The sequence below is a fragment of the Cytobacillus spartinae genome (assembly GCF_042865285.1).
GTDB classification, from domain to species: domain Bacteria; phylum Bacillota; class Bacilli; order Bacillales; family Cytobacillaceae; genus Robertmurraya_A; species Robertmurraya_A spartinae.
Window position 1 is genome coordinate 1 of record NZ_JBIACK010000002.1, and the last position, 56,305, is coordinate 56,305.

Below are 56,305 nucleotides of genomic sequence, written 5' to 3' on the forward strand. Positions count from 1 at the left end.
TGAATTAAATAGTCTGGTGATGATGGCGAGAAGGTCACACCCGTTCCCATACCGAACACGGAAGTTAAGCTTCTCAGCGCCAATGGTAGTTAGGGGCTGTCCCCTTGTGAGAGTAGGACGTCGCCAGGCGGAAGAGATAAGCTTTTATTCTCTTGGATATAAATATTACCATTTAAGTATTATTGACGAAAAACAAAAACGTTGTTAATATTTAATTCTTGCTTAAGAAAATTAAGTAGGTAATAAAAAAACACACAAAAAAGCGTTGACGATTCATAGAAAAAATGTTATATTAATATAGTTGTCACTTTTAAAGAAAAGATAATGGCCCCTTGGTCAAGCGGTTAAGACACCGCCCTTTCACGGCGGTAACACGGGTTCGAATCCCGTAGGGGTCACCAAGTTTTTTACGGAACGTAGTGAAGTAAATAAACATCCTATATGGAGGATTAGCTCAGCTGGGAGAGCACCTGCCTTACAAGCAGGGGGTCGGCGGTTCGATCCCGTCATCCTCCACCATTTTTGTGAAATGTACAACCTTTCAAAAAATGCCGGTGTAGCTCAGTTGGTAGAGCAACTGACTTGTAATCAGTAGGTCGTGGGTTCGACTCCTATCGCCGGCACCATTTTTGAGCCATTAGCTCAGTCGGTAGAGCATCTGACTTTTAATCAGAGGGTCGAAGGTTCGAATCCTTCATGGCTCACCATTTATATTATTATATGCGGGTGTGGCGGAATTGGCAGACGCACTAGACTTAGGATCTAGCGCCGCAAGGCGTGGGGGTTCGACTCCCTTCACCCGCACCATATATGCGGAAGTAGTTCAGTGGTAGAATACAACCTTGCCAAGGTTGGGGTCGCGGGTTCGAATCCCGTCTTCCGCTCCAAGTTTTAATAGATGTGCCGGGGTGGCGGAACTGGCAGACGCACAGGACTTAAAATCCTGCGGTAGGTGACTACCGTACCGGTTCGATTCCGGTCCTCGGCACCACTTTTAAACTAATAATATGCGCCCGTAGCTCAATTGGATAGAGCGTCTGACTACGGATCAGAAGGTTATGGGTTCGACTCCTTTCGGGCGCGCCATATATTTTGCGGGGAGTAGCTCAGCTTGGTAGAGCACTTGGTTTGGGACCAAGGGGTCGCAGGTTCGAATCCTGTCTTCCCGACCATTCTTATAACATTGGGGCCTTAGCTCAGCTGGGAGAGCGCCTGCCTTGCACGCAGGAGGTCAGCGGTTCGATCCCGCTAGGCTCCACCATTTTTATTCCATAAGATAGAAATACTACTAATATTTTGGCGGTGTAGCTCAGCTGGCTAGAGCGTACGGTTCATACCCGTGAGGTCGTGGGTTCGACTCCCTCCGCCGCTACTTAATAATTAAACATCCTTTGGAGGTATACCCAAGTCTGGCTGAAGGGATCGGTCTTGAAAACCGACAGGCGGGTCAAACCGCGCGGGGGTTCGAATCCCTCTACCTCCTCCATTTTTATCTATTCCTTACTATTATCGCGGGGTGGAGCACGATCGATATTACTTCTTCGATTAAACTTCAGCGCACCGATTGAGTTAATTCTTGAATGTACTTACTGAAATCGGGGCGGTCATTCCGTAGAAACTTATGCTTACAAAAAGCATGTTGGATAACTATATATATTCTATTATCGCGGGGTGGAGCAGTCTGGTAGCTCGTCGGGCTCATAACCCGAAGGTCGCAGGTTCAAATCCTGTCCCCGCAACCAATTTATTAAAAATGTTGGTCCCGTGGTGTAGCGGTTAACATGCCTGCCTGTCACGCAGGAGATCGCGGGTTCGATTCCCGTCGGGACCGCCATTAATTATAATATACGGCTCAGTAGCTCAGTTGGTAGAGCACGATGAGTATGCTACTCTGGTTTCACATCCAGCGTACCGATTGTTAAATCGGGACGAAGGACGACGTTAGATTTAAATATGAAAGAATTATAATATATGGCTCAGTAGCTCAGTTGGTAGAGCAAAGGACTGAAAATCCTTGTGTCGGCGGTTCGATTCCGTCCTGAGCCACCTTTTTATTTGGAGGGGTAGCGAAGTGGCTAAACGCGGCGGACTGTAAATCCGCTCCTTAGGGTTCGGCGGTTCGAATCCGTCCCCCTCCACCATTTAGTATTATTGGGTAAATAGCTTTTTAATTGTATATAAGTTAATGTAGGGGTATAGTTTAAAGGTAGAACGAAGGTCTCCAAAACCTTTGGTGTGGGTTCGATTCCTACTACCCCTGCCAAGTGACTGTTATGGCGATTGTGGCGAAGTGGTTAACGCATCGGATTGTGGTTCCGACATTCGTGGGTTCGATTCCCATCAGTCGCCCCATAAATGGGCTATAGCCAAGCGGTAAGGCATCGCACTTTGACTGCGACATGCGTTGGTTCGAATCCAGCTAGCCCAGCCAATAAAGGCGGCATAGCCAAGTGGTAAGGCACAGGTCTGCAACACCTTTATCCCCGGTTCAAATCCGGGTGCCGCCTCCAATAAAGTTTTATACCTGCGGGTGTAGTTTAATGGTAAAACCTCAGCCTTCCAAGCTGATGTCGTGGGTTCGATTCCCATCACCCGCTCCATTTTATTATATATGGGCCTATAGCTCAGCTGGTTAGAGCGCACGCCTGATAAGCGTGAGGTCGATGGTTCGAGTCCATTTAGGCCCACCATATAAAAATAATTAAATGATATTCATTAAATTGTATATAATATTATTATATTATTCCGCAGTAGCTCAGTGGTAGAGCACTCGGCTGTTAACCGAGCGGTCGTAGGTTCGAATCCTACCTGCGGAGCCAAAACATACATATATCCGGCCAACCGGCTTTTTTTTATGCCAAAAAAGGCTATGTCTCAAACTTGACATGGCCTTTTATAATCCCTTATATTCTTGTAAAGAACGTGCGAATTTTCCTGAACCGGAACAAACTGGGCATTCTTTTTTAAAGAAGATATTTTTTCTTACAAAGCCGTCTCCATTACATTTTCTACATATTCCTATTATCCTCAATTTAGCGGTCTCCTTATATTCATACTCTTATCATTTTTCCATCTCTTAATTAATCTTATACAAATATAACAAATCATTTTCTGTACATATTAAAAGCATAAAGGTTTGGTACATTCGTATAAGTAAGGTGGGCTTTAATTGCAACAAAGAACTTCTTCAATCCCAAAACCGCTAGTGACTACAAATCAATGGTTTATTGTTATAAGTGTATTATCAACATGGATAGTAGAAAATCATTATATCTTGCTACTACCTTTAGTTACGGGATTATCCAGTTTAATTTTTAATAAAAATCCGCTAATGAATATAGCTAAACGTTTTTTTAAGAAGCCTGCATCATCTTATCCTCAAGAAGATTTCGCACAACAAAGATTTAATCAATACATCTCCGTAATGTTGTTATCTTTAGGTTTCATTAGTTATCTATCCGGTTTTCAGGTTGTAGGATTTATTTTTACAGCGATGGTTGCATTAGCAGCATTGATCGCAATCCTTGGTTTTTGCGTTGGCTGCTTTGTTAGGTACAAATGGATCCAATACAATTACCGTAAGAAGTTAAGAAATGAATCCTAAACTCCTACGTCAGTCTATCAAATTAGACTGACGTTTTTTGTTATAGTTCTAGGATGAATTACCTCCTGATTGTTCAAAAAATAGTCAAAAAGTATTATCTTTTCAATGAGAGGTAAAGGATTCTTTAATATTCATGTAGAAATTACTAAGTAGCTTTGACTAAGGAGATGACAGATGTGGAAAACAATTTAAAAGTGTTAATTTGTGATGACTCAGTCTTAATACGCAAAAAATTTAGAAGCATACTGGAAAAGTGTAAATGTAACGATATTTTAGAAGCTGAGAATGGTGTAGTTGCTGTCGAGATGGCAAAGACACATAATCCTGATCTGGTATTTATGGATATAGTTATGCCGGATAAGGATGGGATTGAAGCTTTAGGCGAGATTAAAGAATTCAATCGTGACATAAAAGTGGTAATGGCTTCTTCTGCTGGTACAAAGGATCATTTAAAAAAAGCATTAGAAAAGGGTGCTTATGACTTTATCCAAAAACCTATTTCTCTTGAGGCCATTACATACTTAATTGAGAAGGTTCTAGTGGAGGATAAGGAGGGAAGGATCAATGTTTAGTCAATACTTCGGTCACTATCTTTTAAACCGTGGGCTAATTACGAAGGAGCAGTTAACGGATGCATTAGAGTTTCAACAATCGGTACACGTTAAATTTGGAGTAATAGCAGTCGATGAAGGATATATGACAGCAGTTCAAGTAGACGAAGTACATGAAAAACAAAAACAGGTGGATAAGCGATTTGGAGAGATTGCAGTTGAACTAGGCTATCTAACAAATGATCAAGTAGACGACATGTTATCTTCTCAAAAACAGAATCACTTGCTGTTGGCTCAAGCCTTGGTAGATCGTGAATATATGACCATTGATGCTTTTTCAAAAGCTTTAAATGATTATAAAAAGGATTACAGTCTTACGGATGATAAGTTTGAGGCTATTAAGAGTGGAGATATTGATGCACTGGTTGAAACGCTGCTTGATGGAAAAGCTTCGACTAGTAAAGACTTCTATAAAGAATACTTATCACTTTTCGCTAAGAATCTAATAAGATTTGTTGATGATCAAGTCTATTTGGAATTTTCAGGAATGAATGATGGTCACCTATCAGATTGGTATGTGTATCAAGAAATTACTGGAGACTCGCCGCTTTATACAGGAGTAGCGGCAAATGAGGACGTGTTCCTTTATATCGCTTCAAAATATGCAGAAGAAGATCTTGCAGTTGTAGATGAGCTTGCACAGGCTTCCGTAAGTGAATTTTTAAATTTGCATAATGGGATATTCTTAGTGAATATGTCTAATAAAGGCATTGAACTAAATATGAAGCCACAGTCAGTTGTGAATGAAGTTAGCACCAAAGGAGTTAACGCTGATTTCCTAGTAACAGTTAGTATTTCTAAAGGAACTTTCCATTTACTATTATCTGAGGAGCCAGAAAACGTACAAATTCAATTAAAAGAAAGCAATCAACAATTAGTATAAATAGTTAAAAGGTTACTCATAATGTTTGGGTAGCCTTTTTTATTTACCAATCTTGAGTCATTTCTAATAAATGATCAATCTCGATTGTAGACATCTTAAAATCCTCTTCCACCAGTTCATTTGTCGCTTCTAATAATTCATCTATGTCCGTTCTTATTAATCTCATAAGTTTTCCTCCTATTCGTCCTATTATATTCCCTTTTCTAAGAAAAGCGAAACTTTAAACCTTAGTTTTTCAGTTGTTAATACATTATTCGTTTCTCATTTTTTGGTTATGGGGGTCCTTTAATAAATAAATTCTAATTCTAAGATCTACTGAGGGTGAATTTATAGTACAAAAAAGTTGCACCCATGGAACGCTATAATGAAGGCAATTATGAACAAACTATTTCAAATTTATTAATAAATAAGGAAATCTTTAGATTACAAATGATATTAGTTTGCATTTTAATTATTTTTTGATAAAAAGAAAGTATGTATACCCTAGAACTGTGTTGGTTGATAGGTGAATTTATATAATAGATTGGATATTTAAATGGAGGAAATTATGAAAATTTTAGTAATAGAGGATAATGAAAGTGTTTGTTCCATGATTGAAATGTTTTTCTCAAAAGAAGGTATCCATGGTGAATTTGTGCATAATGGACTTGAAGGTTATGAACGATATAGAAAAGATACTTGGGACTTGTTGATTGTAGATTGGATGCTTCCAGGTATGGACGGGGTAACCTTATGTCGAAAAATTAGAGAGGAAGGAAGTGCTGTACCTATTATTATGCTAACTGCTAAGGACAGTGAATCTGACCAGGTTCTCGGACTTGAAATGGGTGCGGATGATTATGTAACAAAACCATTTAGTCCGCTAGCTCTGATGGCAAGAATTAAGGCCGTAACACGTCGGGCAAATAGTGGTATGAGTGATAATCGGGGAGAAAGAGGACAATTACACACAAAGCATTTGGCAATTAATAAGGATACGAGGGAAGTATTATTAAATGGACAGTTAGTCGATAATCTAACCCCTAAAGAATTCGAATTGCTTTATTTTTTTGTACAGCATCCAAAGCAGGTGTTTACAAGAGAGCAATTATTAGAACGAGTTTGGGGCTATCAATTTTATGGAGATGAACGGACGGTAGATGTTCATATTAAAAGGCTCCGAAAAAAGATTGGAACAGAGACTCAACCTTTTTTCCATACTATATGGGGGATTGGTTATAAGTTTGATGAAACGGTAGAATGAAATGAAGATTAAATATTTGTATCAGCAATTGATCAGTCATTTTAGTGTCATCCTGGTTGCTTTCTTGGTACTTAGTTTGTTGTTTGCTCACTATGTTGAGAGACTAGTGTATCAAAATAAAGTGGACGAGTTAGTAGTCTATGGAGAGCATATATTAGATGATCTAGTTCGAAACCAAGGTCAGCAAGAAAGAGTCATCAATCAATATAGCACTGTACTTAAAGGAAGAAAGATAAACTTCAGTATATTTGATCGCTCAGGTAATATTCTCTATCCTGTTGATCGGTTGGGACCCGATATTAAACTGGCTGATGAAGTCTTAAATCAGATTTCTAACGGTGAGGCTGTTGTTGTACGGAACAAAATTAAACGATTAAATCAAGAAGTGACGTTGGTAGCATTACCTTACTTAGTTAACAATAGGTTATCAGGAGGGATATTGCTTACTTCTCCGATTAGTGGTTCTAGAGAAATGATTGGCCAGATCAATCAATACTTGTTTTATACGGTTTTAATCTCTTTAACGATATCCTTACTTCTTAGTTGGCTATTCTCACGAATTCATGTAAATCGAATTAAACGAATTCAAGAAGCAACGTCAAATATCTCTGCAGGTAACTATAATGTGAATATTTCTGACTCAAATTTTGATGAAATAGGCGAATTAGCTCAGGATTTTAACAAGATGGTAAATAAACTGAGGGTTTCTATGGAAGAGATTGAAAGCCTTGAAAATCGTAGAAGGAACTTTATGTCGGATGTCTCCCATGAGCTAAGAACGCCTCTGACAACGATTAGTGGTGTGATTGAAGGAATCAAAAATGACATGATTGCTGAAGAGGAAAAAGAAAAAGGGATTAACTTAGTCAGTCAGGAAACAAAACGTTTAATTAGGCTAGTAAATGAAAATCTTGATTACGATAAAATCAGATCAAATCAAATTAAGCTTTTTCCCTATGATATAGAACTAATTGAAGTATTTGAAGTGATTAAAGATCAATTGACCTTACAAGCGAAGGAAAAGCAAAATGAAATTCATGTCCTAGTTGAAGAAGACGTAATCGTACATGCTGATTATGATAGACTCATTCAAATATTGATTAATATTACAAAGAACAGTATCCAATTTACAAGTAACGGAGATATTTGGTTAAGAGGTCTAGCTTCGAATGGTGAAACTGTGATAGAAATTGAGGACAATGGAATTGGGATTGATCAAGCTGAAATAGAAAAGATTTGGCATCGGTTTTATAAAGCTGATTTATCCAGAACTAGCAATCCGTTTGGTGAGTTCGGCTTAGGACTTTCTATTGTAAAACAATTGGTTCAGCTTCATAAAGGTTCAATTGAGGTCAGTAGTGAAAAGAATAAAGGAACAAAATTTACGATTCGACTTCCTTTCAAAAATAAATAATTCCTAAAAAGCTACAAGATTATTAAAGTCTTGTAGCTTTATTTTTTTTAGAAAATTACAGGTCTTTTAAAAAATTGTTAAAGGTTTGTTCATATTTACTCGGTATGCTTAGAACAAGTAAGAAAGCGATCCCAATAGGAGGAAATAAGATGAATGAGGAACATTCGTACAAACCAGAACAAAAAACAATTAGAAAAAATAGATCTTTAAAGGGTTTTATTTCAACATTAGCAGCAGGTGTTGTTGGATCCGCGCTAACTTTAGCAGTTATCCCTCATACAGATTACTTAAATCAATTTGGACAAACTGACGCTGTTTTACAGGAACAATCCATTCAATCACCTATTGTACCGACTAAAACTTCAACTACACAAACTGGAGAAACCTCAATTGCAGATATGGTTGAGAATGCTTCAAAAGCGATTGTAGGCGTTGTAAACCTACAAGAACAGCCTAATCGTTTTTCAGGTACGACAACGAGTGTGGAAAGTGGTTCAGGATCTGGGGTTATTTTTAAAAAGACAGAAAATAGTGCTTATATCATCACAAATAACCATGTCATAGAAGGCGCTGGACAAATAGAAGTATCACTGGCTAATGGAGAAAGAGTGTCAGCCACACTTGTAGGTGCGGATGCTTTAACGGATTTAGCTGTTCTAAAAATAAATCCGAAATACGTTACAACGGTTATTGAATTTGGTGATTCCGCAACTTTAAGAGCTGGTGATGAAGTATTAGCCATTGGGAATCCGTTAGGCCTTGAATTTTCAAGAACGGTGACACAAGGAATTGTAAGTGCCGTTGATCGGACTATTTCAGTATCAACCTCGGCAGGCGAATGGGATTTGAACGTAATTCAGACGGATGCTGCAATTAACCCAGGTAACAGTGGAGGCGCTTTAATTAATACAAATGGTCAAGTAATAGGAATTAATAGTTTAAAAATAGCAGAAAGTGGTGTTGAGGGACTAGGTTTCGCCATCCCAAGCAATGATTTATTACCGATTGTGAATGAAATGATTGAAACTGGACAAGTAGAAAGACCTTATATGGGTGTTAGTTTAGGAAATCTAGAGGAGATCTCGCCTGTTTATCTTCAGGAACTTCCTGAAAACGTGACAAATGGAGTTATGGTTACCTATATAGATCCTTACTCATCTGCAGCTAAAGCAGGATTGACTGTTCAAGATGTGATTGTCGGGATTAATGATACAGAAATTAATGACGCAAATGAATTAAGAAAGTATCTGTATTCAGAGGTTAAGGTGGGAGACAAAGTAACCGTAAAGGTGTATAGAGACGGAGAACTCAAAGAGGTTGAGTTAACTCTTACTAGTAAAAATGAGCAGAGTGAATAATTTTTGAATATAGAAAAGGGGAGAGTTATGAACGTAAATAAAGCTAAGGGAAAATTGATTTTAACGATAGTAGGAGTTGCTATTATTGGTATCGGCCTAATCATTAGCCTAGGTTTTTCAAAAAAGGATGTAGTCGCTAAAGTTAGTGGACAATCAATTAGTCAATCAGAACTGTACGAGGTTATGGTCAGTCAATATGGGGCCGATGCTTTAGAATCACTTATTACGAATAAGGTAATAGCCTTGGAAGCGGAGAAACAAAAGATTACTGCTACAGAAGAGGAAATCAATAACGAAATGTCAGAATTAATGGAGTCATACGGTGGAGAGGATTCTTTTAATGAAGCTATTGCTGCAAGTGGAGTTACAAAAGAAGATGTTAGAAATGACCTTGATGAGTATATTGTTACGAAAAAGCTGCTTACTCCTAGAATATCCATCTCTGAGGAAGAATTAGAACAGTATTTTGAAGAGAACAAAGAATCCTTTACACAAGAGGAGCAAATTAAAGCAAGTCATATTTTAGTGGAGGATGAAGCAACAGCTAGTGAGGTATTAGATAAGTTATCAAATGGTGAGGAGTTTGCTGATTTAGCTGCAGAGTACTCTACAGATTCGGAAAATGCTGAACAGGGCGGAGACTTAGGTTATTTTTCCAAAGGGACAATGGTAGAGGCATTCGAAGAGGTTGCCTTCACACTTAAAAAGGAACAAACAAGTGAACCTGTAAAAACCGAGTATGGTTATCACATTATTAAAGTAGTAGATAAGAAAGAAGCGAAGGAAGCTAACTTTGACGATAATAAAGACGAAATTGAAAAATTATTATTTAATGAAAAAATGCAGACAGAATATTCAATTTGGGTAGATGAGTTAAAAGAGAAATACGCAATTGAACGGTATCTATAGGAAAAATTTAATGATATAGAAACAGTTTGCTCTTAGTTTTTTCATACTTGTTGGAAAAAATTATAGGGTGATACAAATTAAACGATAATAAAGGAGATTTTAAAATGAAAAAATCACTAGCAATTGTTATGACTGGAGTAATTTCAATCGGAGCTTTAACTTCAATCCCTGTTTTTGCTGCAAATGTAGAAGAAAAAAGTATTGTTTCAGAGGATGCAATAACAGAATCTCACAAAGCATTAAATAGGGGTTTCCATAATAGTGAGTTGATTCAGGAAAAAGCTCTGGAGCTTGGAATAGAAGTAGAGGGGAAAGATACCCGTACTTTAGTAAAAGAAATAAAAGAAGTTGAGTTGAAGAAGACAGCAGAAGAGTTAGGGATTGAAACAGATGAAAAAGATTTTAAGGCGATAGCTAAAGAAGTTCGTGAAAGGTTAGTTTTAGAAAAGGCTCAGGAATTAAAGATCTTAACGGAAGGTAAAGACACTGAAACACTTATCAAGGAGATAAGGGAAACAGTACTTCAAAATAAAGCAAACGAATTAGGAGTTGAAACAGAGGGAAAAAGTCTCCGAGAATTAGCTAAAGAGGTACAGGAAACAGAAATTAAAAAACAGGCAGAAGAGCTAGGCATTAAAGCAGAAGGAAAAGAGATAAGAGAATTAGCCGAAGAAGTTCGAAATCAAAAGATTCTTAATGCCGCAAAAGAGTTAGGAATTGAAGCTAGCGATAAGACTACAAAAGAACTATTACAAGAAATATTAACTGATCATAAGGATAAAGCTGAAGAATTGGGAATTCTTCCTTTAAAAGAACTGTTTGACAAAGGGTTTAAAGGAGGTAAACGAGGTGGTGGTCACAAGGGATTCGGTTGGCATGAACATCAATCGGAATTAGACCAAAGCACTTCGGAAAGCACAAAACAGACTTCCGAATCATTATAGTTAATATGAAAAACCTCAGGTAGCTCTTCCTGAGGTCTTCTCATTTTAATCCTGTTTATTTTCAACTTCCTTCTTAACGTCATTTTGGAATTTTTCAATTTCGTCCCGTAACGCCATATGGTCTATATTTAATTCTTTTATTATATCGTGAAAAGATTTACCATCTTTTTTATACTTAAGAATTTCTTCAAGTGATTGATTACTTAGGTTGCCAACGGCTGCTGCACCAATTAGGAAATGGAGCGGATAACCATCTTTTATGTAAGCTTCAATTCCTTCAACCTTCGTATTCGAATAGGCTGCTAACTGTTTAATAACATCTTCTCGGTTTTCCTCAACAAATTTTCCCCATTGTTGAATGGACTTAATTTTTTCTAATTCTTCGTTGTCAACACCAAGTTCTTTAGCTGTTTCTTCCCAAGATTTATTTTTTTCCTTATACAAAGATAAGACATCCTCAATCCTCTTATCGGATTTTTTACTAAGCATCGCACCCATAAATATTTCTTCTTTCGTGTAACCTTGATTCATTAACTCCTCAGCTTTTTCCTTCATCAGGTGATGGCGGTGATGGTGATTTTTATTCATCTTTGAATCATTTTCTGGAGAAACGAATGAAGCAGAACTTGCACTAGCACCTCCGATAACGATAGCCAATAGGAAAGCAACGGTAATCATCCATACTTTTCTCAATCTAATTTCGCTCCTTTTATGTAAGTTTTACCGTTATATAATGTCCATAAAAAGATAAAGTATTTATCTTTGAGGTTTTTAGGCTAGGGAAACAAGTTTGGTTTATAGAGTACATGTTGAAATATAACAACAAAGAGGTTTTAATCAAGCCATCAATGGTTAATTAATAGTAAAATGGAAAATCCCCCAGGTGATGGGGGATTAATATTAGGACACAACAGAAGATTGTGTTAAGTCCATATGTGGGATATGAGAGATTGTTTCTTCTTGAAGCTTTGTCACTTCAATATACTTCACGTGGTGTTCTTCCATTTCTATAATTTTAAAAGTATAGGATTCAATTACAATGGTATCTCCCTCTTTTGCATCATAATTTTCGGTAAGAACCCAACCACCTATCGTATCAACATCCTCATCGTTTATTTCTAGCCCTAGCAAATCATTAATCTCACTTACTAAGACTTTTGAGTCAATAATATAGTGATCATCATTAACTTTTCTAATCATTGGGACTTCATCAATATCAAATTCATCGCGAATTTCACCAACGATTTCTTCGATAATATCTTCAACGGTTACAAGTCCAGATGTTCCTCCGTATTCATCCATTAAGATGGCCATATGAATACGTTCTTTTTGCATTTTAACGAGTAAGTCATGAATAGGAATAGAGTCAATGACTCGGATTATGGGCCTAGTGTAAGCCTCAAGAGTTTTGGATGATACTCCTTTATGTCCAATTAATTCGGTAATAATTTCTTTGACATTCACCATTCCGATAATATGGTCCTTATCACCATCAATAATGGGATATCGAGTGAATTTCTCTTCGTTTACTACGTTTAGAAACGTCTCTATCGTATCATCTTTTGAAAGAGAGACAATCTCAGTACGTGGCACCATTATTTCTTTGGCAATACGATTATCGAATTCAAAAATTTTATTTACATACTTAAACTCAGATTGGTTTATTTCGCCACTCTTATAGCTTTCCGATAGAATAATTCGGAGCTCTTCTTCAGAATGTGCAAGATCATGTTCAGAGGTAGGCTTTAGTCCAAACAAGCTTGTTAATAACCGAGCAGAACCATTTAATAGCCAGATAAACGGGTATAACAAGCGATAAAACCAAATTAATGGTCTAGCAGTTACTAAGCTAATAAACTCTGCTTTTTGTATAGCCAAAGTCTTTGGAGCAAGTTCTCCAACCACCACATGAAGAAAAGTAATGAAAGCAAAGGCAGTTCCAAAGGATAACAGATGAGTGATTGACTCAGGAATGTTAAACCCAAGAAAGATTGGTCTGAGGATATGTTCCACAGTTGGTTCACCAAGCCAACCTAATCCTAAAGCTGTAATCGTAATTCCAAGTTGGCATGCAGACAAATACTCATCTAAATTTGAAACGACTCTTTTAGCTGCAATAGCGCTTTTGTTACCTTCTTCAATAAGTTGGTCTATCCTTGAACTTCTTACCCTAATGATCGCAAATTCCGAAGCGACAAAAAAAGCCGTTAAAGCAATCAAGATGGCTATAAAAACCAAGTTAAATATGTCCAATAAGTTTCCTTATCTCGCAAGTAGGCGAGTAAGGAGTCACCTCCTAGTGATTACAAAAATTTAATTAACTTGTAAACCTTAAAAGGGATTTCAATAACATTTCACCTTCTGTTGTCAGCTCTTTTGAAAAATCCTTGACTTGTTGATCATTTAGGTTATTTATTAATGGGATTAAAGTAGATAGGTCATTTTGGAGCTGTTTCATTTGTTGAGCTACTGAATGAATATGTTTTTCAACTTCCCCTTTTTGAAGGTCTTTTTCCTTCTTTAATTCTAGTTTTCTCTTAATCTCTTCTAATGGAAAATGCAGACTTTTACATTCTTCAATAAACTTCAAATCAGAAATAGCTTCTTCAGCATAAATTCTGTAATTTGCTTTTGAACGTTCTGCTTGTAGGAGACCAAGGTTTGTATAATAGTCAATCGTTCTTTTGGATACTTTTGCTATGGATGCTAGCTCACCGATACGATAGAATGCCCCATTATATCACCTCTACTTAAATCAATTATTTTTCGGCAAAGTCAAAAATGTCATAATGAATGTGGATCCTCATACCTACGTTTTAGGAATGTACCGTTGTGGAATATCCATTTCAACCACCTTATTCGACAAGGCCTGATTAAGAATCATTATAATTTAATCAAAAGTGTACAGTCAAACGTTGTGGTTTAGGGGAAATAGGTTACCTCTATTTTATTATAAAATTTTACCAATATGAACGAATATTCTATAAATTTTAATAAAATAAGCTAAAGTTACTGTTAAGATTAGTTTTTACTAAATAAAAAGGCGCGTCAGAATCTAATCTTCATCCGATTCTGACGGCACAACTTCTTTATTTACTTCAATATAAGATATGTGGTGCCCTTCAATCTCCTTAATGGTAAAAACATAACCGGATTCGCTAATGGTATCTCCTTGTTTTAAATCAAACTTTTGAGTTAATAACCAACCACCGATTGTGTCAACATCTTCTTCTTCTAAGTCAATATTTAAGAGTTCGTTGACTTCAGATATCAAGAGTCTGGCATTTAAAATGTAATGGTCCTCTCCAAGATGTTGAATAATAGGGATTTCATCTAGATCAAATTCATCGTGTATTTCACCTACAATCTCTTCTAATATATCTTCGACTGTTACCAAACCTGACGTTCCACCATACTCATCAGAAAGAATGGCCATATGTGAACGTTCCTTTTGCATTTTCAACAAGAGGTCATGAATAGGAATGGAATCAATAACATGAATAATTGGCTTTATATAAGTTAATAAAGGCTTATCACCTTCGCACTTCTGTTGAATACAATCTGTCAGTATTTCTTTAATATTTATAAGACCTACAACATTGTCCTTATCTCCATCAATAACCGGATAGCGAGTATATTTTTCTTCCTGCACGGTATCCAATATTTCTTTAAGGGTTGCATCTGAAAAGAGACTAACAATTTCGGTTCGCGGTACCATTATTTCTTTAGCAATACGATTATCAAATTCAAAGATGTTATTCACATAAGTTAATTCAGATTTATTAATTTCCCCACTCTCAAAGCTCTCAGATAATATTAAGCGAAGTTCCTCTTCTGTATGTCCTATTTCCAACTCAGAAGCAGCTTTTAATCCGAACATCCCAACAAGAACCCTTGCTAATCGATTCATGGCCCAAATAAACGGATATGTGATTCGATAAAACAATATTAATGGTCTAGAGATAAGTAGTGTTGCTGTTTCTGCTTTTTGAATAGCAATCGTCTTTGGAGCGAGCTCTCCGAACACAACCTGCAGGAAGGTGATTAATGTAAAGGCTATCCCAAATGATAGTATGTATGAAATGGTTTGGGATAAGTTAAATTGAGCAATATAGGGTCTTAAAGTTCTCTCTACCGTTGGTTCACCAAGCCAACCTAGAGCTAATGTTGTAATCGTGATTCCTAACTGACACGCAGAGAGGTAGTCATCCAAGTGGGTAACTACTCTTTTAGCAGAAAATGCTCCTTTTTTTCCCTCTTCAATTAACTGATCAATTCTAGAATTTCTTATTTTTACAATGGCAAACTCTGCTGTTACAAAAAATGCTGTCAAACATATTAAGATTGCTACTAGAAAAAAATTCAATAAGTTCATATGGGCTTGGTTTCACCTCCTAAAAAAGGTCCTTACCTGTACTTTTCCCATATTCATTCTTTTTACAATAAGTTGTTATAAATGAGAGGCTCGAACATGAAGAAAATCCTTTTCCTATCAGAGAAATAAGGATTCAAAAAAAATTAAAACCGACTACGTATTTTTAGTCGGCTCAAATTTATTAACGTATTGGTATTCCTGGTGGATAATAATAAGGTGGAACCTTTAGCCAGCCACGCTTTCTCATCAATGTCTTTAAGGTGGATCCAAACGTAACTATTTCTGAGAAAAATTCTAACCACATCATAGCAACATCAGCTCTAATGGCATCGGCCTGACCTTTTCCACATAATTGCATAAGGTTTACCATTTTAAAAGCTACGCCATTGGAAATCTCATCGTCTGTTAGCTTAACTCCTAGTGGAACTTCATTAGGGTTGGACTTTGGTTTAGCAGAAGTTACATCAGGTAAAGGAATTCCTTCATTTCTTAAAAAGGTACTTAGTCTTTTTACTTGAGATTCGCATAACTTTATTGCATCGTTAAGCATCTCAATAATTTCATCATCTGTTGATGTATTCAGTCCGATTTCCTCATATCTAATAAATTCTTCTAAAATTCCTACATAGGTCCAACAATCTCCTACTTCGATTACATGGAGGGGTGCTTTATCTTCAACATCTAACTTTACTTTAAAATGATTAAATATTGCCTCGAATGGATTTCCCATCATATCACCTCCTAAGCATTTGTTATCAGTGGAATATTTGATGGAATAGAGTGAAAACTAAAGTAAACGATTGGTTACATTTATAAGATACCCAAGTCCATTATTATTATAGATAGGTAAAGTCAACCTATTTGAATGTTGCGAATTAGGGATGTAATATATAGTTTGCCCGAAAAAAGGAGATAAGCCCTAGTTGAAATTATTTTTCCCCTTTAGCCGAGGGTCCCAATCCTCAAACAAGAGACTATAAACAATTAAATCATGATAGCGTCCATACAAATATTCTCCTTGGCGCATCGTTCCTTCTTTTTCAAAACCAAGTCTTTCTGGAATGGCTTGACTCTTGTAGTTCCTGTCACCACATCGAATTTCAATTCGATTCAGTTTTAAGTGGAGGTACATATAATTAATAAGAGCATTAACTGAACGAGTCATTATTCCTTTTCCATTTGCATGTTGATCTAAATAGTATCCAATGGTCGAGCATCGGTTGCTCCAATCAATGTTGTTTATGCTTATACTTCCAATAAGAATCCCGTTATAGCGAATTCCTGCGTTTAGTCCTTCATTATTCGCATAACGTCTTAGCCAGATTGGAATGATGTGCTGAAAATGAATGGGTGAAATTACTTCATCTACCCAAGGAAGCCACTCTCTCAAATAACTCCGATTCTTTTGAACAAGCCAAAATAATTCTTCTGCATGATTTAACTGTAGAAGATGAAGTTCAATTTCATGATCCACTTTTATGTTAAACATAAATCTCCTCCGATATAAGATTTGTATATCTTCATTCGATGAGGAAAAGAGGAAAATTATTCCCTTTAAAGTGAATGCTACATTGAAAAAGCATTCCTACCAGGAGACTGAAAATCTGGCATGAGTAAGTCTCCAATTATAAAAGGCTGTAAAAAACACAATTACGTTGTGTTTCTTACAGCCTAAATAGCTTTGTGCAATTATCTTTCTAATACCGGAAGCTTAATACTGAAAATGGTTTTTGAATCATTTGATTTACATGTTAATGAACCTTTATGTTTTTCAATGATTTCTCTACATACAAATAAGCCTAAACCTGTCCCCAATTTTTTTGTAGTCACAAACGGTTCAAAAATTGAGGATAAAAGTGAATCAGGGATCATAGGACCATTATTTGAAATATCAAGAACTATATAAGAGTCTTCACTTCTTTTAGCGATAATTTCAATAATAGGATCTTCTCTATACTGACTTAAGACATCAATAGCATTAAAAATAATATTAATGAAAACTTGACGAATCTCGTCAGAATAACCAAAAATTTCGATAGGTGCAGGGATATCTTTTACAACTTTAACCTTGCAATCCAAAATACTTGGATACAGGAAAATGAGAACTTCATCGATAAGCTCATCAAGTAAAAAGAGGGATTTTTCTTTGCCAATGAGCTCTTTTTTAGATAACAGGAGAAATTGAGAAATGCGGAAATTAAGCTGTTCCAGTTCATTTGAAATAATATCCAGGTATTTTATTGATGCATCTTCTGATTTTAATAGTTGAATAAAACCTTGAACTGCTGTTAAAGGATTACGAAATTCATGGATAAAACTTGAAGTCATTTGGCCCAGCAGTGTTAAACGGTCTTTATGTGTAGAATCAATGAATTGAGTTTTTTCTTCGATGATTTTATTCTTTGCTTCGGTATAATGAGAAACTGCATAATATAAAAATTTATTAAAGCAAAAGTCAATTTTATTCAAGTAGTACTGAATTTCCTCATTTGTTAAGTTAGCTTTTAAGAGATACTTATTAACGATGGATCGGCCGATATTTACATTGTATACGAAGTCACCGATATTAATATTGGCCTTTACTCTTTCCTTAGCTACATTAGTGGCTATATTCTTGATGAGCTCTTCTATCTTTTCTGTCGTTTCAGTTAAACTCAGGAGGACTAACTGAAACATAGCAGCACCATTCTCTTTAATTTTTTCACGGTAAGGATCTTCAGGAGAAGTTAGAATAACCTTACCCCATTCCTGTAACAATTCTTCTTTATATTCTTCAAGTAAGTCAATTACATTCGCATACGATGCTGGTAACATCTTAACCTCCAAAATTCACTCTTTCTCTCTATAAGTTAGTATTGTAAGAAGTATTCGCTATGAAGGGGAAATTTCCTTTAAGAAAAAAAACTTTGTCACCTGTAATGCTAGGAAAAATAGTTCTCATACAAGCATAAATCATCTCTTACTTGAAAAGCATAAGTGCTTTCTTATATAATGAAATATATGGTGTAAAATTACACTAATAGATAAAAAAGGAATGAAGATCCTTGACCCGTGATGAAATTATATTAAAGGTTTCCGAGAAGCTTCGACTTATTCGAACAGAAGCAGGCTATACACAAGATAAAATGGCAGAGATAATCGGTGTTTCCAAGAAAACTCTTGTTCAAATTGAAAAAGGGAGAATGTATGCAAACTGGCCGACGGTCGTAACCATTTGCGCACTTTTTAGAGAAACTGAAACGGTACAATTTCTTTTTGGTAATGAACCTCTAGAGGTATTAGAGACTGTTGCACGAGATGGAATTGATTATCGGAAAGAAAAGACCCTTGGAGGAAAAATTTGGTGGCGTGAGGTCAAAAGAAAAGATGGATATATTCTTCAGCAAAATATCCTTAGTCAGCATTATCGTATATTAGATGATGAATATTTCCGAATTTTTAGCAGCATAGAGGAATCAGCATCATTGGAGCGCTTTGAAGAATTAACGCGAGAACTTTAAAAAATAGGTTGTTTTATTATATCTATAATGTATGGGAGGAAAAAAAGTGGCTCCATACAGAGTGATTTTTATTATATTTCCGATAGCTGTTATTGTCCTGACCATTCTACTTAAAACCCTATTTAAATCGGGAAAAGCTACAAACTGTTTTATCCTTTTTAAAATGTACATCTTATCTAATATAAGCTTATATATGTTAGTGGAAGGCGTGTTTACTTCTACTACATTTAATTTTAGGAGAATAATAGAAATATTCACTGATCTATATTTCAGACAGTGGATTGATATATTACTAGTTCCTAACACATTTACATTTATGTACATAGCCATCAGCTTTTTTCTAATCTGGGTAATTGATAAAGTGATTATTGAGAAAATGTCGTCCATACATGTAAAGAAGCTTTTTGTTAATAAAAATATTAAAAAGGAAGCAGGGTGAACCTTGCTTCCTTTTTAGCCTTCTAAAGAGATGCTTCAAAAAATGTATTTCGATTATTTAGCAATTAATACATGACAAGGAGCTTCGTTAGCGATTTTTTCACTTATGGAACCTAAAAACATTTCCTTTATTCCGCTTTTATTGGATTTTCCAACAATGAGGATATCTGCATCTTGAGCAGCTGCAAAGTCACATAGACTTTCAGCAGGGTTCCCCTCTAATGTATTGTATAAGGCCTGAACATTTTCAGCTTTCAACGTTTCCTTCAGTTTAAAAAGCACCTCATCTAAGCTATTTTCTACTTTTACATGGTTTGAATGTTCAGTGTTCTCAACCGACAGCGGAGGAACCTGTATTCCTTCTAAAAGATAGCCGTTGGTCCTCACTGTATCAATTACCTTTTCAGCTTCAGGAGTAGGCACATTCTTTACTTGTTCTTGAAATACATGGGCAACAATTAATGTGGATTCTTTATTGATCTTATTAAGCGCAATTCCTAAATCTAGAGCTTTATTTCCACCAAGGGTATCTTCGTAAGCAACTAATATTCTTTTAAAATTTGTATCCATTAACGTTCATCCTTTCAAGAAGGTTTATTATTCATATACCCTTCTTAAAAGCAATTAATCATATAAGTTCCCATTTCATACATAGCGTTTGCAACTAGAAAGGTAGTTTATGTATGATTAAATAGGTTGTAGTGAAATGGGGGGATGATGTTGTTAACATTAATTCAAAATGGAGAAGTTTATGCTCCTGAATACCTTGGGAAGAAAGATATATTACTCGTACATAACAAGATTGGTTTTATAAAGGATAAGATTGATTTGCCCGAAAGTTTTGTAGAGATTAAAGTCATTGATGCGAAAGATAAGCTTATTTTTCCAGGATTTATTGATTCACATGTGCATCTTATTGGTGGTGGGGGAGAAGGAAGCTTTAAGACTCGAACTCCAGAAATACAATTGACAGATGCTACTTTATCAGGAATTACGACTTTAATTGGAGTTCTCGGTACTGATGGAACGACTAGGACCATGTCAAACTTAATAGCAAAAGCAAGAGGTCTTGAAGAAGAAGGGATTACTTGCTTTGTTCAGACAGGGTCCTACCAAGTACCAGTTAAAACCTTAACCGATAGAATTGAAGATGACATTATTCTTATAGATAAAATTATTGGAGTTGGTGAAATAGCCATTGCTGATCATCGTTCATCTCAACCAACAGTTGAAGAAATGGCTAAGATTGCTTCAGCAGCAAGAGTAGGGGGGATTCTATCTGGGAAATCAGGTATTGTGAATGTCCATGTCGGAGACAGTTATGACCATCTAAAACTTATAGAAGATGTGGTTGAAACTACAGATATTCCAATAAAACAATTCTACCCTACACATATCAATAGAAATGGCCATCTTTTTGAAGAGGGAATCCGTTTTGCGAAAAAAGGTGGGTTTGTTGACTTTACTACTAGTACAATACCTAAATTTATTGATAATGGTGAGGTGAAATGTAGTAGAGGATTAAAGAGAATGCTTGAAGCTGGAGTAAACATTAGTCAAATAACATTTACTTCTGACGGTCAAGCGAGTCTACCTGATTTCGATGAGAACGGTGAATTCAGAGGGCTGCAGGTTGGGAAAGTTGCTACCCTTTTTAAAGAGGTCCGCGACGCTATTTTAGATGAAGGAATAGAAGTTGAAACAGCGATTAAAGTGATTACGGAAAATCCTGCAAAAATTCTAAAGTTAAACAATAAAGGACAGATAGTTGAAGGCAAAGATGCTGACATTGTGATTCTGGAAAAGGATAGCTTAACTGTGGAACACGTTATTGCTTTAGGTCAATTGATGGTTGAGAACGGGGTTGCGATTGTTAAAGGAACATTTGAAGACTAATTTAAAGGAGATCTAGTTTATGGCTAGGTCTCTATTTATTTGAATAATTGTAAAAACATCTAAATCCGGTTTGGTGCAGTTAAAGTTATTTTCGTTAAACGAATTATTTTGCACTAAGGAAACTTTTGCGGAGATGAGGAATATAGATAAGATAAAGGAGTGAACGATTATGCGACAAACTGTTCGTATTCAAAAGAAGATTATTTCTTACTCATATTTGTTTAAAGCGATGGGAATCATCGATGAAAAAGAGTACACGAAAATAACCAAAAGATATACGCAAAAAATAAGCAATAATATTGGAAAATGACTTGGTTTGCTATACAGAATAAATGTAAAAAATAGTATCCTAGTTAGCAACACTTCTAAATGTATCACTTATCTGAGATATGGAATGATCACTTTGCAAGAAAAAGGGTTCATTATATTCACTCTAGTTACAATGTTTTCAGCGACGATAAACAATGAAAAGAGGAATAAGAATGACCCAATTACAGTCTAGCCATAATTTTAAAGTTTTAAAATAGTTCAATAGAATTTTACGGGTTAATCTGACCTTGGCTCTTCCAGTTCCCCTAAATTCACCATTTAATCAGCCTCTAGCCGGAGATAAAACCAACCAGAAGACTATTATGGGACTCTTAAATTTGCAATATACTTAGGTTAACAAATCGGATAGGGGTAAAAAGATGAACAAATTTAAGGAAGTATTTCAAAATCGTAATTATAGGAACCTGTTCTTTGCAAACTTCACATCACAGATGGGGAGTACCATTGGACTTACGGCGTTTATGTTTTACCTGTTAGATCGATTTTCTGACCAGCCTGTTTATGCAACGATAACAGAGCTAATGTTTTCTCTGCCAACGCTAGCAGTATTCTTTTTAGTTGGAGTATTTGCAGATCGAATGGACAGACAGAAAATAGCTTACTATTGTGACTGGATTAGTGCGTTGTTATCTATATTGTTAATTGGTGCAATTTTAACTGAATGGATGCCTCTTATATTTGCTGTATTATTTTTAAGAAGTGCTGTGCAAAAATTTTTCTTCCCAGCCGAACACTCAATGGTTCAAGGAATTCTAAAGAAAGAGGATTATACTACAGCATCAGGTTTAAACCAAATGGTTATGAGCTTATTTATGCTTTTTGGTAATGGACTTGGAATTGCTGCTTATTGGACTGTAGGTGTATACGGAGCCATTATGGTTGACACAGTCACCTTTATCATAAGTGCGTTCTTGATTAGATCTTGTCACATTAAAGAAGAAGTAAGAATGCCAAATGGGAAACATCGTATAAAGGATTTAAAGATAGCAGTTGTATTTAGTGACTTTAAGGTAGGGATGGTCTATATTCTTCAGCATAAGCTGCTTCGTACGTTATTAGTTGGATTCTTTGTGTTTGGAATTGTTAATGGTGGTTTTTCCGTCATGCCTGTCTTTATTTTAAAGTATAAATTAGCTCCGAATACGTATGAAGAATTGTCCATTATCGTTGGGATTATTTTTGGAGTAGGTGTGCTCTTAGGAAGTTTTGTGGCATCACTATTAAGCCAAAAACTTAAACTACATCAGCTTATTATTTCTGGCCTTATTTTAACTGGAGGATTTGTCATTTTATCATCCTTTGCTACTAATACCTATATTTTCTTAGGCTTATTATTTATTGCATCCTTTGGCTTACCACTAGTCAACATTGGGATTGGCGGCTGGATGCCAAGTATTGTCGACCCTAAGATGATGGGGCGAGTACAAGGATGGATTAGTCCATTAATGATGCTATCTCAATCATTGACTCTTGGGTTTATAGCGGTAAGTTTCCCTTCCATATTAACAGTAGAGATGCTTTACTGGATGGTCGGCGGATGCCTAGCGTTAGTAGGAGTATTCTATATGATTACATTACCAAAATTTACGAAAAACTTACAAAATACGACAGAAACTACTACCGTGGAAAGTGCTAGTGTATTATAATGGTAAAAGATGGAGCATTTATTAAGTCCCCTAAAAATTTTAGGGGATTTTTCTGTGGATAAGACTACGATTAAAAAAATTTAAAAAAACATAAAAAAATATGAACAAATTACACCTGTCGGCCGTCATATAGTCAGAACAGTAGTTGAAAGCGGATTGGTGGGGAAAGTGGTGTCCTATATTGATAGAGGAGAAGGAACTTATTGTAGCTGCTAAACGCGGTGACCAGCTAGCTTTTGCCAAACTGTTTCAGGAAAACTACTCTTTTTTAGTTAAATACCTAATAAAAGTTACAATGGACAAGGAAACAGCTCAGGACATTGCTCAAGAAACTATGGCCAAATGTATAGAGAAAATCCATTTATACAATGGGAAGGCCAAATTTTCATCTTGGTTAATCTCGATTGCTACGAACCTTTTTATTGATCAACGTAGAAGAAATAAGCGTCAGAAGGATTGGGAATTACAGGAGCAATCTATTCGAAAAACAAAGTGGCATATGGAAAGTAATAATGAAGAGTGGAACGATGTATTAGCGGCTTTAGGGAGATTAAAGGATGATAGTAGAATTCCTATTATACTAAAACATTATTATGGATACTCTTACGATGAAATTGGGCAAATGATGAAAGTTTCTCCAGGTACCATTAAGTCAAGGATTCATAATGGCTTACAGGAGGTAAGGAAGGAGTTGAAAATTGATGAAGGAGCGAAAAAACGGTCAATTGGATCATGACCAGGATGAAGCGATATTAAAATCCATAGAAGAAATTGAAATTGGGCTAGAAAAGCTTGATAGTAGCTTTCACATAGAGACTCCTAATATAGAGTGGTTTGAGCAAATGGTCGTTCAGCAAAAGAGTGAGTTGCGAAAGAAGTTAATTAGAGATGTAACGATTTTTGTCATTGTAGCCTTAATTATTGTAAGTACAGTTTTATTTACACTACAACAACTTCCAGTTGTATTCTTGATTCTACAAGTTTTTGCATCCATTTTTGTTATCACCTATAGTGCTCTTCGATTTAAAAAGCAGGTGAACGAAACATGAAAATGAATGTGAACGAAGAAATTTCTATGCCCTTACTAATCTTAGTTGGGATTATTCTTTTGACTCAAAGCATATTCTTATTTACAGATGCTAGGAGAAATGGCCACAATTACTGGCTTTGGGGAATTATTGGGTTAATTCAGGCTCCGATGCCCACCATATTTTACTTGGCTTTTGTTCGAAAAATATGGAAAAAAGATAGGTAGTGAAAATCCGTCTATTAAAGGATGTTAGACAATGGATAAATTGAAACAAATACTGTTAATAATAGCAATTCTTGGACAATTCCTTGGAATAGGCCTTTTATTTGTAAATATAAAGCTAGCTATTATTTTTTATATCACCTATGTATTAGTGCTCATTATTATTTTCGTTTTATTAGTCTATGAACGTAAAAAGGAGAAAGAGGAGGACGATCGAAATGATTATCGTAACTACTGATTTTGTACCAGGGAAAGAAGTAAAAGAATTAAAAGGGTTTGTAAGGGGAAGCACGGTTCAGTCGAAACATATTGGAAAAGACATTATGGCAGGTCTAAAGACCATTGTTGGTGGAGAAATTAATGAGTACTCAGAGATGATGGATGAAGCGAGACAAAAGGCTATTGGTAGAATGGTTGAAGACGCAAAGTCTAAAGGAGCTAATGCAGTTATAGCGATGAGACTTGAAACATCAGCTGTTATGCAGAATGCGTCAGAAATTATCGCTTATGGAACAGCTGTATACGTTGACTAAATTCAGAAAATAGTAAAAATACAAATTGACTTTCAATTATTTCCATGATAATCTTACAACGATGGAAATAATATGAAAAGGATAGGAGGTTACAAACATGATTGTCGCACACAAAAACATGAATCAAACTAAATATTTGATTAACGTAACCTTGCCTACTCGCTTTTAAACTTTTATTTATGCTTTATTTTGAATGTATACAAAGGCGCAGGTTACGTATGTAGCTTGTGCTTTTTTGTCTATTTTTTAGGCATATCGCATGGAGCGGTATGTCTTTTTGTCTTTTTATAGCTAACTTTTTGAAAATCGGGATACCCCCGTTTTCTATATATCATCTTGGCTTTGTTAAGTACATTGCTATAAGCGAACAAAGCCGTAAATTAAAAAAGGAGGAAGGATTATGTTACTCATTCAAGTTGGTAGTCTAGGAATTGTTATAGCGGAGCTAGAAGGTGGCTAGTTAGGATTCGTTTTTCATAAGAAAGGAGTGGACATCAGTGTTTTCGATATTCAAGAAATTAAGTTGGTTTTTTAAAGAGAATTGGAAGAGATATACCGTTGCCATTGTGTTGCTTATTGTGGTAGGAATTTTAGATGTAATTCCACCAAAGCTTGTAGGGATGGCAATTGACGATATTCACATCGGGACCATGAATACCGAGAAAATATTAGAGTATTTAGGGTTACTAGTAGGAATCACCATTGTTTCATATGGAATTACGTATGTATGGATGTATCAACTTTTTGGTGGAGCTTTCTTAGTTGAGCGAAAACTACGTACTAATTTTATGGGACATATGTTAAGAATGACCCCAACCTTTTTTGAAAAGAATCGAACTGGCGATTTAATGGCAAGGGCAACGAATGATTTAAAAGCCATTTCGATAACAGCAGGGTTTGGGGTTCTGACCTTAATTGATTCAACCATCTTTATGCTTACAATCCTTTTTGTGATGGGATTTCTTATCAGCTGGAAACTAACTCTTGCTGCAATTTTACCCTTACCAATCATGGCATTATTAATGAATATATATGGCAAAAGAATTCATAAGCGCTTTATGGAAGCTCAAGATGCATTTGGGGAACTAAATGACAGAGTGTTAGAGTCCGTTTCTGGTGTAAGGGTTATAAGAGCTTATGTTCAAGAGAAAGCAGATCAGCAAAAGTTTCATGAGCTAACAGAGGATGTTTTTAAAAAGAACATTGGGGTAGCAAAGATTGATTCGTTGTTTGAACCCACCATTAAAATCCTTGTTGGACTGAGTTATTTAATTGGTTTAGGGTACGGGGCTTATTTAGTTTTTCACCAATCCTTAACTCTTGGTCAACTGGTTTCTTTTAACGTTTATTTAGGGATGTTAATTTGGCCGATGTTTGCAATCGGTGAGCTCATTAATGTTATGCAAAGGGGAAATGCTTCCTTAGATCGAGTACAAGAAACTCTGTCCTATAAGGAGGATGTTTATGATCCTGAACAACCTATTAAGGTTGATACGCCAAATGAAATTTCGTATAACCGTATCACATTTAAATATCCGAGTTCTAAGGTTGATAACTTACAAGGTATTGATATCAGCTTGCAAAAAGGAGATACACTTGGAATTGTCGGGAAAACAGGAAGCGGGAAAACGACTTTTATTAAGCAGCTTTTAAGAGAGTATCCAGTGGGAGATGGAATGTTGTCCATTTCAGAAGTACCTATTGACAAGCAAGGACTTACTCAAGTAAGAGATTGGATCGGATATGTACCTCAAGATCATGTGCTTTTTTCTAAGACAGTCAGGGAAAACATCTTATTTGGTAAAGTAGAAGCCGGTAACGAAGAGTTAGATAAGGCAATTGTTTTGGCAGACTTGAAAAAGGATTTAGATATGTTACCAGAAGGACTGGATACGCTAGTTGGAGAGAAGGGTGTGTCCCTTTCAGGTGGACAAAAACAAAGGATTTCCATTGCAAGAGCTTTAATTAAAAATCCAGAAATTCTTATTCTCGATGACTCATTATCGGCAGTTGATGCAAAGACAGAAAAGAAAATTATTGAAAATATTAGACAGGAACGAGTGGGGAAAACCACTATTATCACAACGCATCGGATGTCAGCTGTTCAACATGCGAACCAAATTATCGTACTAGATGATGGGAAAATGATTGAGCAAGGCACTCACGAGCAGTTGATGGAGTTAAATGGTTGGTATAAAGAACAATTTGAAAGACAGCAGGTACAATCGGCATCGGAAGAGGAGGTGCTTGCATGAAAACGGGAAAACGGTTATGGCAATACGCGATAAAATTTAAGACTACGATTATTTTAGCGTTGGCTATGTTAACAGTAGCTGTTTCTGCAGATTTAGCAGGACCTTTCATCGCTAAAAGACTCATAGATCAACATATACTCGGAATCGAGTCAACATGGATTCAAACTGAAAGTAGTTCAAACGCTGTAGCTTACAAAGGGAATTTTTACAAAAGAGAAGCATACCTTGCTCCTGAAGATAAAAAGTTAAGTGAAGCTAGAATCCTCCAGGTTAATCGCAACTACGTCTTCATATCAGGGGCAATAGCATTTGATGGGGAACGTACCTATCAGGATGGTGTATTAACCATTGAAAAAGGTGAACAAAAAGAATCGTATTCTGCCACTGAGCTAAAAGGCGACCAACTGCTTGCTTTTTACAAGCCGGAGGTTCCAAAGATTATTTCTTTATTAGCATTTTATTTTGGCTTATTGGTCATTGCGTCCATTTTTCAGTATGGGCAGCGCTTCTACTTACAAAAAGCAGCAAATAGAATTATTCAAAAAATGCGTGAGGATGTTTTTGGGCAAATACAAAAACTGCCGGTCCAATACTTTGATAACTTGCCTGCAGGGAAGGTAGTTGCGCGAATCACAAATGATACAGAGGCTATTCGTGAATTGTATGTAACCGTATTGTCCACATTTTTCACGAGTATTATCTATATTACAGGTATCTATATTGCGTTATTTATTTTGAATGTAAAGCTAGCAGCAATTTGCTTGATTTTACTTCCAATCCTTTATATTTGGATGATTTTTTACAGAAAATATGCTTCTAAATATAATCATGTGATCCGTTCACGCGTTAGTGATATTAACGGGATGATCAATGAATCAATTAGCGGGATGAACATTATCCAGGCATTTAATCGTGAAAAAGAAACACAAGCAGAGTTTGAGAAACTGAATCACGAGCATTTCACCTATCAAAATAAACTTCTCAACTTAAATTCTTTAACGTCTCACAACCTGGTGAATGTATTAAGAAATATTATATTTGTAGCATTTATTTGGTATTTCGGAGGGGAAGCTCTACAGCCATCGTCCGTTATATCACTAGGTGTTCTTTATGCGTTTGTTGATTATATTAACCGCCTATTCCAGCCAGTTCAGGGAATTGTGAACCAATTAGCAAACCTAGAGCAAGCATTAGTCGCTGGTGAAAGAGTATTTAAACTGCTTAATGAAGAGGGAATTGAAGTTAGTGACAAGGCCATTCCTCGCTATAAAGGAAATGTTTCTTTTAACCATGTACACTTTGGATATAAACCAGATGAGTATGTATTAAAGGATATCGACTTTAAGGCGAAGCATGGAGAGACGATTGCACTTGTTGGTCATACGGGCTCAGGAAAAAGTTCTATCATTAACCTCCTATTCCGTTTTTATGATTGTCAAAAGGGATCCATTACAATTGATGGCATTGATATTAAAGATATTCCCCATCAAACGCTCAGAAAACATATGGGAATCGTCTTACAGGATCCGTTTTTGTTCACAGGAACTATAGCTTCAAATGTTAGCTTAGATGATCCTTCTATTTCAAGGGAAGTAGTGGAGAAAGCGTTAAATGATGTAGGAGCAGATAAAGTGTTCAAGAACCTTGAGCATGGGTATGACGAACCTGTTATCGAGAAAGGAAGTACCTTATCTAGTGGGCAAAGACAACTGATATCATTTGCACGTGCTTTAGCATTTGATCCAGCCATTCTAATCCTAGATGAGGCGACTTCAAGTATTGATACTGAAACTGAAATGGTCATTCAAGAAGCGATGGATGTATTAAAGAAAGGTAGAACAACATTCATTATTGCACATCGTCTTTCAACCATTAGAAATGCCGACCAAATCCTAGTTTTAGATAAAGGGACAATTGTTGAGCATGGAACACATGATGACTTAATGGAGCAAAAGGGCAAGTATTATCAACTGTACAAACTTCAGCTTGGAAGTTCTTCATTAGCTGGGTAAAGATAGATAAAGGTGAGGCTGAGACATAACTTAATAAACGATACGGAAGACGAACAATATATAAAATTAATCTTAATTCTCTTTGTTAATTATCAATGAGTTAAGTTGGAAGAACAAGTTCGGTTCCATTGCGCTGCAGCCACTCGCTTTCCGCGGGGAGGAAGCTGAGCCTCCTCGGCTACGCCTGTGCGGTCTCAGCCTTTCCTCTACTTCCCGCAGGAGTCGAGTGGCTTCCGCTCCATTCCACTGGTTATTAATAATGGTGTGCAGAAACAACAGAAATATTAAAAACAAATAAATACCCGAACTATAAGGTGAAATATTCATTAAAATATTACCTAATAGTTCGGGTTTATCATTGCTTGAAATACTTATGTCCCAGCCTCTATTTTTACTAAATAAAATGACGTTCATAAAACTGTCACTACCTTGACACAGAATATTACCAACTCTTCAAAAGATGTTCCCCCACTATGTGATAACCTAATAATATCAACTTATACATACACCTAAAGGAGGATATAGTGATGGAGGAATTCGGAATTACTTTAAGTATTGCTAGTGTCATGGTCCTTGTTTATTATATTGGAGTTTCAATCGCTAAATCATAACTGCCTTGCACATGTGCAAAGCAGTTTTTTTATGCGCAAATTTGGGAATAACTTATTAGGTACCACTTATTAATTCTATCTGACATGAAAAGAATATATATGTTTAAGGGTAGAGATTTCTTTTTGCTTTTTGAAAAAGGATCAAAAAAGGAGGTATTTGATGAGTGATTTCCGTATAGAGAAGGATACACTAGGTGAAATAAAAGTTCCAGCAGACAAGTTTTGGGGTGCTCAGACACAACGAAGTAGAGAGAATTTTAAAATTGGATCAGAAAGAATGCCGTTAGAATTAATTTATGCTTTTGCCTATGTAAAAAAATCTGCGGCCATAGTTAATAACAAGCTTGGAAATTTGTCTAAGTCCAAGATGAACGCTATTAGTGCTGTTTCTGATCAAATTCTAAATGGAGAATACGATGAGCAATTTCCTCTTGTTGTTTGGCAAACTGGAAGTGGAACACAGTCAAACATGAATGTAAATGAAGTAATTGCTAATCGTGCAAATGAACAACTAAAAAAGGATGGAAGCGCAGAAAGTGTTCATCCTAATGATGATGTAAATATGTCGCAAAGCTCTAATGACACTTTTCCGACAGCTATGCACGTAGCTGCGTACAAAAAGCTTAAAGAACAGTTATTACCAGCATTGAGTCTTATAAAAACAACATTAGAAAAAAAAGAGATTGAATATAAAGATATTGTAAAAATAGGAAGAACTCATTTACAGGATGCTACCCCGTTAACTCTTGGTCAAGAAATTAGTGGCTGGAGAAAGATGATTGAAAAAAATGAAAAGATGATTATGGAGTCCATGAATTACTTATTAGAATTAGCTATAGGTGGAACTGCTGTTGGAACAGGAATTAATGCTCACGAAACTTTCGGTAAAGAAGTAGCTGAGGAGATAAGCAGACAAACTGGCCTTCCGTTCATAACAGCTGAAAATAAATTTCACTCCCTTACTAGTCATGATGAACTTGTTTTTGTACATGGTGCACTAAAGGCACTGGCAGCAGATTTGATGAAAATAGCCAATGATGTACGATGGCTATCAAGTGGTCCTAGAAGTGGAATCGGGGAATTATCTATTCCTGCGAATGAACCAGGAAGCTCCATTATGCCTGGTAAAGTAAATCCTACACAGAGCGAAGCGTTAACGATGATATCATGCCAAGTGTTTGGCAATGACGCGACAATTGGGTTTGCAGCTAGCCAAGGTAACTTCGAGTTAAACGTATTTAAACCAGTTATTATTTATAATTTCCTTCAGAGTGTCCAGCTTTTAACTGACGGAATTATATCATTTAACGACAAATGTTTAATAGGTCTTGAAGCCAATAAAGATATTATTAAAGGACATGTTGAAAGGTCATTAATGCTAGTTACGGCTTTAAATCCTTATATTGGTTATGAAAAAGCAGCAGAAATCGCTAAGAATGCATTTAAGGAAGGAATTACCCTAAAAGAATCAGCTATTCGTTCAGGATATCTAACTGATGAACAATATGAGGAGTGGGTGAATCCAGAAAAAATGGTATAGGTAAAGCCCCCTCAAGAAGAGGGGGCTAAGCCATATCAATATTAAGTTGTTCTTACAAAGAACTTAACGAAAATTATTATTGTTGGTACCCGCCACCAAGTTGTTGTTCAGCCATTTGAACTAGACGCTTAGTGATTTCTCCACCTACAGAACCGTTAGCACGAGCTGTTGTGTCTGCTCCTAAGTTTACGCCAAACTCGTTAGCGATTTCATACTTCATTTGATCTAAAGCTTGAGATACTCCAGGTACTAAAAGTTGGTTTGAAGAATTGTTGTTTGCCATTGATGTACACTCTCCTTCGAAAATTTTTTTATCTAATGGTTGGGTTAGTCGGAGTTGCACCGACAAGCAAATCTTTTGCTTACCACTGGGTTTAACCCATCGTTAGTTTAAAACTTTCTTTGCGAGATGTTTGATTGCTTGTTGCTGTGTGTTTCGCTGTGTTTACTCTATATTATGGCGGGATTTTCGTTGTTTATTCGGACAAGTTCTACTCCAATTTTTTCCTGTTTTGAATCCTCTTTTTAAATTACATACAGCACACAAAAGAACACAAACTAAGCAAAAAGGTAAAGTAGAGGTTTTAACATGGGAATATGTCCAGTATGTAATGGCTTTGAGGTTGTTCAGACAAATTGTCCTTCGTGTGGGTCAGAGCTCGAAGAAAGTGGTAGAATTATGGACTATTATGATGATTACAGCCCATATATGCCAATTGATCAGATGAAATTAGAGGATGGTTACCCTTCTGACTATGAAGATGGACAGTGTCCACATTTATATAAGTGCTCAAAGTGTGGTTATGATGAGGTGAAATTTATACAAGAGTAGCCATTCCATTCGTTACTTTTAAAAAACAGAACAATTTCCTTCTAAAATAAATTATAAAAGAACTTTTATGAAAAACATGTTCTAATTAATTGTAATTCGATACAATAGGGGGTAATGTATAATCAGAGAGGTGAAACCAATGGAATACACTCAAGAAATGAAGAATCGTTTAAAGCGTGTTGAAGGACAAGTCCGTGGAGTAATTCGCTTAATGGAAGAAGAAAAACACTGTAAGGATGTAGTTACTCAACTTTCTGCCGTTCGTTCTGCAGTCGATCGAGCAATTGGATATATTGTTGCGAAGAATTTAGAATCTTGTATTCGCGAAGCAAATGAAGAGGGTAGAACGGCTGAAGATGCTATCCAAGAAGCAGTTAATATGATTGTAAAAAGTAGATAGACACCTTCATCCAAATGGATGAGGTGTCTTTTTTAATTAACGATTATTCACACTCATATGGCGGTTCTTCATCAGGCAGCACTCTTGCTTCCTCAATATTCGTAAAATCTTCGCGCTTGTGTACTGACCCTCCAGATAGTCCTTCATTTATCATACGGTCGACGTCAACGAAGGCTTTATCTTTTCCTTCATAATTTGTATCCTTTTCTTTCATAGAAATCCTCTCCTTTCATTTCCTTTTATTTTTCCATGTAAAAAGAAAACTCATTCAAAAGGAGAGATTCTATCGTTTTATTTGTCGTACACATGGAAATTCATCAGTGCATGGATATTGTCTATAATTGCTTCAACATCATGACTGGGAGGAGCCTCGGAAGTCCACTCAATTTTTCCATCTGGATGATAGATCCCGTTATACTTTTGTTTTCTAAAATAAAAAGAAATTCTCCAACCTGGCATCTGCTTGTTCTCGAATAAAGGCTTGAATTGAAAGTGAGTTAACATGTTATTTCCTCCTGTTCACTCATATTTTAACATGGTGAATCATTTTATAACATGAATGAAAGCTTGTTTTCAAATCGAATGTTGTTTGCCGTTATTATACAGAACTACATAAAAACACATGTCAGAAACCATTAAATGTTTAAGAAAAGAGCATTAATAGAAAAAATCATCCTCAATCAAGGGTGACTTAATTTCTATTAAGAATTAACCTTATCCTCTTGTTTGAATACATTTGAATAAGTAATCCATCCACCATCTAAATTCTTAACTTCTTTACCGTTTTCTTTTAAAATCCTAGCTGCTAAGTAGCCTCTAAGCCCAACTTGACAGGAAACATAAATGGGTTTATCATTCGGTAACTCATGATGACGACTTCGTAAATCTCCTAAAGGGATATTAATAGAACCATGTATATACCCATTCTTTCTTTCATGTGGCTCTCGAACATCAATTAATAATGCGCCATCATTGATTAAGTCATCAATTTCATTCCACTGAATGGTTTCTACTTTTCCATCCATAATATTTGATGCTACATACCCTGCCATGTTTACAGGATCTTTTGCAGAAGAGAAAGGTGGAGCATAGGATAATTCAAGTTCAGCTAGATCATAAACATCCAAGTTTCCTTGAATAGCAGTTGCAATTACGTCCATACGTTTATCTACTCCGTCTTTACCTACAGCTTGAGCACCGTAAATCTCACCAGTCTTTTCATTAAAAATTAATTTTAAAGCGATAGGTGAAGCACCAGGGTAATACCCAGCGTGAGAGCTTGGATGAATATGAACTACTTGATAATCGATATTAAGTTGCTTCAATCTTTTTTCATTATTTCCCGTAGTAGCAACCGTTAGATCAAATACTTTTACAATAGATGTGCCTAATGTGCCTTTGTAAGTTACTTCTTTACCGTATATAATGTCTGCTACAATTCGTCCTTGTTTGTTAGCAGGTCCTGCAAGAGGGATCATTGCTGGGTGTCGGTTAACAAGGTCAGTAACCTCTATAGCATCACCTATTGCATAAATGCTTTCATCACTAGTTCTAAGAGTAGAATCTACTTTTATGCCTCCACGCTCTCCAACATCTAAGCCTGCCTCAACGGCAAGTTTGCTTTCGGCTCTTACTCCGATAGATAAAATAACCATATCAGTTCGTAGCTCTTGACCGCTAGTTAGTTCGACAATATTCCCATCTTCTTTAAACGTTTTAACTCCATCGTTCAGAATGAGAGAGATTCCCTTTTCTTTTAAGTGACTATGCACAATCGATGCCATTTCAAAATCTAATGGAGCCATCACCTGATTAGAGGCTTCGACTAGAGTTACTTTTATCCCACGGTCAGCTAAGTTCTCTGCCATCTCGATCCCTATAAATCCTCCGCCAACTACGACTGCCTGTTCAGGATGTTTGTCATCAATAAATCCCTTGATTCTATCGGTATCAGGAATGTTACGTAGCGTAAATACATTGTTTGCATCTTGTAAACCAGGAATATTAGGAGCAATTGGTTTTGCTCCAGGTGACAAGATTAAAACATCATAACTTTCCTCGTACATCTCATTTGTTTGTAAGTTTTGAACGATAATATTTTTGTCTTCTCGGTTAATTTTAATAACCTCATTAAGCGGACGCACATCTAGATTAAATTTCTTCTTCATTCCTTCTGCAGTCTGTACAAGAAGCTTATTACGTTCTTTAATGGTTTCACCAATATAATAAGGAAGACCGCAGTTTGCGAAAGAAATATGTTCTCCTCGTTCTATTAAAACAATCGTTGACGTTTCATCAAGTCTTCTCAATCTTGCTGCCGCAGAAGCACCACCTGCAACTCCACCTACTATTACGATCTTTTTGGACATTTAAATAGCCTCCTTTTTTATACCTATAAGGGTATATTAACACACCCTTTGAGTTGTTAAATCGAATAAATGTGAAAAATTTCGTAACAATATGATTGGTTATCATTTTTGAGCTATGGGGAACTTTAATAAGGAATAAAATAGTGGATCACATACCCTATAAGGTTTTAAAGAAAGGATGATTAAGATGGAATTTCACTACACGGTTGAGACAGATAAATCCGTAAACGACGCTATTCATTCATTAGAAGGGCATTTAAAAGAAGAAGCATTTGGTGTTCTCTGGACATTTAATATAAAGGATAAGCTTGAGGAAAAAGGGTTCAGTCTAGACGAAGAGTTTTATGTTCTCGAAGTGTGTAACCCTAAAGAAGCAGAGCGTGTAATTAAAGAAAATAAGCTAGTTGGCTATTTTTTACCTTGTAAGATGGTGGTTTATCAGGAAATGGGAACGACAAAAATTGGTATGCCTAAACCTACTTCGCTAATGAGCATGATTGACAATGTAGAACTTAGAGAAATGGCAGCTGATATAGAAAAGCGATTGATTGCATGTATAGAGAAGAGTATTTAATGAGGTGAACGAGCAAACGAATAAGTTTGCTTTTTTTTTTCTAAATGATGTTAATGCCCTAAATTAGAGGAAAAAGTGAAAAGTGGACACTAGAAACCTATATTAGTACATAAATAAGGAGAAATTAAATAAAATGTGTAACTAATAAGATTTGTCCTGTTGCATAGGAGTAGGTAATAATATTTAAAAGTATTGACATTATACCCACATGGGTATATTATAGTATTTGTTACAGCAAATTTCACTCAAAATACTAACGATTTCTCATATATTATATAAATTTTCTTATTAAGGAGGGAATAAGATGAACTACGATACTCAAATGAAGAATCGTGTGAAACGGATTGAAGGCCAGCTAAGGGGTATTCTGAGAATGATGGAAGAAGGTAAGGATTGTAAAGAAGTGATTACTCAGCTATCTGCTGTCCGTTCTGCCGTTGATCGAACTGTCGGGGTGATCGTAAGCTCAAACCTGATAGAATGTGTACTTGAAGCAGATAAAAATGGCGAGAAAACAGATGAAACAATTAAAGAGGCAGTTAATTTACTTGTCAAAAGTAGATAAACATAAAAGGGTTGACACCTAATTTTTTTTCAGTTAACATTATACCCATAGGGGTAAAGGTAATGACGAAAACTAATACAAACAATTGAGGGAGGAAAACATAATGAATTCAAATAAATTATTAGATGCAAAAGGGTTAGCATGTCCAATGCCAATTGTTAGAACTAGAAAGGCAATAAATGAGTTGGAGTCTGGTCAAATTCTAGAAGTACATGCGACTGATAAGGGAGCAAAAGCAGATCTTGCAGCTTGGTCAGCGTCAACTGGACATGAACTAGTAAAACAAGATGAAGAAAACGGAGTACTAAAGTTCTGGATCAAAAAGGGTTAATTATAGATAAAAATATACCCTGGTGGGTAAAAGATAATAAGGGGGAATATTAAAATGGAAAAGAAAAAAACGACAATCATCCTATTTAGTGGAGATTACGATAAAGCAATGGCAGCGTATATCATTGCAAATGGAGCAGCAGCGTATGATCATGAAGTAACAATTTTCCACACTTTTTGGGGATTAAATGCACTACGTAAGGATGAAAACATTGAAGTTAAAAAAGGCTTTATGGAAAAGATGTTTGCAAAAATGATGCCAAGAGGCGCAGATAAAATGGGTCTTTCAAAAATGCACTTCGCTGGAATGGGGCCTAAAATGATCAAGGATGTCATGAAAAAGCACAATGCGGTGCCACTGCCACAACTAATTGAAATGGCACAAGAACAAGATATCAAACTTGTAGCATGTACAATGACAATGGATTTACTAGGACTTAAAGAAGTGGAACTTTTAGATAATATTGAGTATGCAGGTGTAGCTGCTTATTTAGCAGATGCAGAAGACGGAAACGTAAACTTATTTATCTAAATTAGGAGGCTTCTAAATGGAATATGTAAACCTAGTTCTAATGGGAATTTTAATTCTATTTTTGGCTCAACGTTTTATTCCAACTAAAGGAGTACGTCATATCACAACGGATGAGTTAAAAAAATTGATCAAAAATAAAAATATCCAATTTGTTGACGTTAGGACTCCAGGAGAGTTTAACCAACGAAAAATTAATCAGTTTCAAAACATTCCATTACACCAGCTAGCTCAAAAAGCTAATGCGCTATCGAAAGAAAAAGAAACAATAGTAATTTGTCAAAGTGGAATGAGAAGTAATAAAGCTACAAAGATTCTGAAGAAGCTCGGCTTTAAGAGTATTACGAATGTAAAAGGCGGTATGAGCGCATGGTAGGCTATTTCTAAATTGAGGAGGTATATGAAATGAAAACAATTACAGCAAAAGAGCTAGAGTCACTTTTAAATGAAGGTAAAACTTTGAATATTATTGATGTCCGTGAAACAGATGAAGTGGCAAATGGAAAGATACCTGGTGCTGTAAATATCCCACTTGGTTTGATTGAATTTCGTATGAATGAATTGGATAAATCTAAAGAATATATTATGGTATGTCGTTCAGGTGCACGTAGTGGTCGTGCTTCACAATTCCTAGATAGCTATGGTTTTAATGTAACGAATATGACTGGTGGAATGTTAGCTTGGGAGGGCAAGCAGGAGTAATTTTTTTGAAAAATACTATACCCTACCATGTATAATAAGGAGGCTTTTCTATGGAAACAATCAAAGCAAATGTTCAATTGGATGCTAAAGGGTTAGCATGTCCAATGCCTATCGTAAAAACAAAAAAGGCTATGACTTCTCTTGAAGCAGGTCAGGTGTTAGAAGTTTTAGCAACAGATAAAGGCTCAAGAGCTGACTTAAAAGCTTGGGCTGAGAGCACTGGTCACCAGTATTTAGGCACAATTGAAGAAGGTGATGTACTTAAGCATTTCCTTCGTAAATCTTCGGGTGAAGAACAAATCGAAAGAAAACATCCAAATGTTACTGAAAACCAAGAATTAGTAAGCAAATTAGAATCTAATGAGAAAATTGTTGTCCTTGACGTTAGGGAGGAAGCGGAGTTTGCATTTAATCATATTCCAAATGCTATATCGATCCCTCTTGGAGACTTGGAAAACAACTTGAATAAGCTCAACCAAGAAGATCAAATCTTTGTCGTATGCCGCACTGGTAGCAGAAGTGACTTTGCTGCACAAATCTTAACAGAAAAAGGCTTTAAGAATGTATTTAATGTTGTACCTGGAATGACTCAGTGGAACGGACCAACTGTAAGTTTAAACTCGTAACCATTAATAGGCTGTTAAAAAAACAGCCTTAATAAAATTATAAACAAAAAATTTTTAAGCGCTAATATACTATAGGGGGTATATAAAGATGACGGTTCATGCTATGACGGCAAAAGATGTAACAAAAAAAGTAATCAATAAGGAATCATTATTCATTCTAGACGTTCGAAATGAAGCAGATTTTAAAGATTGGAAAATTGAAGGGGAAAACTTTGACTATCTTAACATCCCATACTTTGACCTTTTGGATGGTGTCGAGGAAATTCTAGATCGTATTCCAACAGACAAGGAAGTATTAGTGGTGTGTGCTAAAGAAGGGTCTTCTATCATGATTGCTGATATGCTTTCTGAAGTAGGAAGAACTGTTTCCTACCTTGAAGGCGGTATGAAAACATGGAGTGAGTACCTAGAGCCTATTAAAGTAGGTGAATTAACAGGTGGTGGAGAACTATATCAATTCGTTCGTATTGGTAAAGGGTGTCTATCTTACATGGTTGTTTCAGAAGGAGAGGCAGCTATTATTGATTCAACAAGAATGACAGATGTTTACTTAAACTTTGCTAAAGAAATCGGAGCTAAAATAACACACGTGTTTGATACACATCTTCATGCAGACCACATTTCAGGAGGAAGAAAGATTGCTGAAGCAACAGGTGCTGCATACTGGTTACCACCTAAAGATGCGGAAGAAGTGACTTTTGAGTATAGTGCTTTGGAAGATGGAAACGAAGTAAAGATTGGGCATACAACGATTAATATTCATGCTCTTTATTCTCCAGGACATACAATCGGATCTACATCATTTATTGTAGATGAAAAGTTCCTTCTTTCAGGAGATATCCTGTTCATTGATTCAATTGGAAGACCCGACCTAGCTGGAAAAGCAGAAGATTGGGTAGGCGACTTAAGAGAATCACTTTACAAGCGATATAAAGAGCTTTCAAATGATTTAATGGTATTACCTGCTCACTTTATGATTATTGATGAGTTAAACGAAGATGGAAGTGTTGCGAAGAAGCTTGGTACATTGTTTGCGGAGAATCATGGTTTAAATATTGAAGACGAAGACGAATTTAGAAAGTTAGTTACTGAGAATCTTCCTCCACAACCAAATGCATACCAAGAAATTCGTGAAACAAATATGGGGAAAATCACACCTGATGATGATAAGCAACGTGAAATGGAAATCGGACCAAACCGTTGTGCAGTACGTTAACTTTCATCTGGAGTAGTAAATAGGGAGCCATATCAGGTTCCCTTTTTTTAGGAGGGGGGATAAATATGGATTTTGCATTTATTGTGACAATTTTCTTAATTGGATTTATCGGATCATATATCTCTGGTATGCTAGGAATTGGTGGCTCCATCATAAAATATCCGATGCTATTATATATTCCACCTTTACTAGGTATGGCTGCATTTACAGCGCATGAAGTATCCGGTATTTCAGCGGTGCAAGTGTTCTTCGCTACAATTGGGGGAGTATGGGCATATCGAAAAGGTGGCTACTTAAATAAAACGTTGATTATTTATATGGGTGCTAGCATCTTGATTGGAAGCTTCATTGGTGGTTATGGCTCTAGGGTTATGTCTGAGAATGGAATCAATCTAGTATACGGAGTTCTTGCCTTAATCGCTGCTGTAATGATGTTTATCCCTAAAAAAGGGATAGATGATATTCCACTTGATCAAGTGACATTCAATAAATGGCTAGCTGCAGTTTTAGCATTAATTGTAGGTGTAGGTTCTGGGATTGTAGGAGCTGCTGGTGCTTTTCTTTTAGTACCCATTATGTTGGTTGTCTTGAAAATCCCAACAAGAATGACCATCGCTTCTTCATTAGCCATTACCTTCATTTCTTCTATCGGAGCAACGGTCGGGAAGGTCACTACAGGACAGGTTGATTATTTTCCTGCTCTGATCATGGTAATTGCAAGTCTGATTGCGTCTCCTTTAGGTGCAATCGCAGGAAAGAAAATGAATACGAAAATTCTTCAAGTTATTCTGGCAGTTATAATCTTAGCTACTGCTATTAAGATTTGGATGGATATCTTATAAATCCAAAATCGAATTTGTTTTAAAAAATTTTACTTACTAGGAGAACTCTCAATGCTAAAAAAATATGGTTTCTTAATCATACCTTTAATCTTAGTTATCATATATATCGGCTATAATTCAATCAATAATAGGGGTATAGAGCAAATAACAACTTCTCAATTAGAAGAGAAAATGATCAATCCTTCCGAAAAACAAGTGTTTGTTGATGTTAGGGAAATAGAAGAGTATGAGGCAGGACATATTGAGGGAATGATTAATATCCCTCTTAGCAAAATTGAAACTACGTTAGAGTATGTTCAAAAGGATTCAGAGGTTATCCTATTTTGCAGGAGTGGAAATAGAAGCATGCAAGCCGCTCAAGCCCTGCAAGATATGGGGTATAAAAACATTGTGAATGTTGAGGGTGGGATTCAAGCCTGGACTGGTCCACTTGTAAAATAAGGATTTGGAGGAGAAAGGGGATTGGTATGGAAGAAAAGCCAATCAAAAATTTTCATAATGGCTCTTGAAGTGTACCGACTGAAAACCCAAAGAAAAGATTTATACCACCCATATGACCTGGGGTTTGGGTTTGGCTCCTGGTAGGAGTCTTTGCACTGATTTCAAAAATATTTTTATGATGCTGTTCTTCTTTAGAGAAGGACGGCTTTTTTTATGGCTTTTTTAAGAGAACCTCTTCAAGCACTTTCTTTTGTATGGAATTAATATACTTTAATTTAAATGTTTTCCCCATGGACCCTCAAATATCCCATGTCAAATCCGAAAGCTCTATTAAAACAACCAAAAAGGAGACAGACTTCGATATGAAAAGCAAAAAAGTTACATATTTATTAACTAGCAGTGTATTAAGTACAGCTCTAATTTTCTCAAGTGGCATTGGTTCAGCTTTTGCTAATCAAGATGACTCTACGGGTTTAACGATAGTAGATGAAACGAACACAGAAGAAACAACAAACGATGGTAGCCAAGTAGATACAACTACTGAAGCAGTTACTGACTCAACAGAAGCAACTGGCGACTCAGTTACAGATGAAACAACTACAGAAGATACAACAGAAGAATCAGATGAAGAATCAGATGAAGAAGCAGTTGAAGATGAAACAGATGTTGAAGTTAATGAACCCACTTTAATCCCAGGGAACTTCTTCTATTTTGTTAAGACGATTACAGAGAAAATCCGCCTTGCAGTAACTCTTGATGATTATAAAGAAGCTCAACTTTTAGCGGATTTTGCTGCTGAAAGAATTGCTGAAGCAAATAAATTGCTTAAAGAAGGCAAAGTAGACGAAGCTGAGGATCTACTAAAAGAAGCGATTGATTTGCAAAATCTTGCTGGAGATAAATTAGACAGTACTGAAATAACAGAAGAAGTAACAGATGAAACGACTGAGGGGACAGAAGTGGAAACTGAATCTACTGAAACAGAAGAAACAGAAGTAACTGAAGTAACTGAAGTAACTGAAGTGGAAAGTAAATTAGCGAACAACATTGATTCCTTAATGTTAGTTTTACAAAAGATTGATAACCCTAAAGCTCAAGAGGCTATTATGAAAAATGTTCAAAAGTCTTTTGAAAAGTTAGAGAAGAAATTTGAAAAGCTACAAGAAATGGATGCTAAATTCGCAGAAAAAATGGCTGAAATTGAAGAAAAATTAGCAACTGGTCAAATTTCAGAAGCTGAAGCTAATCACAAAAAGGCTAAGTTAGAAGAGGAATTAAGTAATAAAAAGCAGAAGGTAGAGGAAGAGGAAGAAAGAGACGTTGAAAAAATTAATCATAAAGTAGAAAAAGAAGTTCAAAAGGCTGAAAGAAAAGAACAGCAAAAAGAGCAAGAGGCAGTGAAAAAGGCAGAAGAAAAACAACGTGAAGCAGCTAAGAAAGCTGAAGAAAAACAACGTGGAGCAGCTAAGAAAGCTGAAGAAAAACAGCGTGAAGCAGCTAAGAAAGCAGAAGAAAAGCAACGTGAAGCAGCAAAAAAAGCTGAAGAGAAACAGCGTGAAGCAGATAAAAAAGCAGAAGAAAAGCAACATGAAGCAGCTAAAAAGGCAGAAGAAAAGCAACGAGAAGAAGCAAAAAAAGGTAAGAAAGTTAAAGAAGACGACGACAAAGACAACGATTAAATACACAAACAAGAGGTGTACCTTAAAGGTATACCTCTTATTTGTATCGTTTACCGTAACTCAAATTTGGATAAGTGGAAAAAAAGCTCGCAAAGTTTTTTTACTCGTAATTCTTCAATATCCTCCTCATCAAAACTCATTGGCTTAGAGTTAATTTCATAAATTACATAGTTCCCATTTTCTGAAATACCAGCATCAATTGAAAATTCACCGAAGAAGCCTAGTTCCTTTGTAAGGTAGTCTCCACATTCTTCAACAATTTTCTTAATAAAAAGATCATGTTGCTGATTTCGGAGTTCTTCATAAGGAATTACCTTTCCACCCCTAGGGATATGAGTGGTGACATCTTGACCTTCTGATTGTCGGATTCCTACTCCTGTTACGCTGTAACCTAAATCGGTATAGTGAGCAAGGATTCTAAAATCAAAGCGCTGACCATTATATAGTGCAGGGGGTATCGCCTCCTGCCACAAATACCGATTCCAATCAATAGAGTGTGAGCAACTTTCCCAAAAATGGTCGGCATTATCATACGAAGTTTGCTTTTCTGTAGAATTCATTACAATTGTTCCATTATTCTGTAGGGTTAAACGACAGATGCCTTTCCCCTTTGCAGATTTTATAGGTTTCATATACAGACTAGAATGTTTCTCTAGAAAGGCCTGAAACTCTTTTGGGTCATTAGTCATGATCGTTTCAGGGAAAAACTCTTGTAAAGAAGGATGAGATTTAAACAGGGTGTAGAGGGTGTATTTATTAAGAAAAGAGGGATTAAAATGAGAAATCCCTCTTTTCTTACAAATCTTTATTACTTCTTGAAAAGCTTTTGTATTTTCCACTCTTCGAAAGGGGATTCGATTATATATGAGATGGGGTAGGGGACATTCTACCCTGATCCATTGATCTTTGTCAGGTACAAACATAAAACCATTAACGCGCTCATTCGTAATATCTTCTGGGGTAAAAACAAAAGAGATACCCCCATTAAGGATGATTTCTGACTGAATTCTTTTAAATAAAATTCCGTTTCCAGCTACGTGATCGTTCTTTTTTCTCCCTGTCATAATTCCAACAAGAGGTCCGATATTTCCTGATTTATCACACTTCAGGTCAAAACTAAGGGTATTTATTGAACTGTCTTGAAGAAAGGGAAGTTCCATCCTATTCTTTCCGAAAGAGTAGGAAGGACGTTCCCCTTTAGGAAGAACCCAAATTCTTTGTTCAAGATCATAAAGCAGCTTCATTTAAAAATTTCTCCTGGTGTTTTGATTGCTCTCTCTGTTAAAAATATCGAGAAAGCAAGTGACAGTTTTCTAGTTAGTAAGTCGAACTCTTTTAAATGCGGGTGTTTAAAAATGGACCTTCCTGGTTTGGAGTTTGCTTCAAATAACCAAACATGACCTTGGCGATCAATACCCATATCAAACCCAATCTCTCCAATAATTCCTTCCAACTGTTCTTCCAATGCTGCACTAAACCTTAAAGCAGAATTAGTTAGTTTTTGAATTATTGCTTCTTGTTCTTCCTTGCTTGGAAATAACTCGGGTATGGTCTTAATACAGCCCCCACTTTTTACATGTGTTGTCACACTTCCCGGACCAGCAACTTTAGCAGCGATCGCCGTTACTTTCCATTCTCCATTGCTATCTTTGTTTGTGTGTATTCGAAAGTCTACAGGTTTTTTATCCAACCTTATTAAATGGATTCCCTGCTGGACAAGCATGTTTGTGAGTCTTCGATTTTTAAAAGTATGATTAAATAATGCTTCCAAACTAGAATATTTTCTTAATTTATTCTCACCATTAGAATCTCGATAACGACAATAATATTCATTACTTTCCCTATCATAGATAATCTGATGAATCCCTAACCCAAGACTACCGTTTATAGGCTTGATATAAACATGCCCGTATTGAGACAGCATACGTTCAATCATAGAAAATGAAGAAAATTGGTGGGTCTCAGGTAAGTGAATGGCAATACGTGCATCTTGCAGTAAACGATCATTAATATCCAATTTATTAAAAAAGCCGGGATTATACCATGGAATCAAATACTCTGATTGAAGGCGTTGTTTAATCTTGTTAAGTTCAGCCTTTTTTTCACTTCTACGGTTTGGCAAACGATCATAAATCACATTTGGAAAAGGGACTTCGATGGTTTCCCAGCCATTATCTAGATAGAAAAAACCTTTGATGGTACCTGTTTCCCAATTGATATGTTGTTCCCCAAATACAAAAGGTAAAGCTCCGACCGATTTTTTTACAGAAAGTAGTTTTGAAAAAAAGATGGATCTCTCACCAATAGGTCTCATGGCAAATGGAGTAAATCCTGAAGTGAATATGCCAACGAGAGGACCAATATAAATGGTTTGATCATCTATAAAAAGATGTAAAGGAACTTTCACATCCGGTATTTTTAGATTCTCTTTAAGGTCTTTACTAATTGAGATAACCTTTCTTCCATTAGGTTGCGAAAGACACGTTGCGTCGATAGAGAGAGTGCCAAAGGAAACTCTTTTTAAATTTGAAGGTATCTCCACTTCCGAAGGGATGAACAGGCTATTCACAGGACCATTAATAAACTCAATCGGATAATGTCTTCTCATGATTATTTGATCTCCTCTCTTTTATATCCGCTTGAGACAGCGATTTAGCATAAATCAGAGGGGCTTCATATAAAGAATCCCTCAAATGAGGTTGATCGGTTAATAGAACTTTTCTTCCCGGTTTTGAATTAACATCTAATATCCATAACGATCCATTTTTTGCTAATCCAATATCGACACCAAGCTCAAATAGGGGCAAGAACTCATTTTCTAAAATCGTTGGCAAGTTTGTTAAGATGAAGTCAATTTCTTCGTTTACATAATTCTTTGAGTAAAGAGTGGTTGCGCCGATCCACTCTTCATAATTTTCCACTGTGGCACCAACACTTAAATTAGAAAGAATACCACCTTTTTCACCCATTCGTACGCCTTTTCCAACAACCGTCCATCTGCCATCTTTGTTCTTTTGTAAAAGGGACCTTATATCAAAAGGCTGGTCTTTCTCGTTCGTTAATGGCAAATATGGTTGAATTAAGAAGGTTCTTTTTGCTAAAAGTGTGTCTAACCATGCTAATAACTTTGGAGCATCTTGGAAGGTTCGAGATACTTGCTTGCCTTTTTTATCTGTACGTACTTTAAATTCATTTTTTAGTTTTTCGATAAAATAAACTCCATAGCCCTGAGAGCCTGTTACTGGTTTAATAATGATTGGATTTGTGGTTTGAAGTGTCTTGATGACTTGCTCGGGAGAATGTACTTTATGGGTTTGAGGTAAATAAGGTGATAGTTTTGAATGGACTAGCACTTCATACAAATCCAATTTATTTGGAAGTCCATGCCCTAGAAATTTAATATCTGCTCTGCTTTTGAACCAGTTGACAATCGCCATACACTGTTTAGAATGTGAATCGTCTCCATAAAAACAGCGATCATACAATATTTCTGGGATCTCGAATTCTGAGCGAACCCATCTATCGTCATCACTAAAATGTTCACCGACTATTTTCTCAGTTAAAGGATTCATTTGAGATGGTATAAACCGATAACATTTAATATTAAATTTTTTTGCTCTTTTAGCAATTTCAGTAAAGTAGGTTAATTCACTGCTTAAGTTTAACGTTATAAATCCTAGAGTTAACATTAGTCACTCCCCCTTATATATTTTATTAGCATTCTAGTGCTTGTTAAGCTTCATCAAGTCTTAACATTTGATTAAAAGCTAATGACGTCGAATATTCAATTATCGCTTTTGCTGATGGACGAATCTTAACTTCTTGTTCCTCAAAGTTTTTGGAGGGCTTCGAATTTACCTCGATGATCCAGAGTTTTCCTGTATGATCAACACCAATATCGACTCCAAGCTCTCCTACAATACCTGTAGAGGACTGACTAATGATATTGGCTGTTTCGATAGCTAATTCCTTCATAAGAATGACTTGCTGAGTAGCAGTTTGGCGATCAAACAATGACGATAAGGCTTTTAGTGGTTTCATCGTTTCGCCTCCACGAGCAATGTTAGAAACAAATTGCTGCTCTGCTGATACTCTCGCTACTGTTGAGGTGATTTTCCAATTTTCCTGATAATCTTTATGACATAAAATCCTAAAATCAAGTGGACGTTCATTCAATTTTAATAATGGAATCTCTTGCTGAACTAAGTAGGTGTTTTTGGACTTCCTTTTATTAAACCATTCAGTAAATTGAGATAAAGATTCAAAAGACAGTTCATCTTCATTCTTCGTTCCAGAGGATAGCTTGGCGTGTATTCTGTAGTCTTTCGAGTAGAGCCTGATAATATTTCTCCCTTGGCTACCGTTTATCGGCTTTATATAAACCCCTTTATATTTGTTAAATAAAAGTAAGAGATGATCCTTCGTAAAAAGCATGGAATCAGGAAGATAAGGTTGTAAGTGTTCCTCAGAATATAAGATCTTATGAACTTCCCATTTCGATAGGAACTTTTCATTGAAGATTGGGATTTGAAGCAAGTTAATGGTATCCATTACTGAGCCAAAAGCGCTACTTGATTCAAGTTTTCGGGAATGAATCCGATTGTAGATCACATTTGGTAAAGGTAACATGTCTTTTCGCCAGCTACCATCTTCAAAATAGTAGCCTTCAATCCCTGTTTGAGAAAAGTTCTTAACGTGAAAAACATAAAAAAATCCTCCGATAGAAGATGTCCCGTGATGAAGTTCTTCACAAAAAGCATGAACAGATCGAAAATTTGGTCCTATATTTTCCTCATTTTCCTGAAGCTCAGTCATTAGAGCGATTATAGGGCCTATATAAAGAGTTTTATTGGATTTACGATATTTAGTTAGGAAACGAATTTCTTTTTCAGGAAGAGAGAGCTGCTGGTAAAGGTCCCTTCCGAATACCATCTCATCTTTTCGTAAATCCCCTCTAAATACTCTAACCTGTATTTTTTTTATGCCTAAACTCAACACGATAACTTCTTCAAAGGTTATTCCTAAATAGGAGGCGAGTGAACTACTTATCATAAGGTAATTTTCGTTCTTTTTTTGAAACATTTTATCCGCAATGACCGTAATAGGTAAATAAGAATCAGACATATATATTCCTCATTTATTGGGTTTGAAAACATGATTTAGCCCACACTTTATTTGTACTCGTACTAGAGCTACATTTATAATGAAGAAATGGGCATGTGCTGATATCATCGTATGTAAAAGTAAAATTATGTGTGCTAAATTATAACCATGGAAGGTAGATGTAAAATGAATATTGCTTTAACCATCATATTTATGGTTGTCATAGGAGCCATTATCGGTGGATTTACCAACTCGCTAGCGATCAAGATGTTGTTTAGGCCTTATAAGCCAATATATATTGGGAGTTGGAAAGTTCCCTTTACTCCTGGGTTAATCCCGAAACGTAGAGGAGAGCTTGCAGAACAGTTAGGGAAAATGGTTGTCAACCATTTATTAACACCTGAAAGTATTCAGCGTAAATTTTTGAATAAGAACTTTCAAGATGACATGTCACTGATAGTTCAAAAGGAATTAGATCAATTCCTTAATCGTGATGAGACGTTGGAAGAAGTCTTTGAAAGGTTTGGATTAAAGGATAGTGGAGAACGAATAGAAGCAAAATTAGATGCTTTTATAGATAAAAAGTATGAAAGCTTAATGGAGAAGTATGGGGAAAAACCTATCAAGGTTATTCTGTCTCAAGAGTTAATTGAAAAGGTTAACTCAAAGATCCCACAAATTAGTTCCTATATCCTTTCAAAGGGAACCGACTATTTCTCAAGTACGGAGGGAGAATTACGAATTGAACGAATGCTGAACGATTTTCTCAATGAGAGAAGTGGAATGCTAGGGAACATGCTTCAGATGTTTTTAGGAAATGTAAATCTTACGGATAAGATTCGACCTGAACTCATTAAGTTTTTAAATAGTGAAGGGACGGAAGAACTGATTACTACCCTACTAAGAAAAGAGTGGGATAAAGTTCTCGAATGGAAGATAGAAACCGTTGAAGAACAATTTGGAAAAGACCATCTACGTACGATGATTAAGCAATATAGCCGTAGATTTATAAGGGTAGATCAATTCCTTCAAACACCTATCTCGGTTATAGCGGAGCCATATAAACATGAGGTTGTTGAAAAACTTGTACCTAATGCGGTTCAGATGTTAGGTGATTGGTTGTCAACTCGTATTGAAGTACTAATGGAAAGGCTTCATATTTCTGAAATCGTTAGAGAACAGGTTGAGACGTTTTCCGTTGAACGCCTCGAGGAAATGGTTTTATCTATTTCAAGAAGCGAACTAAAAATGATTACGTATTTAGGAGCTTTGTTAGGTGGCCTAATCGGATTGTTTCAAGGTTTTGTTGTCCTTTTTTTATAAAATACAACTACCACCTTATTGCCATTAAAATGTGCCCAATTCGCAATTCATGACATAGTTTGTTATAGTAGAGTGGATTGTTTTGATGGACTTCTATTGTTGCCTTGTTGCTTTAGGGATTAACACTAAAGAGAAAAAGGCTACTATAGGGGGTTAATGCGGAAAGGGAGATGAAACGTATGGCAGTAAATTTACATGATTCGGCGTATGAATTAGAAAAGGCAATTAGACAAAGTGATGAGTATAATACATTAAAGAGAATGTATGACGAAGTAAATGCTGATCCATCAGCTAAGCAAATGTTTGAGAACTTCCGTAACATTCAGTTACAACTACAACAAAAACAAATGATGGGCCAAGAGATTGGTCAAGAAGAGGTTGACCAAGCTCAAAAAATGGTGGCTCTAGTTCAACAACATGAGAAGATTTCAAAACTAATGGAAGCAGAACAACGAATGAGCATGGTAATTGGTGAATTAAACCAGGTTATTATGAAGCCTTTAGAAGAACTGTACGGTGCGATGCAAGCATAAAGGGTAAATGAAGAAGTCCTTCCTATATGGGGGACTTTTTTATTTTGCCATTCTTAAATTGAATCCCGCTTCAGATACTTTTTCCTGTTTAAAGGTATTTCTTTTCGTATATTCTTATAACTAGGAAGTTTTAATGTGACAGATTACTTTTATAAGACAGTGAGGTTAATTATGAAAAGAGCTGTTTTTTTAGACCGTGACGGTGTATTGAATGAGGTTTTAACTGATCGAGTCAAGTTCGTTAATAAGCCAGAACAGTTATTTTTACTAGATGGTGCAGCTGAGGCAGTGGCTGAGATAAGTAAAGAGGATGTTGAAATTTTTGTTGTAACTAATCAAGGTGGAGTTGGACTAGGGTTCTTAAAAGAAAAGGAGTTACACAGAATACATCAGCATTTGGAGAAATTAGTAGAAGAAAAAGGTGGGCGTTTTCGAGAGATTACTTACTGTCCACATAAACCTAAAGCCGGATGTGAATGCAGAAAGCCGAATGCAGGAATGCTGTTAAACCTAGCTGGAAAATATGAAATTAACCTAGAAAAAAGCGTCATGGTTGGCGACCATGAAAGAGACATAGAGGCTGGACAAAAGGCTGGTTGTAAAACCGTTTTTATTGGTGAAGGGGAAACGAATGCTGATTATCAAGCAGCATCGTTATTTGATGCAGTTGAAAAGATAAAAGAAATGGTACAATAAATACGTTTTTTTAAAAGAAAGAATCCTCCTTAATATAAGAGAGGATTCTTTCAGTTTCTAAGTAAACTTGCTTACTAATTAAGTAAGATTAAAATTGTCTTCCGCCTAATTGTTGCTCAGCCATTTGTACTAAGCGTTTTGTAATTTCTCCACCAACTGAACCGTTTGCTCTTGAAGATGTATCTGGACCAAGATTTACGCCAAACTCTGTTGCAATTTCATACTTCATTTGATCAATTGCTTGCTTTACGCCTGATACGAGTAATTGGTTTGAATTGTTGCTTCTTGCCATGTTAATCATCTCCTTGGTGTAGTTTTATTGTTTGTTACATTTCTAGTTTTGTTACGAAATTTAAGATTTATTCATAGCTGGACCTTGGTAATTTTTTCAAGGTTAATTTCGTCATGATAAAAAAGGCTTTTGTTGCTTTTCGAATATTGTCACTAACATGGATGCCATGATACTTCGTGGGATTTTTTCTTCTCTAAATCCGTTTATGGGAAGTATAAAGTATTTTATATAGCAGCTAAGTTTAAGAAAAGAGCCTAAAAAAAGAAATCATAACTTTGTCCCTATTAGTTGTTCTAATCAAAGTAAATCGCACATACATGTGTTGTAAGGATAAAAACATCGAGAATAGGGGGCAATATAAAATGATTTATAGGTTGCTTGCATTAAACATCGACGGAACACTTCTCCAATCAAATGGTCGGCTTCACAAGTCAACAAAAGAAGCTGTAGAATATGTTCGTCAAAAAGGAATTTATGTAACACTTGTTACTTCTAGAAGCTTTCCATCTGCAAAAAAGGTGGCGAAGGCTTTAAAGTTAGATTCTAAACTTGTCACTCACCGAGGTGCATATATTGCAGATACATTAGGCAAGCCCATTCAGGCAAAACGTATCCCTGAAGACATTACTTTCGAGATTGTCCGTTTACTAGAAGGTTTTTCCTGCCAAATTAGAATTGTTCACGAAGAATATTCATTAGCAAATAAATCAAAAGTAAGTAATAATCTACTAGCAAAGACAGTCTTTACTTCTGGCGACCCTGTCTTTTATTCTCAGCAATTCGTTGATACATTAAGTGATACTCTACTAGATGACCCGTCAACACCTCCTAAAATGGAAGTGTATTTTGAACATAAAGAAGACTTAGAAGATGCCCAAAAAGCAATGCAAAGTATGTTTGCAGAGGTTGATCTTGTAAAATTAAATGATTTAAGATTAGATATTGTCCCAAAGGGAGTTTCTAAGTTAAATGGATTGTTATACTTAGGGGAACAACTGGGAATTAGTAGAGATGAAATGGTTGTCATCGGAGATTCCGTCGATGATATTGACATGCTCGAGCAAGTAGGATTGGGAGTTGCAATGGGTAACGCACCTGTCGAAGTAAAGCAGGCAGCTGATTGGGTAACTCGTTCAAATAACCAACAAGGTGTCGGGTACATGGTAAAAGAGCATTTTAGAAAGCAGCAACCGATTGAATTCCTACGCAAAATGAATATCATTAAATAAATTATTTGGGATGATCATACTTTGGTGGTCATCCCTTTTTTGGTTTATTTCGTGTGTGATGAGGTTGCTAAACAATACTGCGATGAGTCGGGGGGAATTAAAGGGCTGGTTAACATTATTAGGCTGGCAGAAAGGTGTGAAGTGTGGTCGATATCCTAGGACTTGCCGAAATGTTGTGAAGAGTCGCCGATAAATGTAAGATACTCGCTGAAATATGTGAAAAAGTGACCGATAACTATTAGATACTTGCCGAAATATATAAAAAAGCAGCCGATATCCTGACTGCGCTCGAATAAGTTTTTGGTTTGGCGAATAAAAGTGGTTGTTTGTCCAATAAAACAAAAGCAACGGCGAATATATTGCTCTATATGTCCATTATAACCATGTGGACGGCGAAAATAAGGTGGAACAAGTCCAATATACTCCGGAATACACCTCGAGAATAACCATGCTATAACCTGAATTTCCAAAAAACTAGTCTCCCTAATTTATTGACCTCATAACATCCATTCAGTACACTTAAAAAAGTTAACTTTTTAAGACAAATTTATGTTCAAATATATTTTAAAGGTGATCTTATGCAAATTTATATAAAAGGTATTGAAGATGAGCGGTTTCATCGTCCCCTTCAATTAATAGCAAACCTATTCTTTGAAGAAACTGAGATACTATTCGCGGATAAAGGCAAGTCTACCGACATTACCGTAGAGTTTGCCCTAATTATCGCGGAAACAGTAAAGGCTCGAGCAACTCTTACAGATCAATCGGGTCAAATTTTCACTGCTTCTTTTGAAAAAGACCTCCCTAATAATGAGACTGAAAAAGACCGATTTAGACGAATAAAAACAGCTGTGTCTCATGTATATTTAACCGTTTTACAAGATTGGACAGGTATGATTCAGAAGTGGGGAATTTTAACGGGAATTCGCCCAACCAAGCTGCTCCATAAACTACTTCGAGAAGGTATGCCAAAAGAAGAGGCACATAAGAAGTTGATGGATGAGTATCTGATAACGGATGAGAAAATATTTTTAATGCAACAAATCATTGATCGACAATTAACGGCAGTACCAGATTTGTATGAATTGCAAAAAGAAGTAAGCATTTATATTGGCATTCCTTTTTGCCCAACTAAGTGCGCGTATTGTACATTCCCTGCTTACGCGATTAATGGACGTCAAGGTTCAGTGAATTCTTTTTTAGGCGGCCTTCATTTCGAAATGAGGCAAATTGGTAAGTGGTTAAAAGATAACAATATCAACATTACCACGGTCTATTATGGTGGTGGGACTCCGACAAGCATTACAGCAGAAGAGATGGACATGCTGTATGAAGAGATGTATGCTTCATTCCCAAATGTTCAGGATATTCGTGAAGTAACGGTGGAAGCTGGTCGACCTGATACGATAACTCCTGAAAAGTTAGAGGTACTAAAAAAGTGGAATATTGACCGGATCAGTATTAATCCTCAATCCTATATTCAAGAGACATTAAAAGCAATTGGGAGACATCACACGGTTGATGAAACGATTGAAAAGTATCATCTTGCAAGAAAAATGGGGATGAATAACATTAACATGGACCTAATTATTGGTTTGCCAGGAGAGGGAGTCAAGGAGTTTACTCATACTTTAAATGAAACGGAAAAACTAATGCCTGAATCATTAACGGTTCATACGCTTTCCTTTAAACGTGCTTCTGAGATGACAAAGAACAAGGATAAATACAAAGTGGCTGATCGGAATGAAGTAGAGGATATGATGGAGCTTGCTGAAAAGTGGACAAAAGATCACAATTATCTTCCGTACTATCTGTATCGCCAAAAAAACATTCTTGGTAATCTTGAGAATGTCGGGTATTCTCTACGGGACCAAGAGAGCATCTATAATATTATGATTATGGAAGAACAACAAACCATCATTGGTTTAGGCTGTGGGGCAGCTAGTAAGTTTATTGATCCAGTGACAGGAAAAATCACTCAATTTGCAAATCCAAAGGATCCTAAATCGTATAATGATGGATTCGAAGATTATACGAATAAGAAAATAAAGATCTTAAATGAATTATTTATGAAAAATACCAATGTGAAAGAAGAAGTCTAACTCGTTTAGGCTTCTTTTTTCCTTTGATGTTAAATTATTCTAATATTATGAATTTACAGACAGGATTTTTTCGAAAAAAAGAGAATGTTTTATATATAGCCTGTCATAAGATTTTACGAGCTAGGTTTTGAAAGCGTTTACTAAATGGAGGGATAAAATTATTATGATGCAAACACCTTTAACAATGACGCAAATGATCAAACGAGCAGAGAAGTATTTTCCTAAGAAACAGGTCATTTCACGAACAACAAAAGGGATTGAACGATTTACTTATAAGGAGATGGCTGAAAGAACGAGAAGACTAGCTGATAGTCTTGAAAAGCTTGGAGTACAACGAGGAGATAAGGTTGGTACACTTGCATGGAATCACCATCGTCACCTGGAGGCTTACTTTGCAATCCCATGTAGTGGTGCAGTACTTCATACAATTAATATTCGCTTAGCACCTCAACATATTTCATATATTATTAACCATGCTGAAGATAAAGTATTACTGATAGACGCTGACATCGTTCCATTAATAGAAAAATGTAAGGATGAATTCACAACAGTTGAAGCTTACGTCATTATGACAGATGAGGATGAGCTTCCAGAAACGACATTATCTCCTGTCTATCACTATGAAAAGCTGCTTGAAGAGGGGAACCCTAATTACGAGTATCCTGACGACCTTGATGAGAATTCACCTGCTGGTATGTGTTTCACATCAGCAACAACAGGTAATCCGAAAGGGGTCGTATATTCTCATAGAGGAACCGTTCTTCACAGTATGGCACTAGGAATGGTTGATAGTGCGGCTGTTAGTGAAAAAGATGTTGCTCTACCTGTCGTACCAATGTTCCACGTTAATGCTTGGGGATTGCCATTTGCAGGAGTCTGGTTCGGTACAACTCTAGTACTACCTGGACCATATTTTACTCCGAAGATTTTAGCAGAATTGCTAGAAGAAGAAAAAGTTACCATCACAGCTGGTGTTCCAACCATCTGGTTAGGGCTGTTAAAGGAACTCGAAGAAAAGAAATATGATTTAAGCAATCTTCGCTATATTCTATGTGGAGGTTCAGCTGCACCAAAAGGAATGATTAAAGCGTTTGAACAGAAGCATAACATTCCATTTAAGCATGCCTATGGTATGACGGAAACGAGTCCTTTAGCAGTTATTTCTACTTTAAAAAGCTATCAAGAGGAGCTTTCAGAAGAAGAAAAGCTAGAAATTAAGGCGAAGCAAGGTATATTAGTTCCAGGCTTAGAAATGAAAGTCGTTGGAAAAGACGGGGAAGTCGCTTGGGATGGAAAAGAGATGGGAGAACTGGCACTTAGAGGTCCGTGGATTGCATCTGAGTACTTTAAAGATGAGAGAACGGCTGACACATTCCGTGATGGATGGCTCTATACAGGGGATGTTGTCACACTTGATGAAGAAGGCTTTATGAAAATTGTAGATAGAACGAAAGACTTAATTAAGAGTGGTGGAGAATGGATTTCGTCTGTTGATATTGAAAATGCGTTAATGGCACATGAAGCAGTGTTTGAAGCAGCAGTAGTAGCTGTTCCTCATGAGCAGTGGCAGGAGCGCCCAATTGCATGTGTTGTTTTAAAAGAAAAAGATGGAGCGACAAAAGAGGAACTTTACGATTTCTTAAAACCGCAATTTGCAAAATGGTGGCTTCCAGATGATATTTTATTTCTAGAAGAAATTCCAAAGACTTCGGTCGGAAAGTTTTTAAAACGCGCTTTAAGAGATCAAGTTCAAAAAGATTACTTACAAAAGAATTAAGTTTAAAAGGGTCAGAGATTTATCTCTGATCCTATTTTCATCTATTAAATTACAAAAATATTCATAAATATTAGGAAAGTGGTTTTTTCTATATAGTAAAGCCGATATAATAAAAATAGTGAGATAAATGGGAGGGGTATAAAAATGTCTACTCAGTTTGTAACAAACACGGTGAATGTTCATGTTGAAGGACGCGTAGCAACTGTTCAAATGAATCGCCCACAAAGCCTAAATGCATTAGATAAGGAAATGATTAAGGGGCTAGTTGCAAGATTAAAGGAGATTAGCACATCCGATGATATTGATATTGTTGTATTAACAGGAAATGAGCGAGCGTTTTCTTCCGGTGGAGACATCAAATCCATGCTTTCTACGGTTAAAGATGAAAACGATTTCTACAATATTATGGATGCTATTAATGAATTGGTTGTAACTATTTATAGCCTTCCAATGGTAACAATAAGTGCTGTATCCGGTGCAGCTGCTGGACTAGGATTAAGCTTAGCCTTAGCAACTGATTACATACTTGCTGATGAAAATAGTAAGCTAGCAATGAATTTTATTGGGATCGGACTCATTCCAGATGGGGGAGCTCATTTCTTCTTAGAGCGCAGATTAGGAGAAGATAAAGCAAAGCACCTAATTTGGGAAGGTAAACCGTTATCAGCTGAAGAGGCATTGAAGATTGGGTTAATTCATGAAGTAGCAGTTGATTATAAAGAGGCTTTAAATAATAAAATTGCGGAGTGGCAAGCAAAGCCACTACAGGCGATGATTAAAACGAAAAAGAT

Annotated in this window: 59 protein-coding genes, 23 tRNA genes and 1 rRNA gene (1 of these 83 cut by a window edge); 65 read left to right on the top strand and 18 right to left on the bottom strand. The window is 36.2% G+C overall.

What is annotated here, in order from left to right:
- Positions 1-12 precede the first annotated feature (12 nt).
- From rrf to ACFYKX_RS06000, 27 genes are all read left to right on the top strand, one after another.
- Positions 13-129: ribosomal RNA gene (rrf, locus tag ACFYKX_RS05870) — 5S ribosomal RNA — on the top strand.
- Between the two features lie 197 nt (positions 130-326).
- Positions 327-401: transfer RNA gene (locus ACFYKX_RS05875), tRNA-Glu, on the top strand.
- A 42-nt stretch (positions 402-443) separates the two neighbouring features.
- Positions 444-519, top strand: a tRNA-Val gene (locus ACFYKX_RS05880).
- A gap of 31 nt (positions 520-550) precedes the next feature.
- Positions 551-626: transfer RNA gene (locus ACFYKX_RS05885), tRNA-Thr, on the top strand.
- Positions 627-631: 5 nt separating this feature from the next.
- A tRNA-Lys gene (locus tag ACFYKX_RS05890) sits at positions 632-707 on the top strand.
- Positions 708-722: 15 nt separating this feature from the next.
- Positions 723-807 (top strand) — tRNA-Leu (locus tag ACFYKX_RS05895).
- A gap of 5 nt (positions 808-812) precedes the next feature.
- Positions 813-887: transfer RNA gene (locus ACFYKX_RS05900), tRNA-Gly, on the top strand.
- 15 nt (positions 888-902) lie between these two features.
- Positions 903-991: transfer RNA gene (locus ACFYKX_RS05905), tRNA-Leu, on the top strand.
- A gap of 18 nt (positions 992-1,009) precedes the next feature.
- Positions 1,010-1,086: transfer RNA gene (locus tag ACFYKX_RS05910), tRNA-Arg, on the top strand.
- Between the two features lie 9 nt (positions 1,087-1,095).
- Positions 1,096-1,172 (top strand) — tRNA-Pro (locus ACFYKX_RS05915).
- A 13-nt stretch (positions 1,173-1,185) separates the two neighbouring features.
- Positions 1,186-1,261 (top strand) — tRNA-Ala (locus tag ACFYKX_RS05920).
- 37 nt (positions 1,262-1,298) lie between these two features.
- Positions 1,299-1,372, top strand: a tRNA-Met gene (locus tag ACFYKX_RS05925).
- 21 nt (positions 1,373-1,393) lie between these two features.
- Positions 1,394-1,486 (top strand) — tRNA-Ser (locus tag ACFYKX_RS05930).
- Positions 1,487-1,665: 179 nt separating this feature from the next.
- A tRNA-Met gene (locus ACFYKX_RS05935) sits at positions 1,666-1,742 on the top strand.
- Between the two features lie 16 nt (positions 1,743-1,758).
- A tRNA-Asp gene (locus ACFYKX_RS05940) sits at positions 1,759-1,834 on the top strand.
- 139 nt (positions 1,835-1,973) lie between these two features.
- Positions 1,974-2,046, top strand: a tRNA-Phe gene (locus tag ACFYKX_RS05945).
- Positions 2,047-2,057: 11 nt separating this feature from the next.
- Positions 2,058-2,141: transfer RNA gene (locus ACFYKX_RS05950), tRNA-Tyr, on the top strand.
- Between the two features lie 48 nt (positions 2,142-2,189).
- Positions 2,190-2,263: transfer RNA gene (locus tag ACFYKX_RS05955), tRNA-Trp, on the top strand.
- Between the two features lie 13 nt (positions 2,264-2,276).
- A tRNA-His gene (locus tag ACFYKX_RS05960) sits at positions 2,277-2,352 on the top strand.
- 4 nt (positions 2,353-2,356) lie between these two features.
- Positions 2,357-2,431 (top strand) — tRNA-Gln (locus ACFYKX_RS05965).
- A gap of 5 nt (positions 2,432-2,436) precedes the next feature.
- Positions 2,437-2,510: transfer RNA gene (locus ACFYKX_RS05970), tRNA-Cys, on the top strand.
- A gap of 16 nt (positions 2,511-2,526) precedes the next feature.
- A tRNA-Gly gene (locus ACFYKX_RS05975) sits at positions 2,527-2,600 on the top strand.
- A gap of 13 nt (positions 2,601-2,613) precedes the next feature.
- Positions 2,614-2,690: transfer RNA gene (locus tag ACFYKX_RS05980), tRNA-Ile, on the top strand.
- A 54-nt stretch (positions 2,691-2,744) separates the two neighbouring features.
- Positions 2,745-2,819: transfer RNA gene (locus ACFYKX_RS05985), tRNA-Asn, on the top strand.
- 350 nt (positions 2,820-3,169) lie between these two features.
- Entirely contained in the window at positions 3,170-3,604 is a 435-nt protein-coding gene (locus ACFYKX_RS05990) for a DUF4395 domain-containing protein (RefSeq protein ID WP_389359082.1), read from the top strand.
- Positions 3,605-3,780: 176 nt separating this feature from the next.
- The gene (locus ACFYKX_RS05995) at positions 3,781-4,176 is read left to right on the top strand and encodes a response regulator (RefSeq protein ID WP_389359084.1); all 396 of its coding nucleotides are present in this window, start codon (positions 3,781-3,783) and stop codon (positions 4,174-4,176) included.
- Positions 4,169-5,098: a hypothetical protein gene (locus ACFYKX_RS06000; protein ID WP_389359086.1), complete on the top strand. Its 930-nt coding sequence runs from the start codon at positions 4,169-4,171 to the stop codon at positions 5,096-5,098. Before ACFYKX_RS05995 ends, ACFYKX_RS06000 begins: the two co-directional genes overlap by 8 nt.
- A gap of 43 nt (positions 5,099-5,141) precedes the next feature.
- Here ACFYKX_RS06000 and ACFYKX_RS06005 read toward each other — a convergent pair whose 3' ends face one another.
- On the bottom strand, positions 5,142-5,264 hold the full coding sequence (locus tag ACFYKX_RS06005) for a hypothetical protein (RefSeq protein ID WP_389359088.1): 123 nt from the start codon (positions 5,262-5,264) through the stop codon (positions 5,142-5,144).
- A 381-nt stretch (positions 5,265-5,645) separates the two neighbouring features.
- Between ACFYKX_RS06005 and ACFYKX_RS06010 the strand changes: the two genes are divergently transcribed.
- The 5 genes from ACFYKX_RS06010 (at position 5,646) to ACFYKX_RS06030 (ending at position 10,966) form a co-directional block, all read left to right on the top strand.
- Positions 5,646-6,341 carry a winged helix-turn-helix domain-containing protein gene (locus tag ACFYKX_RS06010; protein WP_389359090.1) on the top strand — a complete coding sequence of 232 codons (696 nt, stop codon included), beginning with the start codon at positions 5,646-5,648 and terminating at the stop codon, positions 6,339-6,341.
- Position 6,342: 1 nt separating this feature from the next.
- Positions 6,343-7,755, top strand: a complete 1,413-nt coding sequence (locus ACFYKX_RS06015) for a sensor histidine kinase (RefSeq protein ID WP_389359092.1) — start codon at positions 6,343-6,345, stop codon at positions 7,753-7,755.
- 149 nt (positions 7,756-7,904) lie between these two features.
- Entirely contained in the window at positions 7,905-9,113 is a 1,209-nt protein-coding gene (locus tag ACFYKX_RS06020) for a S1C family serine protease (RefSeq protein WP_389359094.1), read from the top strand.
- 27 nt (positions 9,114-9,140) lie between these two features.
- Positions 9,141-10,022, top strand: a complete 882-nt coding sequence (locus ACFYKX_RS06025) for a peptidylprolyl isomerase (protein WP_389359096.1) — start codon at positions 9,141-9,143, stop codon at positions 10,020-10,022.
- Positions 10,023-10,126: 104 nt separating this feature from the next.
- On the top strand, positions 10,127-10,966 hold the full coding sequence (locus ACFYKX_RS06030; RefSeq protein WP_389359098.1) for a hypothetical protein: 840 nt from the start codon (positions 10,127-10,129) through the stop codon (positions 10,964-10,966).
- A 45-nt stretch (positions 10,967-11,011) separates the two neighbouring features.
- Here the strand turns inward: ACFYKX_RS06030 and ACFYKX_RS06035 are convergent, their stop codons facing one another.
- From ACFYKX_RS06035 to ACFYKX_RS06065, 7 genes are all read right to left on the bottom strand, one after another.
- Positions 11,012-11,659, bottom strand: coding sequence for a hypothetical protein (locus ACFYKX_RS06035; protein ID WP_389359100.1), 648 nt, complete (start codon positions 11,657-11,659; stop codon positions 11,012-11,014).
- Positions 11,660-11,866: 207 nt separating this feature from the next.
- Complete coding sequence (locus ACFYKX_RS06040; RefSeq protein ID WP_389359101.1) at positions 11,867-13,219, bottom strand: hemolysin family protein; 1,353 nt, start codon at positions 13,217-13,219, stop codon at positions 11,867-11,869.
- A 64-nt stretch (positions 13,220-13,283) separates the two neighbouring features.
- Positions 13,284-13,685: a MerR family transcriptional regulator gene (locus tag ACFYKX_RS06045; protein ID WP_389359804.1), complete on the bottom strand. Its 402-nt coding sequence runs from the start codon at positions 13,683-13,685 to the stop codon at positions 13,284-13,286.
- 336 nt (positions 13,686-14,021) lie between these two features.
- Complete coding sequence (locus tag ACFYKX_RS06050; protein ID WP_389359103.1) at positions 14,022-15,341, bottom strand: hemolysin family protein; 1,320 nt, start codon at positions 15,339-15,341, stop codon at positions 14,022-14,024.
- Between the two features lie 181 nt (positions 15,342-15,522).
- Positions 15,523-16,074, bottom strand: coding sequence for a DUF3231 family protein (locus tag ACFYKX_RS06055; RefSeq protein WP_389359105.1), 552 nt, complete (start codon positions 16,072-16,074; stop codon positions 15,523-15,525).
- 186 nt (positions 16,075-16,260) lie between these two features.
- A complete protein-coding gene (locus ACFYKX_RS06060; protein WP_389359107.1) occupies positions 16,261-16,830 on the bottom strand; it encodes a GNAT family N-acetyltransferase in 570 nt (189 codons plus the stop codon).
- Between the two features lie 200 nt (positions 16,831-17,030).
- Positions 17,031-18,155: a histidine kinase N-terminal domain-containing protein gene (locus tag ACFYKX_RS06065; RefSeq protein WP_389359109.1), complete on the bottom strand. Its 1,125-nt coding sequence runs from the start codon at positions 18,153-18,155 to the stop codon at positions 17,031-17,033.
- Between the two features lie 230 nt (positions 18,156-18,385).
- Between ACFYKX_RS06065 and ACFYKX_RS06070 the strand changes: the two genes are divergently transcribed.
- Positions 18,386-18,841: a helix-turn-helix transcriptional regulator gene (locus tag ACFYKX_RS06070; RefSeq protein WP_389359111.1), complete on the top strand. Its 456-nt coding sequence runs from the start codon at positions 18,386-18,388 to the stop codon at positions 18,839-18,841.
- 46 nt (positions 18,842-18,887) lie between these two features.
- Positions 18,888-19,280, top strand: a complete 393-nt coding sequence (locus ACFYKX_RS06075) for a hypothetical protein (protein ID WP_389359113.1) — start codon at positions 18,888-18,890, stop codon at positions 19,278-19,280.
- A gap of 53 nt (positions 19,281-19,333) precedes the next feature.
- On the opposite strand, the gene ACFYKX_RS06080 is transcribed toward ACFYKX_RS06075, so the two are convergent.
- Positions 19,334-19,849 carry a universal stress protein gene (locus ACFYKX_RS06080; protein WP_389359115.1) on the bottom strand — a complete coding sequence of 172 codons (516 nt, stop codon included), beginning with the start codon at positions 19,847-19,849 and terminating at the stop codon, positions 19,334-19,336.
- A gap of 150 nt (positions 19,850-19,999) precedes the next feature.
- Here ACFYKX_RS06080 and iadA point away from each other — a divergent pair, with 150 nt between their 5' ends.
- From iadA to fumC, 11 genes are all read left to right on the top strand, one after another.
- Positions 20,000-21,175, top strand: coding sequence for a beta-aspartyl-peptidase (gene iadA / locus ACFYKX_RS06085; protein ID WP_389359806.1), 1,176 nt, complete (start codon positions 20,000-20,002; stop codon positions 21,173-21,175).
- Positions 21,176-21,344: 169 nt separating this feature from the next.
- Positions 21,345-21,485 carry a hypothetical protein gene (locus tag ACFYKX_RS06090; protein ID WP_389359116.1) on the top strand — a complete coding sequence of 47 codons (141 nt, stop codon included), beginning with the start codon at positions 21,345-21,347 and terminating at the stop codon, positions 21,483-21,485.
- A 379-nt stretch (positions 21,486-21,864) separates the two neighbouring features.
- Positions 21,865-23,151 carry an MFS transporter gene (locus ACFYKX_RS06095; protein ID WP_389359118.1) on the top strand — a complete coding sequence of 429 codons (1,287 nt, stop codon included), beginning with the start codon at positions 21,865-21,867 and terminating at the stop codon, positions 23,149-23,151.
- 184 nt (positions 23,152-23,335) lie between these two features.
- The gene (sigY, locus tag ACFYKX_RS06100; RefSeq protein WP_389359808.1) at positions 23,336-23,887 is read left to right on the top strand and encodes an RNA polymerase sigma factor SigY; all 552 of its coding nucleotides are present in this window, start codon (positions 23,336-23,338) and stop codon (positions 23,885-23,887) included.
- Positions 23,853-24,200 (top strand): YxlC family protein, encoded by a 348-nt coding sequence (locus tag ACFYKX_RS06105; RefSeq protein WP_389359120.1) that lies wholly within the window; start codon positions 23,853-23,855, stop codon positions 24,198-24,200. The genes sigY and ACFYKX_RS06105 overlap by 35 nt, the downstream gene beginning before the upstream one ends.
- Positions 24,197-24,406: a sigma-Y antisigma factor component gene (locus ACFYKX_RS06110; protein WP_389359122.1), complete on the top strand. Its 210-nt coding sequence runs from the start codon at positions 24,197-24,199 to the stop codon at positions 24,404-24,406. Before ACFYKX_RS06105 ends, ACFYKX_RS06110 begins: the two co-directional genes overlap by 4 nt.
- Positions 24,407-24,437: 31 nt before the next feature.
- Positions 24,438-24,641, top strand: coding sequence for a hypothetical protein (locus ACFYKX_RS06115; protein WP_389359124.1), 204 nt, complete (start codon positions 24,438-24,440; stop codon positions 24,639-24,641).
- Complete coding sequence (locus ACFYKX_RS06120) at positions 24,622-24,936, top strand: YbjQ family protein (RefSeq protein WP_389359126.1); 315 nt, start codon at positions 24,622-24,624, stop codon at positions 24,934-24,936. Before ACFYKX_RS06115 ends, ACFYKX_RS06120 begins: the two co-directional genes overlap by 20 nt.
- Positions 24,937-25,433: 497 nt before the next feature.
- The gene (locus ACFYKX_RS06125) at positions 25,434-27,191 is read left to right on the top strand and encodes an ABC transporter ATP-binding protein (protein WP_389359128.1); all 1,758 of its coding nucleotides are present in this window, start codon (positions 25,434-25,436) and stop codon (positions 27,189-27,191) included.
- The gene (locus ACFYKX_RS06130) at positions 27,188-29,203 is read left to right on the top strand and encodes an ABC transporter ATP-binding protein (RefSeq protein ID WP_389359130.1); all 2,016 of its coding nucleotides are present in this window, start codon (positions 27,188-27,190) and stop codon (positions 29,201-29,203) included. The genes ACFYKX_RS06125 and ACFYKX_RS06130 overlap by 4 nt, the downstream gene beginning before the upstream one ends.
- A 771-nt stretch (positions 29,204-29,974) precedes the next feature.
- A complete protein-coding gene (fumC, locus tag ACFYKX_RS06135) occupies positions 29,975-31,354 on the top strand; it encodes a class II fumarate hydratase (protein WP_389359132.1) in 1,380 nt (459 codons plus the stop codon).
- Positions 31,355-31,430: 76 nt separating this feature from the next.
- Here the strand turns inward: fumC and ACFYKX_RS06140 are convergent, their stop codons facing one another.
- A complete protein-coding gene (locus ACFYKX_RS06140; RefSeq protein ID WP_389359134.1) occupies positions 31,431-31,637 on the bottom strand; it encodes a small, acid-soluble spore protein, alpha/beta type in 207 nt (68 codons plus the stop codon).
- A 306-nt stretch (positions 31,638-31,943) separates the two neighbouring features.
- Here ACFYKX_RS06140 and ACFYKX_RS06145 point away from each other — a divergent pair, with 306 nt between their 5' ends.
- Both ACFYKX_RS06145 and ACFYKX_RS06150 read left to right on the top strand, forming a co-directional pair.
- Positions 31,944-32,186 (top strand): hypothetical protein, encoded by a 243-nt coding sequence (locus ACFYKX_RS06145; protein WP_389359135.1) that lies wholly within the window; start codon positions 31,944-31,946, stop codon positions 32,184-32,186.
- 139 nt (positions 32,187-32,325) lie between these two features.
- Entirely contained in the window at positions 32,326-32,586 is a 261-nt protein-coding gene (locus tag ACFYKX_RS06150) for a metal-sensitive transcriptional regulator (protein WP_389359137.1), read from the top strand.
- A gap of 43 nt (positions 32,587-32,629) precedes the next feature.
- Here the strand turns inward: ACFYKX_RS06150 and ACFYKX_RS06155 are convergent, their stop codons facing one another.
- From ACFYKX_RS06155 to ACFYKX_RS06165, 3 genes are all read right to left on the bottom strand, one after another.
- Complete coding sequence (locus tag ACFYKX_RS06155) at positions 32,630-32,800, bottom strand: hypothetical protein (protein ID WP_389359139.1); 171 nt, start codon at positions 32,798-32,800, stop codon at positions 32,630-32,632.
- 77 nt (positions 32,801-32,877) lie between these two features.
- Positions 32,878-33,090 (bottom strand): YheE family protein, encoded by a 213-nt coding sequence (locus ACFYKX_RS06160; protein WP_389359141.1) that lies wholly within the window; start codon positions 33,088-33,090, stop codon positions 32,878-32,880.
- A gap of 197 nt (positions 33,091-33,287) precedes the next feature.
- Positions 33,288-34,955 (bottom strand): CoA-disulfide reductase, encoded by a 1,668-nt coding sequence (locus ACFYKX_RS06165; protein WP_389359143.1) that lies wholly within the window; start codon positions 34,953-34,955, stop codon positions 33,288-33,290.
- Between the two features lie 187 nt (positions 34,956-35,142).
- On the opposite strand from ACFYKX_RS06165, the gene ACFYKX_RS06170 reads away from it, so the two are divergent.
- The 11 genes from ACFYKX_RS06170 to ACFYKX_RS06220 all read left to right on the top strand — a co-directional run bounded on the left by ACFYKX_RS06170 (position 35,143) and on the right by ACFYKX_RS06220 (position 42,459).
- A complete protein-coding gene (locus tag ACFYKX_RS06170; RefSeq protein WP_389359145.1) occupies positions 35,143-35,529 on the top strand; it encodes a DUF302 domain-containing protein in 387 nt (128 codons plus the stop codon).
- Between the two features lie 304 nt (positions 35,530-35,833).
- On the top strand, positions 35,834-36,094 hold the full coding sequence (locus ACFYKX_RS06175; protein WP_389359147.1) for a metal-sensitive transcriptional regulator: 261 nt from the start codon (positions 35,834-35,836) through the stop codon (positions 36,092-36,094).
- A gap of 103 nt (positions 36,095-36,197) precedes the next feature.
- Complete coding sequence (locus ACFYKX_RS06180) at positions 36,198-36,425, top strand: sulfurtransferase TusA family protein (protein WP_389359149.1); 228 nt, start codon at positions 36,198-36,200, stop codon at positions 36,423-36,425.
- A 54-nt stretch (positions 36,426-36,479) separates the two neighbouring features.
- Complete coding sequence (locus tag ACFYKX_RS06185; RefSeq protein WP_389359151.1) at positions 36,480-36,956, top strand: DsrE/DsrF/DrsH-like family protein; 477 nt, start codon at positions 36,480-36,482, stop codon at positions 36,954-36,956.
- A 16-nt stretch (positions 36,957-36,972) separates the two neighbouring features.
- Positions 36,973-37,329: a rhodanese-like domain-containing protein gene (locus tag ACFYKX_RS06190; protein WP_389359153.1), complete on the top strand. Its 357-nt coding sequence runs from the start codon at positions 36,973-36,975 to the stop codon at positions 37,327-37,329.
- 29 nt (positions 37,330-37,358) lie between these two features.
- On the top strand, positions 37,359-37,655 hold the full coding sequence (locus tag ACFYKX_RS06195) for a rhodanese-like domain-containing protein (RefSeq protein WP_389359155.1): 297 nt from the start codon (positions 37,359-37,361) through the stop codon (positions 37,653-37,655).
- A 50-nt stretch (positions 37,656-37,705) separates the two neighbouring features.
- Positions 37,706-38,281, top strand: a complete 576-nt coding sequence (locus ACFYKX_RS06200; protein WP_389359157.1) for a sulfurtransferase TusA family protein — start codon at positions 37,706-37,708, stop codon at positions 38,279-38,281.
- A gap of 88 nt (positions 38,282-38,369) precedes the next feature.
- Complete coding sequence (locus ACFYKX_RS06205) at positions 38,370-39,497, top strand: MBL fold metallo-hydrolase (protein WP_389359159.1); 1,128 nt, start codon at positions 38,370-38,372, stop codon at positions 39,495-39,497.
- A gap of 65 nt (positions 39,498-39,562) precedes the next feature.
- Positions 39,563-40,339, top strand: a complete 777-nt coding sequence (locus ACFYKX_RS06210; RefSeq protein ID WP_389359161.1) for a sulfite exporter TauE/SafE family protein — start codon at positions 39,563-39,565, stop codon at positions 40,337-40,339.
- A gap of 51 nt (positions 40,340-40,390) precedes the next feature.
- Entirely contained in the window at positions 40,391-40,780 is a 390-nt protein-coding gene (locus ACFYKX_RS06215) for a rhodanese-like domain-containing protein (RefSeq protein ID WP_389359163.1), read from the top strand.
- Between the two features lie 362 nt (positions 40,781-41,142).
- Positions 41,143-42,459 carry a DUF5667 domain-containing protein gene (locus tag ACFYKX_RS06220; protein WP_389359165.1) on the top strand — a complete coding sequence of 439 codons (1,317 nt, stop codon included), beginning with the start codon at positions 41,143-41,145 and terminating at the stop codon, positions 42,457-42,459.
- A gap of 50 nt (positions 42,460-42,509) precedes the next feature.
- Here ACFYKX_RS06220 and ACFYKX_RS06225 read toward each other — a convergent pair whose 3' ends face one another.
- From ACFYKX_RS06225 to ACFYKX_RS06240, 4 genes are read right to left on the bottom strand one after another with little or no spacing between them, the layout of a single operon-like run.
- A complete protein-coding gene (locus ACFYKX_RS06225; protein ID WP_389359167.1) occupies positions 42,510-43,703 on the bottom strand; it encodes a YheC/YheD family endospore coat-associated protein in 1,194 nt (397 codons plus the stop codon).
- Positions 43,700-45,067 (bottom strand): YheC/YheD family endospore coat-associated protein, encoded by a 1,368-nt coding sequence (locus ACFYKX_RS06230; RefSeq protein WP_389359169.1) that lies wholly within the window; start codon positions 45,065-45,067, stop codon positions 43,700-43,702. The genes ACFYKX_RS06225 and ACFYKX_RS06230 overlap by 4 nt, the downstream gene beginning before the upstream one ends.
- Positions 45,045-46,148, bottom strand: coding sequence for a YheC/YheD family endospore coat-associated protein (locus tag ACFYKX_RS06235; protein WP_389359171.1), 1,104 nt, complete (start codon positions 46,146-46,148; stop codon positions 45,045-45,047). The genes ACFYKX_RS06230 and ACFYKX_RS06235 overlap by 23 nt, the downstream gene beginning before the upstream one ends.
- A gap of 43 nt (positions 46,149-46,191) precedes the next feature.
- Positions 46,192-47,583: a YheC/YheD family endospore coat-associated protein gene (locus ACFYKX_RS06240; protein WP_389359173.1), complete on the bottom strand. Its 1,392-nt coding sequence runs from the start codon at positions 47,581-47,583 to the stop codon at positions 46,192-46,194.
- Positions 47,584-47,748: 165 nt separating this feature from the next.
- Here ACFYKX_RS06240 and ACFYKX_RS06245 point away from each other — a divergent pair, with 165 nt between their 5' ends.
- The 3 genes from ACFYKX_RS06245 (at position 47,749) to ACFYKX_RS06255 (ending at position 50,114) form a co-directional block, all read left to right on the top strand.
- Positions 47,749-48,885, top strand: a complete 1,137-nt coding sequence (locus ACFYKX_RS06245) for a DUF445 domain-containing protein (protein ID WP_389359175.1) — start codon at positions 47,749-47,751, stop codon at positions 48,883-48,885.
- A gap of 179 nt (positions 48,886-49,064) precedes the next feature.
- Entirely contained in the window at positions 49,065-49,418 is a 354-nt protein-coding gene (locus tag ACFYKX_RS06250; protein WP_389359177.1) for a YlbF family regulator, read from the top strand.
- A gap of 171 nt (positions 49,419-49,589) precedes the next feature.
- Entirely contained in the window at positions 49,590-50,114 is a 525-nt protein-coding gene (locus ACFYKX_RS06255) for a D-glycero-alpha-D-manno-heptose-1,7-bisphosphate 7-phosphatase (protein ID WP_389359179.1), read from the top strand.
- Between the two features lie 88 nt (positions 50,115-50,202).
- Here ACFYKX_RS06255 and ACFYKX_RS06260 read toward each other — a convergent pair whose 3' ends face one another.
- Positions 50,203-50,406, bottom strand: a complete 204-nt coding sequence (locus ACFYKX_RS06260) for a small, acid-soluble spore protein, alpha/beta type (protein WP_389359180.1) — start codon at positions 50,404-50,406, stop codon at positions 50,203-50,205.
- A 362-nt stretch (positions 50,407-50,768) separates the two neighbouring features.
- Here ACFYKX_RS06260 and ACFYKX_RS06265 point away from each other — a divergent pair, with 362 nt between their 5' ends.
- From ACFYKX_RS06265 to ACFYKX_RS06280, 4 genes are all read left to right on the top strand, one after another.
- Positions 50,769-51,635 (top strand): Cof-type HAD-IIB family hydrolase, encoded by an 867-nt coding sequence (locus ACFYKX_RS06265; protein WP_389359182.1) that lies wholly within the window; start codon positions 50,769-50,771, stop codon positions 51,633-51,635.
- Between the two features lie 578 nt (positions 51,636-52,213).
- Entirely contained in the window at positions 52,214-53,737 is a 1,524-nt protein-coding gene (locus ACFYKX_RS06270; protein WP_389359184.1) for a coproporphyrinogen III oxidase, read from the top strand.
- Between the two features lie 163 nt (positions 53,738-53,900).
- Positions 53,901-55,514: a long-chain fatty acid--CoA ligase gene (locus ACFYKX_RS06275; RefSeq protein WP_389359186.1), complete on the top strand. Its 1,614-nt coding sequence runs from the start codon at positions 53,901-53,903 to the stop codon at positions 55,512-55,514.
- A 144-nt stretch (positions 55,515-55,658) separates the two neighbouring features.
- Positions 55,659-56,305, top strand: the 5' portion of a protein-coding gene (locus ACFYKX_RS06280) for an enoyl-CoA hydratase (protein WP_389359188.1). Its footprint extends 145 nt past the window's final position; the window shows 647 of its 792 coding nt (coding positions 1-647); the start codon lies at positions 55,659-55,661; its stop codon lies off the right edge, out of view.

Bases quoted from the DNA above. Each gene is read 5' to 3' on its own strand.
- ACFYKX_RS06000 (WP_389359086.1), top strand. From the start codon at position 4,169: ATGTTTAGTCAATACTTCGGTCACTATCTTTTAAACCGTGGGCTAATT.
- ACFYKX_RS06005 (WP_389359088.1), bottom strand. From the start codon at position 5,264: ATGAGATTAATAAGAACGGACATAGATGAATTATTAGAAGCGACAAAT.
- ACFYKX_RS06010 (WP_389359090.1), top strand. From the start codon at position 5,646: ATGAAAATTTTAGTAATAGAGGATAATGAAAGTGTTTGTTCCATGATT.
- ACFYKX_RS06015 (WP_389359092.1), top strand. From the start codon at position 6,343: ATGAAGATTAAATATTTGTATCAGCAATTGATCAGTCATTTTAGTGTC.
- ACFYKX_RS06020 (WP_389359094.1), top strand. From the start codon at position 7,905: ATGAATGAGGAACATTCGTACAAACCAGAACAAAAAACAATTAGAAAA.
- ACFYKX_RS06025 (WP_389359096.1), top strand. From the start codon at position 9,141: ATGAACGTAAATAAAGCTAAGGGAAAATTGATTTTAACGATAGTAGGA.
- ACFYKX_RS06030 (WP_389359098.1), top strand. From the start codon at position 10,127: ATGAAAAAATCACTAGCAATTGTTATGACTGGAGTAATTTCAATCGGA.
- ACFYKX_RS06050 (WP_389359103.1), bottom strand. From the start codon at position 15,341: ATGAACTTATTGAATTTTTTTCTAGTAGCAATCTTAATATGTTTGACA.
- ACFYKX_RS06055 (WP_389359105.1), bottom strand. From the start codon at position 16,074: ATGATGGGAAATCCATTCGAGGCAATATTTAATCATTTTAAAGTAAAG.
- ACFYKX_RS06060 (WP_389359107.1), bottom strand. From the start codon at position 16,830: ATGTTTAACATAAAAGTGGATCATGAAATTGAACTTCATCTTCTACAG.
- ACFYKX_RS06065 (WP_389359109.1), bottom strand. From the start codon at position 18,155: ATGTTACCAGCATCGTATGCGAATGTAATTGACTTACTTGAAGAATAT.
- ACFYKX_RS06080 (WP_389359115.1), bottom strand. From the start codon at position 19,849: ATGGATACAAATTTTAAAAGAATATTAGTTGCTTACGAAGATACCCTT.
- ACFYKX_RS06090 (WP_389359116.1), top strand. From the start codon at position 21,345: ATGCGACAAACTGTTCGTATTCAAAAGAAGATTATTTCTTACTCATAT.
- ACFYKX_RS06095 (WP_389359118.1), top strand. From the start codon at position 21,865: ATGAACAAATTTAAGGAAGTATTTCAAAATCGTAATTATAGGAACCTG.
- ACFYKX_RS06105 (WP_389359120.1), top strand. From the start codon at position 23,853: ATGAAGGAGCGAAAAAACGGTCAATTGGATCATGACCAGGATGAAGCG.
- ACFYKX_RS06110 (WP_389359122.1), top strand. From the start codon at position 24,197: ATGAAAATGAATGTGAACGAAGAAATTTCTATGCCCTTACTAATCTTA.
- ACFYKX_RS06115 (WP_389359124.1), top strand. From the start codon at position 24,438: ATGGATAAATTGAAACAAATACTGTTAATAATAGCAATTCTTGGACAA.
- ACFYKX_RS06120 (WP_389359126.1), top strand. From the start codon at position 24,622: ATGATTATCGTAACTACTGATTTTGTACCAGGGAAAGAAGTAAAAGAA.
- ACFYKX_RS06130 (WP_389359130.1), top strand. From the start codon at position 27,188: ATGAAAACGGGAAAACGGTTATGGCAATACGCGATAAAATTTAAGACT.
- fumC (WP_389359132.1), top strand. From the start codon at position 29,975: ATGAGTGATTTCCGTATAGAGAAGGATACACTAGGTGAAATAAAAGTT.
- ACFYKX_RS06140 (WP_389359134.1), bottom strand. From the start codon at position 31,637: ATGGCAAACAACAATTCTTCAAACCAACTTTTAGTACCTGGAGTATCT.
- ACFYKX_RS06145 (WP_389359135.1), top strand. From the start codon at position 31,944: ATGGGAATATGTCCAGTATGTAATGGCTTTGAGGTTGTTCAGACAAAT.
- ACFYKX_RS06150 (WP_389359137.1), top strand. From the start codon at position 32,326: ATGGAATACACTCAAGAAATGAAGAATCGTTTAAAGCGTGTTGAAGGA.
- ACFYKX_RS06155 (WP_389359139.1), bottom strand. From the start codon at position 32,800: ATGAAAGAAAAGGATACAAATTATGAAGGAAAAGATAAAGCCTTCGTT.
- ACFYKX_RS06160 (WP_389359141.1), bottom strand. From the start codon at position 33,090: ATGTTAACTCACTTTCAATTCAAGCCTTTATTCGAGAACAAGCAGATG.
- ACFYKX_RS06165 (WP_389359143.1), bottom strand. From the start codon at position 34,955: ATGTCCAAAAAGATCGTAATAGTAGGTGGAGTTGCAGGTGGTGCTTCT.
- ACFYKX_RS06170 (WP_389359145.1), top strand. From the start codon at position 35,143: ATGGAATTTCACTACACGGTTGAGACAGATAAATCCGTAAACGACGCT.
- ACFYKX_RS06175 (WP_389359147.1), top strand. From the start codon at position 35,834: ATGAACTACGATACTCAAATGAAGAATCGTGTGAAACGGATTGAAGGC.
- ACFYKX_RS06180 (WP_389359149.1), top strand. From the start codon at position 36,198: ATGAATTCAAATAAATTATTAGATGCAAAAGGGTTAGCATGTCCAATG.
- ACFYKX_RS06185 (WP_389359151.1), top strand. From the start codon at position 36,480: ATGGAAAAGAAAAAAACGACAATCATCCTATTTAGTGGAGATTACGAT.
- ACFYKX_RS06190 (WP_389359153.1), top strand. From the start codon at position 36,973: ATGGAATATGTAAACCTAGTTCTAATGGGAATTTTAATTCTATTTTTG.
- ACFYKX_RS06195 (WP_389359155.1), top strand. From the start codon at position 37,359: ATGAAAACAATTACAGCAAAAGAGCTAGAGTCACTTTTAAATGAAGGT.
- ACFYKX_RS06200 (WP_389359157.1), top strand. From the start codon at position 37,706: ATGGAAACAATCAAAGCAAATGTTCAATTGGATGCTAAAGGGTTAGCA.
- ACFYKX_RS06205 (WP_389359159.1), top strand. From the start codon at position 38,370: ATGACGGTTCATGCTATGACGGCAAAAGATGTAACAAAAAAAGTAATC.
- ACFYKX_RS06210 (WP_389359161.1), top strand. From the start codon at position 39,563: ATGGATTTTGCATTTATTGTGACAATTTTCTTAATTGGATTTATCGGA.
- ACFYKX_RS06215 (WP_389359163.1), top strand. From the start codon at position 40,391: ATGCTAAAAAAATATGGTTTCTTAATCATACCTTTAATCTTAGTTATC.
- ACFYKX_RS06220 (WP_389359165.1), top strand. From the start codon at position 41,143: ATGAAAAGCAAAAAAGTTACATATTTATTAACTAGCAGTGTATTAAGT.
- ACFYKX_RS06225 (WP_389359167.1), bottom strand. From the start codon at position 43,703: ATGAAGCTGCTTTATGATCTTGAACAAAGAATTTGGGTTCTTCCTAAA.
- ACFYKX_RS06230 (WP_389359169.1), bottom strand. From the start codon at position 45,067: ATGAGAAGACATTATCCGATTGAGTTTATTAATGGTCCTGTGAATAGC.
- ACFYKX_RS06235 (WP_389359171.1), bottom strand. From the start codon at position 46,148: ATGTTAACTCTAGGATTTATAACGTTAAACTTAAGCAGTGAATTAACC.
- ACFYKX_RS06240 (WP_389359173.1), bottom strand. From the start codon at position 47,583: ATGTCTGATTCTTATTTACCTATTACGGTCATTGCGGATAAAATGTTT.
- ACFYKX_RS06245 (WP_389359175.1), top strand. From the start codon at position 47,749: ATGAATATTGCTTTAACCATCATATTTATGGTTGTCATAGGAGCCATT.
- ACFYKX_RS06250 (WP_389359177.1), top strand. From the start codon at position 49,065: ATGGCAGTAAATTTACATGATTCGGCGTATGAATTAGAAAAGGCAATT.
- ACFYKX_RS06255 (WP_389359179.1), top strand. From the start codon at position 49,590: ATGAAAAGAGCTGTTTTTTTAGACCGTGACGGTGTATTGAATGAGGTT.
- ACFYKX_RS06260 (WP_389359180.1), bottom strand. From the start codon at position 50,406: ATGGCAAGAAGCAACAATTCAAACCAATTACTCGTATCAGGCGTAAAG.
- ACFYKX_RS06265 (WP_389359182.1), top strand. From the start codon at position 50,769: ATGATTTATAGGTTGCTTGCATTAAACATCGACGGAACACTTCTCCAA.
- ACFYKX_RS06270 (WP_389359184.1), top strand. From the start codon at position 52,214: ATGCAAATTTATATAAAAGGTATTGAAGATGAGCGGTTTCATCGTCCC.
- ACFYKX_RS06275 (WP_389359186.1), top strand. From the start codon at position 53,901: ATGATGCAAACACCTTTAACAATGACGCAAATGATCAAACGAGCAGAG.